This window comes from Paenibacillus sp. FSL H7-0716 (assembly GCF_038002705.1).
In the GTDB taxonomy this organism is placed as follows: domain Bacteria; phylum Bacillota; class Bacilli; order Paenibacillales; family Paenibacillaceae; genus Paenibacillus_AQ; species Paenibacillus_AQ odorifer.
The window spans coordinates 115,344-160,049 of sequence record NZ_JBBODA010000014.1; the positions used below are offsets into that span (position 1 = coordinate 115,344).

Consider the following 44,706-nt stretch of genomic DNA (forward strand, 5'->3'; position numbering starts at 1 on the left):
TGCATGAATTGCAACAGGTGATGTTAAAGCAAGATGCTTCGATTATTGGATTACGTAACGAGGATCCACTGGACCTCGCCAGAAAAAGCGAGATTCATGCATCCAGTACGATGAATGGTATCCTGCTAGACCGTCCAGCCGAAGCTTATGAGCTTTCTCATGATGTAGGGATTTTGTTTCCGGTTGAAGGAAGTATCCGTGGGTTAAGGCTGCTTGTATCAGCGAGTATTCAGACGCAGCTGACCGTGGAGATCTGGACGACTGGACGTGCGGAAAATTACGTGCCGGCGGAGTGCAAACAGGTTGATGTTATAACAGTACAGGCAGGAGAGCAGCAATGGATTGAAGTTCCGATACAAGAGGAGAAATGTAGTCCAATCGGCGAATGTAATATCTTCGCTATTATTCGAGCTAATGAACACCTTCAATTGCATATTTCAGAAACCCCAATCACTGGTGTCATTACATTTGAGCGAGGTGCTAAATCCGTTGTTGATTCATCGCTGGAGGATCATCAGCCAGATCAGCCGGTGATAGAGTGGAGCATGAAACAACTTGTACGCAGGCATTTCTGCTTTGCAGTAGAAACATCGGCATATGCTGCATCTAAAGTCATTGATGGATATGTTCGACCTTTCGCGGGACCGCATAGCTGGGTTTCTGAGCCGATGACCGCGGGTAGATCGGAGTGGGTAGAGGCGCGTCTCCCGGATGCTGCTCCAGTCTCCGAAATTCATTTCACCTTTAATGATGATGTCAATGAAGATCTCATCAACTTACATCACCATGAAACGCCATTTCTAGTGATTCCTGAACTGGTAAAGAACTATGATGTAGAGCTGCTCATTGATGGCGCGTGGCAAGTCATGCTCCGTGTCAAAGACAACCATCGCCGGAAGAATGTTCATCGATTAGAGAAGCCTGTCCTTACAGATGCTGTCCGGATCGTTATTCATGAAACTAACGGTGGAGTACATGCCGAACTTGTGGAAATGCGGATTTATCAAGAAGCAACGGCTTTGCCGACTTTATAGGGACGGTATCCGTTTCTGCGGGAAATACAAAATATATAGGATAACGTAAAACTTATACTTTCTTGTATTCTAAAATAGAGTTCATTTATAATTGAGCGCCCTCGAAGGGAAGCCGTCAGGCTTCCCTTTTCTTGTTTTTTAGATTACACTATTCAAACGATATTTTTATATAAAGGAGACAGCTAATGACAACGAAGACTAATGGCCGTCCCCCTGAGGCTGTATACATTCATATCCCTTTTTGTACCAATAAGTGCTTTTATTGTGATTTTAATTCCTATGTACTCAAGGATCAGCCAGTTATGGATTATCTCGAAGCTTTGGATCGGGAGATGGAGCAGACCGTCAAGAACACCCCTCCGGGTGTTATCAAAACGATCTTCGTCGGCGGAGGCACACCCACTGTTTTAAAACCTGATGAAATGGCTTATTTCTTAAAGTCTGTTCGTACGCATTTCCCAAACTGGGATAAAGATATTGAGTTCTCTATGGAAGCTAACCCTGGAACAACGGATCTGGACAAGCTGACGGTTATGAAAGAAGGTGGCGTGAACCGGGTGAGCTTTGGCGTTCAAGCATTTCAAAACGAGCTGCTCACAGGCATCGGCCGGATTCATAATGTAGATGATGTATACCGGAGCTTAGAGAATGCACGTGCAGTTGGACTTAATAATCTTTCGGTTGACCTGATGTTTGGGTTGCCTAATCAAACTGTGGAGATGTTGGGCGAAAGTATCCGCAAGGCGTTGGAGCTGGATCTACCCCACTATTCTATTTACAGCTTGAAGGTGGAGGAGAATACTCTTTTTCACACGCTGTTTAATAAGAACAAGCTTCCTCTTCCTAATGAAGAAGATGAATTACAAATGTACCTCCTGTTGATGTCCTCTATGAAGGAAGCTGGTTACAATCAATACGAGATCAGTAACTTCGCAAAACCAGGAATGGAGAGCCGCCATAATATCACCTACTGGCGTAATGAAGATTATTATGGTCTAGGAGCAGGAGCGCATGGATATGTGGGGCGTCAGCGGCATATTAATGTTAAGGGCGTAAATCCATATGTAGAAGCAACACGTAAAGGGCTGCCACGACTGGATGCATACCCAATCTCAGAAGCAGAAGCGATGGAAGACTTTATGATGGTCGGCTTGCGTATGCATGAGGGCGTCTCTAATGAAGCTTTTCAGGCGCAATTCGGGCGTTCAATAGAGGAAGTATTCGAGAAATCCTTGCATAAAATGCTGCATGCAGGGCTGTTGGAACAAGAAGCAGGAGTTTACCGACTCAGCAAGCAAGGAATCTTGTTTGGGAACGATGTTTTTGCTGAATTTGTAGGCGCCCTGACAGAAGTTTAATTTTAAAATACCCCTTGAATTGTAATTCACTCTGTTGTATATTTATTCATATTATCAACAGAGGGGTGAACCAAAGTGCTTGCCAAGACGGAAATGATTCGCCATTCGTCTCCAGCGGGAGACGCACAGGTGATTTGTAGAAATGCTGTGGTAGAAGACGTTGAGCCATTGTATCTAATGATAGAAGAGTATGCCCAGCGCGGCATCATGTTGCCCCGTTCCCGGCAGGCGCTGACACGCCAGATCGATCAATTCGTAGTTGCTGAAATCGAAGGCAGATTCGTAGGCTGTGGTTCACTTTTTAAACTCGGGAATGATCTCGTAGAGATTCGTTCGATTGGGTTGAATGATGAAGGTAAGGGTAAAGGCGTAGGCTCCATGATATTGGCGAAGCTGGTCGAGGAAGCTAGGAACCAGAAAATCCCAAAGGTTATGGCACTAACCTATGCTGTTGATTTTTTTCTTAGAAATGGATTTGAAGTCGTCCAGAAAGAGATTTTTCCTGAAAAAGTATGGACAGATTGCGTGAATTGTAAAAAGCAGCATGCCTGCGATGAAATAGCAGTGCTTAAGATACTGAACTGACTTGACAATGTCAATGTCAGTTTGGTATTTTTGTATTAGTGGTTAGCACTCATCTGAGTCGAGTGCTAACGAATCGGAGCCACAGCCGATAGGAGGGAATAACATGTTAACTGATCGCCAGAGAATGATACTAAATGCAATTGTGGATGATTATATTTCATCGGCAGAGCCAGTAGGATCTCGCAGCATTTCTAAACGGGGAGATGTAGGATACAGTCCGGCTACGATTCGAAATGAAATGGCTGACCTGGAGGATTTAGGTTATCTCGAGCAGCCTCATACATCGGCGGGAAGAATTCCTTCCCATAAAGGATACCGATATTATGTGGATCATTTGGTACCGTGGAATTCCGCCGAAACGGCAGAAATGGGCACGATCCGCGCTTTTTTTGCCGAGAAGCTAAATGCAATGGAGCAGGTAATCCAACATGCGGCGATGATTCTTTCCAATATGACGAATTATACTTCCATCCTGCTGGGACCGGAGGTTTTTCATACTTCATTGCGTCATTTTCAGTTGTTACCACTAGATGATTCAACCGCTGTGGCCATTATCGTCACAAGTACGGGGCAAGTTGAGAATCGTACGGTGAACATTCCGCCGGAGATTTCTGTTTCCGAGATGGAGAAAGTGGTTAACCTACTGAATAGTAAACTGGTCAATGTACCACTCTATAAGCTGAAGACTCGGCTCTATTCCGAGCTTGGCGAAGAAATGCAGCGTCACATCTCACATTATGAAGAATTAATGCAGGTGCTGGACACCGCGCTGGAAAGCGATCAAGAGCAGCGCATCTATCTCAGCGGAGCAACGAATATGCTGACACAGCCTGAGTTCAAAGATGTAGACAAGGTGAAGAGTATTCTTGATCTGCTGGAAGAGACACCGACACTGCTCAAAATGCTGGCCCCTACAGTGGGTGGCACAGGTATTCAAGTACGAATAGGAACAGAAAACAATCACGAAGCGTTCGCTAACTGTAGTCTGATCACCGCCACTTATTCACTTGATGGGCAGGCACTAGGCAGCATTGGAATCCTTGGGCCGACCCGTATGGAATATGCAAGAGTGATGGGGATCTTGGGCATTTTATCCCGAGATTTGACAGCGATGCTGGCGCACTGGTATAAGTGAACAGAGTCAACATGATTTCGTGAATGATTTTAAGGAGGTGAAGACAACTTGAAAAAGGAACAAGTTCAAGATTCTAATGAATTCAAAGAGGAATTGATCAATGAGGAGCCTGTGGCTGAAGTAGTCTCAGATGCCGACTCATTTACAGCTGAAAACGTTAGTGAAGGTGCTTCAGATACAGGTGCTGAGGTGAAACGCCTACAGGATCTTGCTGATGAATATCAAGGTCGTGCACTGCGTGCACAAGCTGATTTTGATAACTTCCGTCGTCGTACCCAGAAGGAAAAAGAAGAGTTGGCTCAATATGCTACCTCCAAGCTCCTGACGGAATTGCTTTCCGTGCTGGACAATTTCGAGCGTGCGTTAGTCACTACTCCAGCTAATCCTGAATCCGAAGCTTTCGCGAAGGGCGTTAATATGATTTTCCGTCAGCTGGATGGGGTATTGAAGGCTGAGGGGCTTACAGCTATGGAAACAGTAGGACAGCCTTTTAATCCTGAATACCATCAGGCTATTATGCAGGTTGAGAGCGAGGAGTACGAAGAGGGTATCGTTACAGAAGAGGTTCAAAAAGGATATCTTCTGAAAGATAGAGTTCTTCGTCCGGCCATGGTCAAAGTCAGCATGTAGTCTGTCTATATAGGACGGGCAGTTTCTGCTCGCCATAAAGCAGCAGTGCTTTTGCCTACTATTTATCCGATTGCAGGCTGTTGCCCGGATAGTTTATTATCAATCGAATTTTTTTGATATTTTTATAAATTTATTGAGCTTAGGCTCCATATAACTTTAGAGGAGGCAAATTATTGTGAGTAAAGTTATCGGTATTGACTTAGGAACCACGAACTCTTGCGTTGCCGTTATGGAAGGCGGCGAAGCCGTAGTAATTCCAAACCCAGAAGGCGCGCGTACAACCCCTTCGGTTGTAGGCTTTAAGAAAGACGGCGAGCGTATCGTCGGTGAAACGGCTAAACGCCAAGCGATTACTAACCCTGATCGTACGATCAGCTCTGTTAAACGTCACATGGGTACTAACCACAAAGAAAGCATTGATGGTAAAGACTACTCCCCACAAGAAATTTCGGCAATGATTCTGCAAAAACTGAAATCCGATGCAGAGGCTTATCTTGGCCAAACTGTTACTCAAGCAGTTATCACTGTTCCTGCTTATTTTAATGACAGCCAACGTCAAGCTACCAAAGATGCAGGTAAAATTGCAGGTTTGGAAGTTCTGCGTATTGTGAACGAGCCAACAGCAGCAGCTTTGGCATATGGTCTGGAGAAATCCGAAGATCAAACCATTCTAGTCTATGACCTTGGTGGCGGTACTTTTGACGTATCCATCCTTGAACTTGGTGATGGCTTCTTCGAAGTAAAAGCTACGAGCGGCGACAACAAGCTGGGTGGCGACGACTTTGACCAAGTGGTTATGGATTACCTGGTATCCGAATTCAAAAAAGAGCAAGGCATTGATCTGAGCAAAGATAAATCTGCTGTACAACGTTTGAAAGATGCAGCTGAAAAAGCGAAAAAAGAATTGTCAGGCGTACTGACAACAACTGTATCGCTTCCGTTCATCACTGTGGTTGACGGCGTACCTCAGCACTTAGAGATCAACTTGACTCGTGCGAAATTTGATGAACTGACTGCTGGTCTGGTAGAACGTACTTTGGGACCAACTCGTCAAGCATTGTCTGATGCTGGCATGACCCCTGCAGACCTTACTAGAATCGTTCTGGTTGGTGGTTCTACGCGTATCCCAGCTGTACAAGATGCTATCAAAAAGCTTACTGGCAAAGAACCACACAAAGGTGTGAATCCGGATGAAGTAGTAGCTCTTGGTGCTGCTGTTCAAGCGGGTGTATTGACTGGTGATGTTAAAGACGTTGTATTGCTTGACGTAACTCCGCTTTCCCTGGGTATCGAAACTGCAGGTGGCGTGTTCACGAAGATGATCGAGCGTAATACTACGATTCCTACAAGCAAATCCCAAGTATTCTCAACCTTTGCTGACAACCAACCTAGCGTAGAGATTCACGTGCTGCAAGGTGAGCGTCAAATGGCAAATGGCAACAAGACACTGGGACGCTTCATGCTGAACGAGATTCCACCAGCACCACGTGGCGTGCCACAAATCGAAGTTTCTTTCGATATTGATGCCAACGGTATCGTAAATGTATCTGCAACAGATAAAGGCACGAACAAGAGCCAAAAAATCACTATCACTTCTTCCAGCGGCCTGAGCGACGCAGAAGTAGAACAAATGATGAAGGATGCCGAGCTTCACGCTGAGGAAGACCGTAAGCGTAAAGAACTGGTAGAAGCGAAGAACGGTGCTGACCAACTCGTGTATTCTACTGAAAAAGTAATTAAAGACCTTGGCGATAAAGCTGATGCTTCTGATGTTGAAAAAGCAAATGAAGCTAAAGATAAAGTTAAAGCAGCACTTGAAACTGACAATCTTGAAGAAATCAATGCAGCTACAGAAGCATTGACTGAGATTGTACAACAGTTGTCCATGAAGCTGTACGAACAAGCTGCTCAAGCTGAGCAAGGTGCTGAAGGTGGCGCTGGAGCCGCTGAAGGCGCTCCTAAAAAAGATAATGTAGTTGACGCTGACTATGAGGTTGTTGACGAAGATAAGAATCAAGGGTAACCTTATACGATAAGTGTAATAGGAAACTGATAAATTCTTATATAGTTAAGAAGGGAAGGTCAAAACCGGGTCATCCCGTGTTTTGACTTTCCTTTTGTAATATCAGATTGCACACTCTTTGCGAATGCGCCTTCTGATATTGTAAGAATAAACATCGCTGAATCTGGATGGTCAGATCCTGAGGTTTTATCGTATAATGGTTTGTTTGACAGGTAATAAGGAATTTGAGTATGTATGCACGGAGGTGAAAGCAGTGGCAGATAAACGCGATTATTATGAAGTGCTTGGCCTAAGTAGAGATGCTTCAGACGATGAGGTGAAAAAAGCGTACCGGAAATTGGCGCGCCAATATCACCCAGACGTGAATAAAGCAGATGACGCTGAAGCTAAGTTTAAGGAAGTAAAAGAAGCTTATGATGTTCTTAGTGATGGACAACAGCGAGCTAGATATGACCAATATGGCCATATTGACCCTAACCAAGGTATGGGCGGCTTCGGAGGCGGCGGTGGTGGCGACTTCGGAGGACTTGGCGATATCTTTGATATGTTCTTTGGAGGCGGCGGACGCCGTGATCCTAACGCACCGCAGCGCGGTGGGGATTTGCAGTATACCATGACCATTGAATTCAAGGAAGCGGTATTCGGCAAAGAAACCGATATTACTATTCCACGTACAGAAACTTGCGATACCTGCTACGGCTCCGGGGCTAAACCGGGCACTAAACCAGAGACTTGTTCCGTATGTCATGGTAGTGGACAACAGGAATTCGTACAGAATACACCGCTTGGACAGATGCGTAATCGTCGTCCTTGTTCACATTGCAGTGGTACAGGTAAGATTATTAAGGAAAAATGTACGACTTGCGCCGGACAGGGTAAGGTTAAAAAGCAACGCAAGATCCATGTGCGCATCCCTGCCGGTGTTGATGACGGTGCACAGCTGCGCATGACTGGCGAAGGGGAAGGCGGCTTACGCGGCGGTCCTGCTGGAGACTTGTATATTGTTATCCGTGTTAAATCGCATGATTTCTTCGTGCGTGAGAACGATGATATTATGTGCGAGGTTCCACTTACGTTTGCACAGGCAGCACTTGGTGATGAGATTGAAATTCCAACCTTAACCGAAAAAGTGAAGCTGAAGATTCCTGCCGGAACGCAAACAGGCACTTTCTTCCGCCTCAAAGGTAAAGGTGTTCCACGTCTGCGTGGATCTGGCCAAGGTGATCAGCATGTACGAGTAATTGTTGTGACACCTAGCAAGCTCAATGAAGAGCAAAAAGAATTGCTACGCCAGTTCGCTTCTCTGAACGGAGAAAACACACATGAGCACGAGCAGTCCTTCTTTGATCGTGTGAAACGTGCGTTTCGCGGGGACTGATATCCTAACTCATTCATTCAGTAAATGAATAGAAAAAGACAGCAGAGCAGCGATCCTCCCGTTATTGGGGGATCGCTGCTCTGCGTTTTTGTTTAGCATGAGATTATGGCAGGGCCATTTAACTTACCTCATGCGATTATTTGGTTGAGCTGTGATGCTGGAACCTGCGGAATTCTGCGTGTAGGGCTAACTCGGCCAATCCCGTAACCCCGGCAAACCTGGTAAACCCGTTAAATTCGGTGACCCCGACAAGCCCGACAAGCCCGGCAACCGCGAACCGCGAACCGCGAACCGCGAACCGCGAACCGCGAACCGCGAACCGCGAACCTTGGAACACCCGACTGGTCTCCAGCTTTTTTAAACACACTATATGCTTTGAATTATCTATGTGGGCTTACGGACCCAGTTGACGCTATTTGCACATTTTTCTCCTTTTGAGCGAAGTTTCGGACTCCAGTGCATCTATTGCCTAGAAAAATGCTCATATTTGGTGTTTTTCGTGCTAATAGCGACTATGAGGTCCGATGGCATGGCAAATATCGCATAATTCAGTGTTTAAGTGCTACGGTGTCCGATAGCGCTGAGAATAATCATCTGAGTGGATAGGACCCGGAAGACGCTGGAGGCATACGGACCCAGTTGATGCTATTTGCAAATTTATCGCCTTTTGAGCGAAGTTTCGGACTCCAGTGCAGCTATTGCCTAGAAAAGTGCTCATATTTGGTGTTTTTCGTGCTAATAGCGACTATGAGGTCCGATGGCATGGCAAATGTCGTATAATTCAACGTTTAAGTGCAACTGAGTCCGATAGCGCTGAGAATAATCATCTGAGTGGATAGGACCCAGAAGACGCTGGAGGCATACGGACTCAGCTGACGCTATTTGCACATTTTTCGCCTTTTGTGCGAAGTTTCGGACTCCAGTGCAGCTATTGCCCAGAAAAGCGCTCATGATTGGTGTTTTACGTGCTAATAGTGACTATGGGGTCCGTTAGCATGGCAAATGTCGCATAAATCAGCGTTTAAGTGCAACGGCGTCCGATAGTTGTCTCGTATGCGCCGCAGATGTGACCTTAAGACGAGAAAGCCCCCGCAGTCAAATGGCTGCGGGGGCTTTCTTTGAGAGTTCAACTAGATACTGTTTAAGAACGTAGGTCCTCAAACACGCGGCTCAGAATCGTTGCTGCTTGTGCACGAGTCAGAGTGCCTTGTGGATTGAAGTTGTCTGCACCAACGCCCTTGAGATAACCTTTGCTTACAGCATAGGCTACGGCGTTACGTGCTTCTGCAGCGATGTTGTCGGCATCCTTAAAGCTCAAAGGAGTCTTAGCTACTGTAAGATCAGCGCCTAGCGCCTCAGCAATGATAAGGGCTGCTTCTTCGCGAGTCAGCACATCGCGTGAACCACTTTGTTTGATACGTGCATTCCAAGTGTCACCTTTTCCGAGTAGACGGTCGAAGAGTGTTAGCAGTTCCGCTTGATTTAAGGTGTCAGCAGGCTTGAAGCTGCCATCGGTTCCTTTGCCGGCAATGATGCCATGAGCAGCAAGAACTTCGATATCGCCTTTAGCCCAGTGTATGCCGATATCCTTGAAGCTTACATTACGGGATGCCACGCTATAAGAGCCGTCACCAGTAACTGTAAACTGTAGAATACCTTCTTTAGAGAAAGATCCAGGTTGCAGATAGGACCATTTATGATCCTTTGTTTCTGCATAGGCGGCAGTTTTTCGAGCATCACGTAGACTGCTGTCTTTCAGATTAAGCTGAAGGGTAATCGGCTTTCCGGTTGTCCAACCATTTTTGATGGTAAGAATGGAAGAACCAATATTGATCGCAGCTGAGCTTCCAGATAACACTGCTGCATTACTAGCATCAGCCAGACTTATCGTAAGCAACAAACCACTGCTGCTAATGAAATCCGGAAGGGTTGCTGCTGGAATAAGAACATTGAACCCATTACCGTTAAGGCTGAGTGCATTCTCCGATTTCTTCAACTGTTCAGCTTGCGCCGGGGTAAGCGTAATAACAACTTGGCTATACTTATTGAAATTCACATCGCTAAGATCAAGTACAGAAGTCTTATCTTTTGCATTCTGGATCGAATTTGTTAATGCAGCATCTAAGATGTTAAACACCGCTGAAGGTTTACCATCAGCTGGATCGGCTGTCTCTACTAGCTTCCCGGATTTCAAAGAAGATCCAGGAGTGGGGGTGCTGGTTGCTGTAGGTACATACGACTCAGAAGATGGAGACGATGTAGGCGATGGTGTTTCTGTTGGATCTGGCGATGGTGTCGGTGTTGGTGTTTCTGTTGGATCTGGCGATGGTGTCGGTGTTGGTGTTTCTGTTGGATCTGGCGTTGCTGATGGTGTTGGTGTCGGCGTTGGTGTCGGTTTTTCAGGTGTGCTTACAGTTACACTTACTGTTCTCAAACCAGACGGGATAGTTGATGTTGTGGCATCATTCCAAATCTGGACATCATATAGCTCAAAGGAATAATCTCCTGCTGTTGCTGGTTCAAAGGTTATTTGGGCTAGTGAGCCAGAGCCGTGATAAGCACCTCCTGACAGATTGACACTATATTGTGTCAGTTTGTGGCCGTCTCCAAGGTCATACGTTTGTGAATATTCTGTAAGTGGAACACTAGAGAAATGCTCCTCTTGATACGTAACCAGCTGTACGCTTGGCTGGATTACCGGTGTTTCAAGGGAATCATCGTATATGACACCGAATGAAGCCCCATAGACGCCATAAACCTCGTCTGTCACGGAATAATCTAAATCAACGGTCACAGATTGTCCTACTTCAATGGTGGATGCAGAAAGAGCCGGAGTTACTGTGAAAGTACCGTCCCCTGTGCTATAAAGCAGCCGCTGAACGTAATCATCGTCGTCTGCACCATTGCCAACTTTATCGACCACATGGACTTTGTACTCATTTAGCCCCTCGTTAACTGGAACATCAATGGTAAAGGCACCGTTATTTGCAATTACACCGCCAAATTTATAAGCATTCCCATCATAATGTTTGCCTTCGGCATATACGGTAAACCAGTTTCCAATAGGGTTTGTATTAGAAATATAATAGGCCATTAGGTCATCATCAATGAAACCACTAATTTGTGCCACGCCAGGATCGGTTGGCGCTTCGCGTTCATACTCCTCAATGGTGATGCCGGAAACTAGCGGCTTCTCGGTATCAATTGTGAACTCGGCCTTTTGTTTCTCGAGCAGCTGCCCATTGGGAAGCACAGGAATGATGTAGTAGTGACCATCTGCTAAAGTAGACTTGGCGGAGGTCTCCAGGTCTATTAATGTTCCATCCCAATTTGGAACTTCGTATACACCACGATAGATCTTCTCATCGATCGCATAAACTTCACCTAAAACTGTTGCAGGAGCATCTTTTGAAGAGGCTACGAAACTTATGCCTTCCAGCTCTTCATTAACAGAAAAGGTAAAGGTGGTGTCGTCTGAGCGACCATCCCTATTAGGTGAAATTTGTGGACTTTCAAAAGAGAGCTGATTAATAGGTGCTACATTAAATTGGTCACCTACAACAACGTTAAATGGCAGACGAAGGGTTTCTGTACCAGAGGTAAGTAACAGGATGCCTTCATATGCGCCCTCTTTTGCTGTTTTAGATACATTGAGTGTAAATTGTGCATATTGATCTACACCTGAGGTAACGTTGTGTGGTGCAAAATCAATACTAATATCACTAGGCACTTCTGTCAGCCATTTGTTGGAAAGGGTGTATGTTTCTCCATTCCCTTTAAAGTCCTCTACATAGACAGCTTTCGTTACGGTAACACCCTTTGGCTGTAAGCCGAGGGATAAGGAACCTGTGTAATAAGGGATCTCAACAGTACCGGGAAGTCCACTATTAAGGATCTCACCGACTTTAGCAATGGATTTAGCGTTTATTGACTTCTCCAGATTAATTAAACCTGCACCTTGTTGGTACAAGGAGTAAGAATTCCCATCACGGTTAAAGATAGGATCAGCATTGTTCATCAGCAGGGCTTTAATTTCATTTGGCTTTAGATCAGAGTTTTTACTCAGTAACAAGGCCACAGCTCCTACAACGTGTGGAGTTGCCATACTAGTGCCATTTTTTAAGCCGAAAGCATGGTCATAGTTCCCATCCCAGCTAGGGATCGTCGAGTTGATATTGACTCCGGGCGCTACAACATCAGGTTTTATTAGATAATCGGGCATCCCCGGACCCATAGAACTGAAGTTTGCTAACTGATTTACTTCAAGCGCTATATAGTAACTGATTATATCTTTAGCAGCAGCGATCTGAGTTTTTATTTTTTTGCCATCGGCTTGACTGATTCCGTAGGTAGGAATGTAATCCCCAGGCGCACCAAGGGTGGGGCTGATTTCACCAGGCTCATTATTGGCAATCAGCAAAAGCTTCGCACCAGCAGCTTTGGCATTAAGAGATTTGTCTGAGAAGCTCAGCGAGCCACGATCAACAAGCACTACCTTATCTTTGACATCCAGATTTTTGTAATCGGAAGGACTCCCAAGACCAGCGAAAACGATCTTACTGCCAGCAATATTATCGATTAAATCTGGGGAGTAACTGGCTAATGTCCCGGGAATCTTTTTAACATCGCCATTATCAAAGAAAGGGGTATTTATCGGAGTAGTAGAAGCTCCAACACTAAGCGCGAGTTGGGCACCAGCGGGTTCGCCCAGTGTTCCTGCATCCGGTCCAGCGTTACCGGCGGCAACAATAACGTTCACGCCCGATTTTACGGTATTGTCTATCGCGATTGAACTCGCGGAATAGCTTTGGTTGACACTAGAGCCTAGAGAAAGGTTAATAACATCTGCTCCGTCATCGACCGCTTTCTCAATACCTGCAATTACATCTGCTGTGGAACCAGATCCATAGGGACCAAGTACGCGATACGCATACAATTCTACCTCAGGTGCCACATCTAAAATTGTCCCGGCAACGTGTGTACCATGCGAGGTTTCGTAAGGAGTGCCTGCTCTTGGAGGGAAGTTAGCATCAGGGGCTGTTTCAGCCGGATCATCATCCTGATCATATACATCATAGCCGCCCTTATAATTATCTTTTAACAAAGGGTGATTCTTATCAATACCAGTATCGACAACAGCTACCTGTACATCCTTGCCTGTGTACCCTAAATCATGTAGTTTGTCCGCGCCTATTAGCTTACCGCTGTCTGAATAGGAACGTGTAGCAGGTAATGTCGCCACTTCAACACTGTCTGCTAGTGCATGTACTTCTTCATTTGGATAGATAGCCGCAACGCCTGGAAGCTCTAACAGCTTGTTTACTTGATTGGCTGGCAGCGTAATGGAATACCCGTTAAAAATCTCACTGTATTCAAAACCGATATCGGCATCGATTTTCTGTGTTGAGGAAATAAAGCTTTTATGCTCTGAGATAATTTTACTGCGTTGTGAGGAGACTGAGGATCGTAAAGAATAAGTTTTTGCCTCATTTACATACACACTGACTGGTTTATTAGTCAATTCCACAATTACTGAAACTGGTGCTGAACCTTTGAGTACTCCAGCATAGTTATGAGGGGTTACACTTTGTGACTGTACATCCGTAACCAGGGTTGAAGATTCAAGGGATGAGTTCGCAAATGCAGCTGATGGAAAAAGAACAGACACAGCCAGTCCGAAGCTTGCCGCTCCAATACCAAATCTTTGAATAGAGTGTTTAAAGGTACGTTTCAAATAAGTTCATCCTCCCAAATGAATTTTTTTGTATTGCAATGTGTCTGTGGTTCTCCTCCTCAAAATAAAATGTAAAAAATTATGAAAATTAAATTTATTCTACAGCTATAACTTCAAATCGAATATACAACTTTAGTACCATATTGCAGCGAAGCGTTGAGGAAAATGTCGAATTCCCAGTAGATAAGTGGAATATAAGAAAATCAGAGCATAAAACAAGTGAAATTAAGACAATATAAATGAATGCAACAGATATCTGAATTTCAAGCGAGAGCGGGGATAAGATGTCGGAAAGATATATTTTGGCATATTTTAAAAGTCCAGAGGAAGCCGAAGGTGTCGCGCGCAAGCTTCGAGCACTTCGGGCCATTGAAGTTTCCATTGATCGCTTCAGTAGATATGGAGGTACCAGCTTTAGCTCAGGGGTAAATCCGGTGACAGGTAATGTGGCCAGAATGGACTCCATGACTGCTGAGCATGCACACACAGGCATACTTGCAGCTGCGGACACCAGCTCTAGCGGGATGAGTCATGGTGGTAACGGTGGTCCAACGGGGAGAGATATTTTGCTTACGGTTATTGTGCATACGGAGTCCTACGATCAGGCTCTGCGCTTAATTGAAGAAGCAGGCGGGATGGTCTGATCAGGCACTTCATTAAGTAAGAAGAAAGGAGACGAACAATGGATAGAGAGAACTCACAAATCTTCTCCAAGACGGAGAAATTGAAAATGTTATATGAAGCTAAAGCGGAGGATGTAGAATTCTCGGCGGCGGAAGCCGATCTTGATGATATTGAAGCTCAGGATCGCGCACAAGAAGCGGACAAACGTCAGCTGAATGAGATTATGAAGAAAGAATAGCAGCTAAAAAAGCTAAGACGGATACCTCACTTTGTGGGGTATTTTTGCGTTTGGGCATGTATAATTAGGGCGAAGAGCTTAAGTGTGGGGGGAGAAGATGGATAACGTTATTTTGTGGACAGGATTAGCCTTATTGATCGCACTATTAACCTATTTGAACCAGAAGCAGTTGTACTCTCCAAAAGTAAAGCGGGCCTATCGTGAGTTGCGGGAGCTGACAGAGAAGGTTCGTATGGAGCGCTCTGAGGCGAGCGATTTGTATCGATGGGAAGCAGAATTAACCGAACTAGAGAATCATCCGAACGAACTGAATAAATTGGATGCCGAAATTAGGTTTCATCACGCATTTTTGTTATATCTTGAACGTCACTACCCTTCAGACCCAAGGATTATTGGTTTGAAGCAAGCTGACGCATATCAGAAGGATATGGTTTTGGGGATTAAAATAAAAGATTATAAATCCATTAAGTAAGATAATTTTGAATGTGTGTACAATGGGAAAAGGAAAATATCCGTACAGGTCGCAGACAATTGCTTCATGAGGCGAAGGTAAGCGTGGCTTGCTGCGCCGCAGTCTGGCTGGAGTGCATTTGATTCGGATGAACAGCCATACTTTGCTAAATGGATTGAGAATGAAAAAAATTGAAAATGAAATTGAGAGTTTGAACCCTAGCTGATATTTGCAGCTGGGGTTTTTGTTATGAGATCAGAAAAATGAACTAAGTTAGGCAAGTTTTTAGCTTATAAGTAAGGCTACTGCTAAGAAGAATTTGGGGGTCTCATAGTCGGGGTAGCTGTAGATACTTTTCTGTTGGAATCGGGTAACAATTTCGGCATGCATGAGGTGGAAAATGATTAATTAGGGAAAACCTCCCTCGTTTTTTCTCTAAATGCTCGAAAAAATGAGTTTTTAGGGAAAACATCCCTGAAAATCCCCCAAAAAGATAGAAAAAGGCCTGATTTCATGAGTTTTTGGGGAGAATTTCCCTAAAAGATAGATCAACCTTCGAATCTTGCACATCATTAGGGATGTTTTCCCTAATCGTCATCACTTTCAAGTATATTAAGGTCTGCAGATGTTATAAATATTTTAAGTGAAATAGCTAATTTCACACTACAGATTAAGGATGTATAATTGTTCGAATATACTAACTACGACCAATCAACTATTGAATTTTTTCAGGGGGAATTAGAATGGGGCTGGTACACTCTCAAGGAGTTACTGATGAGCTTGTTGTTAGGTCTTTAGAAAGAAATTTAGCTATTATCCGGTTTGACCTTGATCGCCGAGTTGCTTATGTGAATGAGGTTTTTGCAAATTCCATGGGATATAAAAAAGATGAAATGTACGGAATGCATCATAAAGAGCTCTGTTTTCCACATTTCGCAGATAGCCCAGGTTACGAACGTTTTTGGCAGGATCTTTTCACAGGGAAGAGTTTTCAGGATAAGATCGAACGAATGGATTCGAAAGGAAATGCGGTTTGGCTTGAAGCTACCTACATGCCAGTGTTTGATGAAAGCAATGAACAAGTCATCGGAGTATCTAAAATAGCAACTAATATTACCCAAAGACAAAGTAACATGAGTAATGTTGTGCAACGGATGCAAGAGATGGCAGATAGCTTGAATCAAAGAGCAGATTTAGGTATTGAGCGCAGTCAAGAATTATTACGAAGCATCAACAAAATCGCCGAAGTATCGATAGAAAATACACAAACTCTAACTAATCTTGAAAAGCAAGCTGTAGCGATTCATAGCATCGTGCAAACGATTCGCGATATTGCTTCGCAAACGCAATTATTAGCCCTAAATGCTGCTATTGAGGCAGCGCATGCTGGGGAGTATGGGCGAGGTTTTGACGTAGTGGCAAAAGAAGTAAGAAAATTATCTTCCATGGTACAAGATTCGATCATAAAGGTACGGGATAGTGTAGATGCGATCACGCTGGAAATTGGAAAGATCTCTATAGGTACAAATCAAGTGCAAGAAAGTATAGAAGATAGTCAGCAGCAGGTTCTGGTGGCGTTGGAGGATTTTTCGAAAATTGCTTCTTCTGCACAAAATCTCGACACACAAGCGCGCGAGGTTATGGATATCCTTTAATTGTTAATATGTATGTTGATAGATTGAATATCAGCAAAAAAGGGTCGGTCTCCTACTTGCGAGAGATAGACCCTTTTAATTGTTGGTACTATCCGATTTTGTTAACAATCAAGGTAGGAATCATATATCTATGATTTGTGATGACTCCGTCTACAGTAACACTAACCTTAGTAACTCCGGTTTCCCCAATCGCCCCATCAGAGCCAGTCCCACCTTTAGCCCCTGTCACCCCAGTCGCTCCAGTTGCCCCAGTTGCCCCATCATATCCAAGTAATTCTGCTGTAACTAATCGATGCGGGGCTACTAATTTCTCTGCACTGTCTTTACCCCAAAATGAGATTTGGATTGGTTGATTTGGCATCACATCTAGCAGATCGCCTACATATTGAATTCTTTCTACATTCATGTAGTAGCCTTCGATCAGAACTGTGGAAGCAATCTGACCGCTACCATTAGCAATTTTGACAGTGACCTGTTGTGTAAGTCTTGTGTTGTTTTCTGAGTTAACATTGTTTTCTATCGGACCAGTAGTTAAAAGAGTCGTTGTCCTTCCTCCATTTGCTTCATTCAGATTATTAAGCCTGTTTGATTTTCTCTATGTCTTTAAGAGTAGCGATAGTTTATGCTCAGAAAAACGAACCTTTTCCAAGGATTGGTTGTCATATAGATATCTCAGTCAAGAAAGGAGGGCGTAAAATTTGGAGAGTAACCGGGAGTTATTTGAAACCTACAATAAAGATGTATACCGGACTTGCTACTATATGGTGCATGACGCGGCGGATGCAGAGGATTTGACTCAGGATGTCTTTATTACCGTATTTCGCAGTAATCGTGAGCACGTGGAGCATATCAAGGCTTGGATTATGAAAATAACGGTCAACCATTGCCTCAATCATTTGAAACGAAAACGGACATTACAACAGAAGATTACGGACAACCTTCATTTCTTTAATAAAACGGCAGAAACAGCTGTGGAGCAGCAGATTGAGCAGCGTGAGACGGAGGTCGAGTGGGCGCAATATATGAGCCAGGTCCCTATCAAACTTAGGATGGTGCTCACACTTAGGTATATGCATGATTTCAGTCTGGCTGAAATTTCGGATCTGCTGACCATTCCACTTGGAACGACCAAATCTAGGCTGCATAAAGGGCTAACGGTAATGAGGAGAATCCTGCAGGAGGCTGGGGTTCAACTTGAACTAAAGGAGGGCGAAGCTTTTGAAAAAGTTAGAAAATATGCTGGAGCATCGTTTAAATGAAGATAGAGGCGTGCCTTATCCAGATTTTGAACGCATGTGGGGACGTTTAGAGCAAGAAAACAGTACAATGACTCCCCTACAACTTCGTATGGCCAATGGTAGTGAGAGCAGAGGGAGAAACTGGAGTAAAATAGCTGTGGTGGCTTCATTTTCAGTACTTATTGCAGCGGCACCCGTATATGCGGCAGTGCATTATGATTGGGATAATTTGCTCCATGGGAGAGGAGGCGTTCAAGCAGCGCTGGCCCAAAATCTCGGACAACAACTGAACCAGTCGGTGACGCAGGATGGAGTAACTCTGAAGCTACATACAGCGATTGTGGATGAGAATCGGACGGTTATCTTATTCACTTTGGATGTAGGAAAACGCTTGGAAAATGAAAATTGGAATGTTAAAGGAATGACTTTAAAGGGCGCAGATGGGGCGAATAGTCCTAGTGAGTTCAGTTATGTATTATGGGATGAGAAAACTCAACATTACAACGGATATTTCGAGAGTGATTGGACACCGAAAAAGGACACTGTGAATGTGCAACTAGTTGCAGATAATCTGCAAGCCTTTAGCACACAGGAGTTAGATTTACCGCTGGATATCCAATCGCAGGAGACACAAAAGTTTCCTATTGGACAGGAAGGGATGCGCAGCATAGAGGTGAAACCTTTTACCCAAGGGCAAGAAAAAATATTATTCTCTTCAGCGATCATTTTTGATCAGCCAGAAGCAAAAGAATGGGCCTTTCCAAATATTGTTGCATACAAAAACGGAACGCTCATAAATTCGCTGACTGGAGGTACTTTTGGTACACCGGGAGACAACGGGGAATATACGTCCCAGCAATATTTTAAGGCGGCTGATATTTCCAGCGGAGAAGTGAATTACAAGCTGCAGTACATGAAACAAGAGAAAAAGGTTGAGGGGCCCCTAGCTTTTGATCTTCAATTAAGCAAAAAGCAGATGGAGAGCGGAACCATAAATACTTCATTGAATCTGCCGCTAGAAGAGGGCGAATCTAATTACACGCTGGAGAAAATGGTAGTGACGCCTACTCAAATTCGAATCGCTATTAGAAGTAAAGAGAAAGGCAACAATTTTCCGTATCAAAAGTCTACTCTTGAAGTAGCAGGCAAGACACTGGAGGGCAATTTCTGGAGATCTCCAGAAGGCGAGCCTGAATTAACAGTGCTTCGTTTTGAGCGGCCAGTTGATCTTGAAGTCACAGAAGAGACGCCAATTACTTTTGTTGCTAAATACAAGGTGACTCAGCACGGCAGCTATAAAATTAACAAGGACGAAAAAACACCGCTTCTGTTGACGAATATATCTGAAAAGAAACAGACGCTTATCCAGCAGCTTAGCGGATACCCGGTAAAATGGACGTACTATATGCAGGGTGCCGATCTTTATGTAGAAACTGAAAGTGAAGATGCTCGCTTCGGTGGAATTAACCAGACCCATATCGGACTGGGGAAAGAGCGTATTTTAGGTAAACCTCTGACCGTTAATTTCACTGGGGATGGAAACAATAAGGCCATTGATGTTTACAAGGGTTTCAAAGGTACAGAAGCTTCTATTTATATATTCTTCTATACAACTGACGATCCGGATAAAGAAACAAGAGTGCAGCTGCGGCCATAGAAAATCTTTTTTAGGGAGGAACCTTGTGTTCTTCCCTTTTTTTCGTTTACAGTGAGTAGATGCTGAGTGGACTCAGCGAGGATTAGCGTAAAGGAGAGAACAGGATGGAAATCACTCTCTGTGCTTGGGTTAATGAGGATCCTTTATATATCGCCTACCATGATGAAGAGTGGGGCAAACCTCTGTATGATGACCGGAAGCTGTTTGAATTACTTATGCTCGAAGGCATGCAGGCAGGGTTAAGCTGGTACACCGTCTTAAAAAAGCGGGCACATTACAGAGAGGTATTTGATGGATTTGATCCGGAAAAGATTGTGCATTATGATGAGCCGAAAATTGCTGAGCTGATGAACGATCCCGGGATTATTAGAAATCGCTTAAAGATTGATTCTATCATTCGTAATGCAAGCGTATATTTGCAAATTAGTGCGGAAACAGGCAGCTTTGCAAATTATCTCTGGAGTTTTGTGGGGGGTGCACCTGCGATTAACCATTGGAAGACACGTGCGGATGTCCCTGCTTCGACGGCTCAGTCTGACGCAATGAGTAAAGCATTAAAAAAGCGAGGTATGAAGTTTGTCGGCTCTACCATATGTTATGCTTTTATGCAGGCATCGGGGATGGTAGATGATCATTCGCTCGATTGCTTTTGCAGGAGCAGCACGGGCATGGCAGAGCGTTGATCTGTAGTTTGGCGTTACCCCAAGAAGAAATGTTATACTATGAAGCGAATGCTCACAAAACTAAACCTATGCTTTCGAAGCCAGTTTTGCACGAAGTCAATCAATGAAGCTAACGCTCACAAAACTTTAGGAGGATCACATAAAGATGTTATGGCATGAAGTGACGATACATACAACAGAAGATGCACAAGAAATGATTTCGAATTTTTTATATGAAGCAGGAGCGGGTGGGGTTTCTATTGAAGAATCCGGAACACTCAGTAAAGAACGGAATACGCGTTACGGTGAATTATACGACCAACCCTTGAATGATATCCCCGAAGGGGAAGCGGTAATCAAAGGTTATTATGCCGATTCCACGGATATGGATGCTGTTATAGAAGAACTGACTCCACGGGTAGCAGAATTGCGTGAGTACGGCATTGATCCGGGCAAATCTCTGATTTCTTGGAAAACCGTAGATGAAGACGAATGGGCGCATGCTTGGAAGCAATATTTTAAACCGCTCAGGGTATCGGAGCGTCTCACGATTAAACCAACTTGGGAGGAATATACGCCTGAGAGCCCAGATGAAGCAATCATTGAGCTGGACCCTGGTATGGCATTTGGTACAGGGACTCACCCTACAACAGCTTTGTGCCTGCGTGCGCTTGAAAAGAATATTAACGGCGGCGAAGAAGTAATCGATGTTGGTACGGGTTCAGGAATATTGGCTGTAGGTGCGATGCTGCTCGGTGCGAAATCCGTGCTGGCGCTAGATTTAGACCCTGTAGCTGTTGAAAGTGCGCGTGAGAATGTAGCACTGAATAAACTTGAGAAGTTCATTACGGTAAAAGAAAGCGACCTGCTCTCCTTGCTAGGCGGTGAAGGCGTAGCTGACACGGCTGCTGGAGAAATGTGGCCATCCGCTAGACCGGGTCACACTCTTGAGGGAACACCTGCTGAGCAAGGAACAGAGGATAGTCTCGGCGTTACACTCCCAGTTAAGATTGTAGTTGCGAATATTTTGGCAGAAATCATCGTATTGTTTACGGATGACGTGTATCGTGCACTTCAGCCAGGAGGCTTGTATATTACCTCTGGTATTTACAAGGATAAAGAAGGACTTGTGGCTAACGCACTACAAGAGTCCGGCTTTGAGATTATGGAAGTATCCCGTGAAGAAGATTGGGTGGCATTTACAGCCGGAAAGAGGTAAAAATGGATATATTGCAAAGTATAATACGTGTAGATTTGGATCAGCTTCCTTTTCTGCTCATTACGATTTTAATTGCTTTTACAGTACATGAATTCAGTCATGCTTATTTCGCAAATAAGTTCGGTGACCCTACCGCTAGATTATTAGGACGCATGACGCTTAACCCTGCTGTACACTTCGATTTTTTTGGTATTTTACTGCTGCTGGTTGCTGGTTTCGGGTGGGCGCGTCCAGTTCCTGTAAACCGTGATAACTTTAGCCGCCCCCGTCTGATGGGAGTCATTGTGTCTGCTGCGGGCCCAATCAGTAACCTGTTATTAGGGATTATTGGTGCTTTAATATATGGGGTGCTTGCGGCAACCGGTGTATTAGAGTCGATCTCCAATGACCGTGTTTTAGAGGCAGTGTATTTGTTCTTTGGCACCTTTATTCAATGGAACTTCTTTTTATTCTTGTTCAATCTGATTCCATTGCCTCCGCTCGATGGTTACCGGATTGTGGAGGATATTGCTCCTCGCTCCATACGGGGCAGATTACAGCAATTTGAGCAATGGGCTGTATTTATCTTTTTATTAATTCTGTTTATTCCAGGGTTACGAACCTATACCATCGATCCTCTTGGCCATTGGGCTAGTGAAATGTCGAGAACATTTGTGCAGCTATTCCTAAGAATGTTTGGCAGCTAAGGTAGGGACTGAAGTCTGGTCAACCCTGCTTAAACATTGTATTATGTAATTTGTTGAAAAATAGGATAGTTAAATTTCGCCTGATCCATAGTTATATTTCTCTAAGAAACGGGTGACGTCTTTATTAAGGCGTCTTTACCGTTTCTTCTTACTGAATTCATGAACAGGATGATGAAGAGATGCAGCGATATTTTGTTACACCGGAGCAGTTTGGTGCAGATAACGTTAGAATTGACGGGGAAGATGCAAGGCATATTGCCAAAGTCATGCGCGGTAAGGCTGGGGACAAGCTTATTGTCAGCGATGGCGTCTCCCGTGAAGCGTTAGTGGAGATTGCTCAGATCGAAATAGGGGAAGTGACAGTGAACATCCTGGAAACCCTAGAGATGACGCATGAACCGCGGATAAAAATCACAGTGGCTCAGAGCTTACCCAAGGCCGATAAGATGGAAACTGTCATTCAAAAGTGTACAGAAATTGGAGCCGTTGGTTTTATTCCTTTTCTGTCAGAGCGCACGATTGTACAATACGATGAACGCAAGGAAAGTAAGCGGCTGGACCGCTGGCGTAAAATTTGTAAAGAAGCTGCCGAGCAGGCACACCGGAACATCGTTCCGGCTGTAGGCTCACCGTTATCCTGGAAGCAGCTGCTACAGACTTTTAGTGAGTATGATGCTGTTTATTTCTGTTATGAAAAAGAAGAAGGCTTGCAGCTTCGCAGCAGTGTTGCCCCTTGGTTATCCTCGCTTTCACCGCAGGCTGGTGGGAAGGTACTGATTGTAGTAGGTCCTGAAGGGGGCTTTACACCAGAGGAATGCCAAAAGGCAGAAGAAGCTGGTGCGGTTTCCGTAGGACTAGGACGGCGTATTCTGCGCTGTGAGACAGCGGGCATGGTTGCCGCTGCTTGTATTTTATATGAATCGGGAGAAATGGGAGGAGCTTAAGAGATGCCATCCGTAGCATTTTATACTTTAGGTTGTAAAGTGAATTTTTATGACACCGAAGCCATCTGGCAGCTATTCAAAAATGAAGGTTACGAGCAGGTCGATTTCGAGGGACCCGCCGATGTATATCTGATTAATACTTGTACTGTAACTAATACAGGTGACAAAAAAAGCCGTCAAATGATTCGTCGTGCCGTTCGCCGCAATCCGGAAGCTATCGTGGCGGTTACTGGCTGCTATGCGCAGACCTCTCCTGGTGAGATTCTTGATATTCCTGGTGTCGATCTTGTTATTGGTAACCAGGACCGCGATCAGATCATGACGCATGTGAAAAACATTGAAGCCTCACGTCAGCCGGTCAACGCTGTTCGTAATATTATGAAGACACGTGAATTCGAAGAGATGGATGTACCTGGCTTTGCGGATCGGACGCGTGCTTTTATGAAGATTCAGGATGGCTGCAACAACTTCTGCACATTCTGCATCATTCCATGGTCGCGTGGACTTTCCCGCAGCCGTGATCCCAAAAGTATCGTAACCCAGGCACATCAATTAGTAGAAGCAGGGTATAAGGAATTTGTTCTCACGGGTATTCATACCGGCGGTTACGGTGATGATCTTGATAATTACCGTCTAGCCGATTTGCTGTGGGATCTGGATAAGGTGGATGGACTGGAGCGGGTACGTATCAGTTCTATCGAAGCTAGCCAGATCGATGAGAAGCTGCTGGAGGTGCTGAACCGTTCCTCTAAAATGTGCCGTCATCTGCATATCCCGCTGCAAGCCGGACATAATGATGTGCTGAAAGCGATGCGCCGTAAATATACGACAGAAGAATATTACGCCAAAATGCAGCTGATCCGTCAGGCGATGCCGGATGTCGGGATTACTACGGATGTTATCGTTGGATTCCCGGGGGAGACCGATGAAATGTTCCGTGCCGGCTACAACTTCATGAAAGCTATTAATTACTCCGAGATGCACGTATTCCCTTACTCCAAGCGGACGGGCACTCCAGCAGCGCGGATGGAGAATCAGATCGACGAAGAAATCAAAAATGTACGCGTGCAGGAATTGATTGATCTTTCGGAAGAAATGCAAATAGCTTATGCTCGCAAATTTGTAGGCCAGACGCTTAGTGTGATTCCGGAAAGAGCCGCCAAAGGTGCTCCGGGCCGCAATATCCAGCATGGATTTAGCGACAACTATTTGCAGGTGTTCTTCGATGGAGAAGATTCACTCCAAGGAGAACTTTGTCAGGTGAAGATAACGGAAGCTGGCGTGAACGAATGCCGTGGTGAGTTGATCGGGATTAGTCAGACTGGGCTTCAGCAGGCTGTCCGTTAAGCAATTGATATCCGTTAAGCAATAGATATTAGTAAAAAGACAACAGAGCAGCCATTTTCCCGTTAGCGGGGAAGGGCTGCTCTGTTTTTTTAGTTGCTGCTGTCTAGATCACCAATTCATAACAATCTCCTGATGCTATCAGACCCAGATGGCGTTATTTGCAATTTTTTTGCTTTTTATGCTTTGTTTCGGACTCCAGCGCAGCTATTCCTCAGAAAGTGGTTCATAAAAGGTGTTTTTCATGACAATAGCAACTATGGGGTCCGTTAGTGTTCCAAAAGTGGGATAATGCTGCGAATAAGGTCAACTGTGTCCGATAGTGACTTCATATGCGTAGAAGTGGATCAAAAAAACATCCGTAGGATCATGATTGAAACAATTCCCGCCAGTACAGTGCCTAGCAAGCTCCGGGTTTTTATCGCAACCAAAAAAGTAGGCAATGCTGCAAAAAGCTCAATGTTATTAGCTAAAGACGAAAATTTCCCATCATTCAAAAATATCTCCTGACCTATTAATGCCGCCATAACAGAGATAGGAACATAATTTAACCAGCGCATTCCCCATTCTGGCAATTCAAACCGGCTAAGGATCATGAGGGGAACCACCCTGGGAATAAAGGTCACAAAAGCTGCTCCTAGAATGATCAGAAATACATCCCATCTCACTTCCATTTTTCAAACACCATCCCTATCGTTGACGCAATGACTGTAGCGATAATCACTCCAACACTGCTGGAGAATAGGAAGGAGCTTCCTACTGCTATGATCACGGCAAGGATTGCGACAACCAAATCTAGTTTGATTTTATTACGGTCAATCATGGAAATTACAAGAATGCCAATAAACATCGCAGGTAAGGCAAACTGTAAACCGAATTGATCAGGGTCTGAGATCCACTGGGCTAAAAAAGCACCCGCTACATTCGCAAGAAACCAATTTAAATAAGCTGTGAGATTTAGACCGTGCATCCATTTTTCACTGATTTGCTGCTTATTCAAAGCTTGATTGATGGCAACTCCAAAGGTCTCATCAGTCAATAAAGAACCAACCAGCATATTTCTCAGCGGGGAAAGATGGCGGAAATAAGGTGAAAGAGCTGCACTAAGCAAAATATGGCGAAGATTCACGATAAATATCGTAATAATAATGGCCGCAGGCGAGCTGCTAACAGCTATCATTCCAGCAGCTATAAACTGAGCGGAGCCCGCGTAAAGAATCAAGCTGATTAAGGCAATCTCAGCAATGCTGAGCCCGGCTGTCTTTTGAACAACGCCTGCTGCAAGTCCGATGCTTAAGTAGCCTAGTAGTGTGGGAATACAATCTTTTACCCCTTTAAGGAAGCTATCTTCCTGTTTAGGAGACGGGATTGCTTCTAGTTGGACGTTCTCTGCACTCATCGTAGCCCCCTTGTTTCAAGAAAGAATTTAGTAGTTAGCATATTACTTCCTAATATTTTGATCAACCTTTACCGTATTATCTAGTCTGAAAGTCCCGAATTTCGCTTTATAGAGCCAGGGGGTAAACACTTAGGGTACAATTGTCGATATAAGTAAAAGAGTGTGGGGATAAACCACCGAACGACATTATAGCCTAAGGGAGAGAACAAATGACTGTGTACAGGAAAATGACGAAAATGCTCCTCATCATGATATTGTTAGCTACTGCGGTTTTTCCGGTAAGTGTCTTTGCAGCGACCGGCGATATCAACTCGATTGAATTCGAAAGCTCCGCTAAAGTAGAGCTTACGGTTGGACAAACGCCAAAGCAACTTAAGGTATATGCGAATGTGGAAGGGTCCTCATCTAAAAGAGATGTGACAGGTGCAGTTGTATGGAATTCTTCTAACACAAACGCTGTAAAGGTAGTAAATGGCCTATTGACTCCGATTGACAGTGGCAAAGCTATTATTACAGCGACTTATAATCATGCACTTGCTACCATTGAAGTTGAGGTAGCCCATCCTGTTAAAGAACTGAAGCTCGAATATAGTTCTGAAGGGAACTACAAATTGGGTGATGATGAGGATAAACTGCTGGTCAAAGCCAATGCGATTGGTGGAGAAACAGCGACTTCTGCTAAGGATGTAACGGCTGATACTACTTGGAGCAGCTCCAACACAAGCGTGTTGACCATTGCAGAAGGTAAGATCACTTTGGCTGGTGAAGGTACAGCAACGATCACTGCCAAATACAAGACCTTAACAGCAACCTTTAAGGCTGTAGTGAAATTACCTTATTCTGAAATTGAGCTTAAACATGACGACAAAATCGTTAAAGAACTAGAGATGCTAGTTGGAGATGCACCTTTGAAATTGGTTGCAGAGACTAAAGAAACTACAAAATCCAGCGCAAATGATATTTCAGAGAAAGCGGAATGGTCCTCTTCTAGTGCTAGTGTAGCTACAGTAGACAAAGGCGAGATCAAAGTGTTGTCTGCTGGTAAAGCTGTAATTACAGTATCCTATCTGGGGATTACACAAACAGTAGACGTATATGTACGTGCTCCTTATGAAGCGCTACTACTTACTCCTACAGGAGATCAATTCCTGTTTATGGGCGAAACCCTGAACGTTAAGGCTGAGGTTCGCGATGCTGCGAATTCTACTCCGAACATTTCAGGCAGCGCAGTATGGACTTCGGATAACCAATTGGCGGCAACCGTTACGCCTGGTAGCGATACTGCGGCAGTGACTGCTAAAGCTGTGGGAACTTCGGTCATTAAAGCAGAGTACAGAGGAATTAATAAAAGCTTTAAACTGACAGTGTATCCTACGATCACAGAACTGGCAGCCGACAAGACGGAATTGGAGCTTTACACAGATGACACCGTAAGCCTTCCAAAAGTAAATGGTACAAAGCTTGACGGAACAAAGCTAGATCTTAGCAGTGATATTGAGTGGACCTCTGCGGATGATGAGATTGCCACCATTAAAGACGGCAAGATTGTAGCTGAATCGGCAGGTATTGTGAAGGTTATCGGTAAAATAAAATCAGAAAACCCAACGACTTCAAAAACTGCTGTAAGAGAAAAAAGTGTTGAAGTAAAGGTTACAGTGAAAGATAAAGTCCTTGTCTTGCTTGGACCAGAAGAAAACCTGGTGATTGTTACTGGTGAAGAGAAGGCTGTTCCTGAAGTAAAAGCTGTGATGGAAAACGGCAGTGAACTTGATGCTACTGCAACTATGGAATGGGAGCTTACCGGTACGAATGCGATTATCAAGACTACAACTTCCGGTAAAGTAATCAAAGGACTGGTGAAGGGTTCTGCTACTTTAAAGGGAACTTACGCCAATAAAACCATCAGCATTCCAGTTACCATTGAACAAAAGGTTACTAAGCTTGTTGTAGAACCTACTGCTATCGAAATGAACATTAAAGGCTCTAAAGCGATAAAGGTAACGGCTTATTATTCTAATGGTAAGACAGGAAATGTCTCCAGCAGTATGAATTGGGAGTCCTCGAACGAGGCGGTTGCTACGGTTAAAGCAACAACCGTTAAAGCAGTAACAGAAGGTACTGCTACGTTGACAGGATCTTACCAAGGGATTGCTGCTAGTGTCAAAATTACTGTAGTTCCTAAATTAACAAAGCTGACCGTTAATGAGAGCAGACTGAAAATGGCTCCGGGAGCCGTTCAGAATGTAGTCGTGACTGCACAGTATGATACTGGTAAGACTGCTGTTGTTACTGGAAGTGCGGTATGGACCAGCTCCAAGCCTTCTGTAGCGAGAGTATCTGCAAGTGGTCAGATTGTAGCTGTGAGTAAAGGAACGACATCTATTAAAGGAAAGCTAGGCGGCAAAACAGTTACAGTATCAGTGACAGTGAAGTAATAGAGAATAGGATCTGAATTATCAACTATGAATCTGCAAAGCCAACATTATGTTGCTTTGCAGATTTTTTTATTTGGATTCTATAGTAATTCCGACTATTCCGATGTATAATCACATAAAACATAATAGATGCGTTGGGGGAGATGAAAAACATGGCAAAACAAAAGGTGTTGTCGATCAAGACGATTGTAGCGATTGGTATTGGTTCTGCTTTATTCGTTATATTGGGGAGATTCGGCTCGATTCCTTCGGGTATTCCAAACACTAACATCGAGACTACATACGCATTACTGGCATTGTTCTCCCTATTGTACGGCCCGTTTGCCGGATTATTTATAGGCCTGATCGGGCATACCCTGAAGGATACGATATCTTATGGATCGCCATGGTTCAGTTGGGTCATATCATCTGGAATTGTAGGGCTCGTTATTGGCTTGTTAGTAGCTAGAATCGCTATTCATGACGGGGAATTCGGACGGAAGGAAATAATACGCTTTAATCTGGCTCAGATTGCAGCGAATGCTGTAGCTTGGTTCCTTGTAGCCCCAGTGTTGGATATTCTGATCTATGCAGAACCCGTGAATAAAGTATTTACGCAAGGACTGACCGCAGGTGCATTAAATATAGCTTCGGTGGCAGTGATCGGATCTTTACTAGCCATTGCGTATGCTAAGACAAGAACAAAACAGGGCAGCTTGACTAGAGAAGCTTGAGTGGAATACAAATCCAAGCTAAAAAGCCGGTGGAAATCACCGGCTTTTTTCTCTTCACATTAACCCAGAGGAAGGTCTCAGATGAAAAAAGTAATGATTGAATTTAAGGATTTCAGCTTTCAATATCGGGCGCAGCAGGAACCCACACTACAGGGGATTAACTTAACGATTGTTGAAGGGGAGAAGGTGCTTATCGTGGGACCCTCAGGTTCTGGGAAAAGTACACTGGCTCATTGCATTAATGGTCTCATCCCTTTTGCTTACAGAGGGGAAATATCAGGTTCATTGCGGATTTTAGGCCAGGAGCAGAAGGATCTGAGTATCGCAGAGCTGTCCAATCAGGTAGGTACCGTATTGCAGGACCCGGATGGACAATTTGTAGGATTAACGGTTGGTGAGGATATCGCCTTCAGTCTAGAGAACCATGTGGTTCAGCAGACAGAAATGATGAGCAAAGTGGCGGTTGCCGCAAGAGCGGTGGATATCCACGAATTTCTGGCCTCTTCTCCTCAGGAGTTATCGGGTGGACAAAAGCAAAAAACGACCCTGGCAGGTGTTCTGGTAGGTGATGTGGACATCCTGCTCTTTGATGAACCACTGGCAAGCTTAGATCCTTATACCGGTACAAAAGCGATTGAGCTTATTGATCGAGTGCATAAAGAGACAGGTAAAACCGTTATTATGATCGAGCATCGTCTTGAAGAGGTGCTGCATCGGGCGGTGGATCGTATTATTGTGATCCATGAAGGACGTATTGCGGCGGATATGCCGGCTGCAGAACTGTTGAGCACAACGTTGCTTTCAGAAGTGGGCATTCGGGAACCTCTTTATTTAACGGCTTTGAAGTATGCCGGATGTTCGATTACAGCAAATATGAATCCGCAGCATGTGAACGATATAGAGTTGGAGGCGTGTTCTAATAAACTAAAGATCTGGTATGAGTGCAATCAGTCACGCCAGGATAAGCTGGAGAGCCCACCCATCCTTGAACTGCAAGATATTTCTTTTGGATACGAAAAAAATCAGCAGGTGCTGAATAAGCTCAATCTCTGTATTCATAAAGGAGAGATGGTCTGTATAGCGGGGCGAAATGGGGCTGGGAAATCCACAGTTTCCAAGCTTATTTGTGGCTTCTATAAACCTACTTCCGGATCAATACGGATGCATGGGCGTGATATTGCTCAGGACACGATTAAGGAGCGGGCTGAGCGGATTGGTTTTGTTATGCAAAATCCCAATCATATGATTTCTAAGACACTTTTATATGATGAGGTTGCCCTAGGATTAAGACTCCGAGGTTGCCCTGAGGAGCTCGTTCGTGAACGCGTCCATCAAGTCTTGAAGGTGTGCGGACTTTATGTTTTTCGCAGCTGGCCGATCTCGGCGCTCAGTTACGGCCAGAAGAAACGGGTCACGATTGCCGCCATTCTGGTACTGGAGCCGGAAGTGATCATTTTGGATGAACCGACTGCTGCTCAGGATTACAGGCATTATAACGAAATGATGGAGTTTCTCTTGACGCTACGTGGGCAGGGGATGACGGTCATTATGATTACGCATGATATGCACTTGATGCTGGAATATGCCGATAGAGCTATAGTGTTAGCTGATGGCGTGAAGCTTGCGGATGATAGCCCTGAGCGAATATTAACGAATACTGATGTGGTGAAAAAAGCAAACTTGAAGGAAACCTCGCTTTTTGCCCTAGCTATAAAAGCTGGATTGAAACAACCGCAGGCGTTCGTTAGAAGGTTCATTGCGTATGATAGGAGGAGCCGAGGCGGATGAAGGCCAAAATGTTAACTTTTACGAAGCAGGATTCACCTATTCACCGTCTTACCGGCGCTACTAAATTGATTTTATTTGTAGTGTGGTCTGTGACGGGGATGATTACATATGATACAAGATGTCTAATGGTGATGCTGTTATTTAGTTTGCTTGCCTTTAGAATTTCCAAAGTTCAATTTCAGGATTATGCTTTTGTATTATATTTTATCTTGATTTTCTTTTTGCTTAATCATATAGCTATCTTTATCTTTTCACCTTTGGAGGGCGTACGTGTTTACGGGACACGTCATGATATTATGCATATTGCAGGCCGGTATACGGTAACTTGGGAGCAGCTATTTTATCAATTCAATATTGCCCTGAAATATGCGGTGGTCATTCCTATGGCATTATTATTTCTTCTAACGACCAATCCCAGTGAATTTGCAGCATCCTTAAATAGAGTTGGAGTGAACTATAAAATTGCATATTCTGTATCGCTGGCACTGCGGTACATTCCGGATATTCAACGAGATTATGAGAATATATCGTTTTCTGCTCAAGCAAGGGGAATAGATATTTCTAGAAAAGAAAAGCTGCCTAAGCGGCTAAAAAATATCATTTCGATTCTGATGCCCCTAATTCTGACTAGTATCGAGCGAATTGAAAATATCAGTACCGCTATGGAGCTGCGCGGTTTTGGCACTGAGACCAAACGAACTTGGTATAGCAGTCGCCCGTTCACGAGAGACGATTATTTTGCATTGGCTTTGTTTGCGCTGATTGGAATTTTCTCGACGGTGATCACTTTTTACGACGGTTCGCGGTTTTATAATATTTTCGATTGAAGTATAATAATACAGTTGTGGAAAGCTGGGATTATAATAAACGGCACCTTTTTGTTAAGACTGAAGACGTTTCTCCAGTTTTGACCATATAGGCAGGTAGCATAATGGCAGTGCTAGAAGTGAGCAGACTACGTTGAAAATGGTCTGGGCGTGGGCGATTTGTGAAGCAGGGCCTCCACCAATCCATGCAGCACTTGCTTGTAGCAGCCCGATCATGGGCAAGAATAGTAGTGCACCGCCTACATTAAGCGCAACATGGGACCAAGCGACGAAGACGCCGGATGACGTGCCGCCGATGGAAGCGATGACTGCTGTAACACAGGTGCCCACGTTGGCACCTAGCACAATGGCTATACCTAGCTCAGGCGGCATGGCACCCGAGGCGGCAATGCTCATAGCCATAGCTATGACAGCAGCGCTGCTATGGAGCAGGGCTGTTAGGCACGCTCCAGCGGCGAGCCCCCATATAGCACTAGTAGCGGCGTGGTTTAGGAACCAGAGGAATAAGCCACTTTCCTGAAGTATTCCGCCGATAGACTGCATGACAGCGATGCCCCATAGGACGAGGGCGAAGCCTGATACAGCCAGACTGATAAATTGCAGCGGCGGGGATATTTTGTGGCAGAGCTCTGCCACTCGCGATGTAGGCGGCAGTTCGCCTGCAATAACTGCCGCTGCCCACAGACTGAGCGAGGCTGCCAGCAGGGGCGTGGCCATGGTATTGATCTGAAGTCCGATCAATTCTGTAGTTAATGTGGTGCCGATGTTGCTGCCCAGGATAATGCCAAGTGTGCGGGCATAAGTGAGCAGGCCGGCATTGACCATGCCGATTGTCAACACCGTTACAGCAGTACTGCTCTGGAGTAAGGCGGACAACAGGCTGCTGGCAATCATTCCTTTAATAGGTGTTGAGGTAGCTCTATTTAGGCTTGTAGTTAATAGAGGGCCCGCTAGCTTGGACAACGCCGTTTCCATCAGCTTCATGCCGGCTAGAAAGATAACAAGACCATATATGATAGGGAACAGCAAATCACTGAACATAGGGCATACTCCTTTGGACGAGGGTTGTACACCAATATATGAATGTATTGCATGGGACATGTATAAAAACATTTTTAGAAAAACAGGGAGTTGAAGTCATTGCCATCGGTTATTTTAGAACGCAATCGCAAAAAAAGACTGGAACAGGGCCATCCATGGGTCTATGCAGGTGAAGTAGCATCAGTAGAAGGGAATCCGGAAGCAGGGGGACTAGTAGATGTCCTTAATCATCAGGGCCGATTTTTGGCCGTAGGATATTACAATCCAGCGTCACAGATTCGGGTAAGAATTGTATCGCAGGGACCCCTTGCGATCATGGATACAGCTTTTTTTGCAGAACGGTTCGCGAATTGTCTGCAACACAGAAATCGGTTCCTTCCGGGTGCGGATGCTTATCGCTTGGTTTATGGTGAAGCGGACTTTTTGCCGGGGCTCATTGTAGATCGATTCGGTGATATTTTAGTTGTACAGCTGCTTACCCTCGGAATGGACAAGCGGCGTGCAGAAATCGTCGAAGCATTGGTGCAGGTTATGGCACCGCGCGGAATCTATGAGCGCAGTGATGTTAGTGTGCGCGAGCTTGAAGGTATGGAGCAGACAACGGGTGTGCTGTACGGGGAATGTCCAAGGCATGTGACCGTGAGTGAGAATGGCCTGAAGCTGGTCGTTGATATTGAAGAAGGCCAGAAGACAGGTTACTTCTTTGACCAACGTGAGAATAGAGCTTCCATTGCTCCGCTCATGAAAGGCTGGGGAGGACGAAGCGGCATTACGCTACAGGAAATTGAAACTGAGGATGGTTCACTACAGACCTTACCAGTTAATAAGAGCGGCAAACATGTAACGTTCCCTTATTGGGACGGTGCGACAGTGCTGGAATGCTTCTCGCATACGGGCAGCTTCACGCTGCATGCCTGCAAGTATGGCGCGAAAAAAGTAACCTGCCTTGACGTTTCAGCTCACGCCATTGAGAGTGCCAAAGTGAATGTGGAGCTGAACGGCTTTAGCGATCGTGTTGAATTCGTAGTGGATGATGCTTTTGCATATTTACGGAATCAGGTTAAAGGACTAGAGGAACGTTCTGAACGGGCAACAGTTGCAAGTGGAACAGAGGCAGCAGCAGCTGCTACAAATCCTAAATCCGGAGGCAAAACAGCCAAAACCGACACATCCAAGCCGATGACGGCAGGTGGAGGAAGAACTTGGGATGTAGTCATCCTGGACCCTCCGGCGTTTGCCAAAACCAAAAGTGCAGTAGCTGGCGCTTGCCGTGGTTACAAGGATATCAATCTGCACGGGATGAAGCTGGTGAACGAAGGCGGCTATTTGGTTACCGCAAGCTGTTCTTACCATATGCAGCCAGATCTGTTCCTCGAAACGATTGCCGATGCAGCTAAAGATGCTGGCAAGGTGTTGAGACTTGTGGAATGGCGGGCCGCAGGCAAAGACCACCCACAAATACTTGGCGTTAACGAAGGACACTATCTGAAGTTTGCGATTTTTGAAGTGCGGAGTAAAAAATAAGCCTGAAGGTCAAAAAGGTTTACAGTGCCAAGTAACAAGTAGGATAAAAGGGCTGGTCGTAGGGTGGCCGTGAGTCGACTGTAAGGCAAAGGAGTTGCCAACGGAATCGGATGACTCTATTTAGCGTAAACAGCCTATTATTGAATTCTTACGGACCCCAAAGGCGCTATTGCCCCAAAAACACCCGTTATGCAACACATTTTCAAAGAATAGCGTCAGTGGGGTCCGAAAAGTTTCCAAAACAGCACTGAATCCACGAATAACGGCTCCTGGGTCCGTAAGTACTTAATGAAACAAGCCTAGCCGAAAATGTGGAATTTAAACGCTGAACAGCTAACATTGACCCTATGCTCCGACATTGGCAGCTCCAATCTAACGTTGCACATCTGGCATTAACAACAAAACTAAACACCCTAAAAAGCAAGCCGCCAAAATCCGGAGGTTTGCTTTTTTATATTTGTACTCGTGGCTGTTTATCCCTTGTAAAACATTAGAAAATACTAGCAAACACATGTTCCGATTAGTGTGGTTATGATATACTGAGGGGACGAGGAATCACTGAACTTTTTTAATTGGAGTGTAATCAATGGGTGGATATTTCACCTTGTATTCTATATATTTTCTCCGCTACGGAAGGAGTCTATCATTTATGCCGGTAACCTTTTTATTAGGCCGCTCGGGCAGTGGCAAGACAACAAAAATATGGGAATCTATCTCTTCTTCCTTAGAGAAGGAACCGCTTGGTGCACCGATTATTATTCTTGTGCCAGAGCAAGGTTCTTTTGGAGCAGAACGGGGGCTTCTGACCGTAGGGAATGTGAAGGGAAGCCTTCGGGCGCAGACACTGAGTTTTTCGCGGCTGGCCTATCGTGTGAAGCAGGAAACTGGTGGCAGTGCAAACCTGCCAATCAGTGAAGAAGGTAAGAAAATGTTGATTTACAAAATCATCAGTCGTCGCAAAGAGGAACTGAAATTGTTCGGTGCCTCAGCAGACAGACCGGGTTTTGTGGAACGTCTGAACCAACTGCACACGGAGATGAAGCGTTGCTGTTTGGGTTCCACTGATTTAGAAGAGCAGTTGTCCGCTATGCGAGGAGCTATTGCAAGAAGTCCTATTCTTGAGGGGAAGCTGGATGATTTGCAGCTGGTATTTAGCGATTTAGAGAAGGAAATGTCCCGTCTCTATATCGATGAAGAAGATCGTTTAGCAGAACTGGCTGAGCATATTCCAGATTCCTCCTACATTCGCGGGTCAGAGATTTGGGTAGATGGGTTCCATGGATTTACTCCGCAGGAATTCGTAGTGCTTCGAGAATTGATGCAGCAAGCTTCGAAGCTGACGGTTTCACTTACAATTGATCGTCCTTACCCATATGGAGATGAGTTGAATGAGCTTGAATTGTTTCACCCAACTGCGGTTACTTACATTAAACTGCGTGGAATTGCTGAAGAGCTGGGCATTGATGTATGGGACGAGCTGTTGGAGCCAACGGTTCTGCCGCGTTTTGAAGAAAGTCCAGTACTTGCTCACCTTGAACGGGGATATGATCGCCGGAAGGCCTGGACAGGTGCGGATGAACTGGCAAGAGAGGCTATATCTATAGGCGCTGCAGTTTCGCACAGAGCAGAGGTTGAGGGAGCCCTGCGCGAAATGACTAGACTGGTGCGGGATGAAGGTGCAAAATATGGCGAAATGGCCGTATTGATGCGTAATATTGGCGATTACGAGCAGCTGGTTCAGCCGTTGTTCCAAGATTATGGAGTGCCATTTTTTCTGGACCAGAAGGTGAACGAGCTGCATCATCCGCTAGTGGAGTTTATACGTTCCGCGTTGGATGTAGTGCGTCGTCGCTGGCGTTACGAGGATGTATTCCGTTGTGTAAAGACGGAGCTTCTGCTTCCGCTAGACGGTAGTATTACGCGTGAGGATATGGATGCTTTAGAAAACTATGTGCTGGCTTGTGGGATTCAGGGGTACCGCTGGACAGATGGGCGCTCCTGGAAAGGTATTCCTAGCTTGTCGCTGGAAGGCGGCAGACAGATGGATGATGAACTGCTTGCTACTATGGAACGATGCCGTGCTAGTATAACAGGTCCATTATTTGCTTTTGAGAAACGAATCCAGAAAAGCCGAAGCGGCCTTGAACTATGTACGGCAATGTACAAGCTGCTTGAAGAGACGGATGTTGCACGGAAGCTGGAGAAACTCAGTGTTAAGTCTATGGAGAAGGGCCAACCCGAGAAGGCTAGGGAACATAGCCAGTTGTGGGGTGCGGTACTTGATCTGCTAGATCAGATAGTAGAAATGATGGGCAATGAAAGACTTGAGTTTGAAGTGTTCACTGGCGTTCTAGAGACAGGACTTGCTGAACTTAAAATGGGACTAGTTCCGCCCGCACTGGATCAAGTATTGGTCGGCAATATGGATCGGACTCGCCCAACGGGGGTCAAATACGCTTTTTTGCTTGGATTTAATGAAGGTGTTGTGCCTGCGCAGTTTAAGGAAGATGGAATTCTCTCGGAAGGTGAACGCTCCGTACTAGAGAATGCTGGAATGGAGCTTGCTCCCGGCGCTTCTCGTAAACTGCTGGACGAGCGGTTTCTGATCTATAATGCACTAACGACAGGAAGCCGAAAGCTCTGGATTAGCTACGCTACAGCGGATGATGAGGGCAAAGCGCTCCTTCCCTCTGAGGTTATCCGGCATTTGCATAGAATGTTCCCAAGGGTTCAAGAGCTTAGCTTGTCAGCACTTCCCCCTGCGGGACTACCGGCAGAAGTCGGAGATCCTATTCATCTCGGTTTCATTGGTCAACCAGAACAGAGTCTTCGCGCATTGATTATGCAGCTGCGGCAGTGGCGCCAGGGGACAGAAATTCCGGAGCTATGGTGGGATGTGTATAACTGGTTTACTAAGAACGAAGATCGTAAATTTCAATTGGAACGTTTGCTAAGCTCACTGTTCTATCGTAATGAGGGAACGAAGCTCAAGCGTGGCACAAGCCTCAGATTGTATGGTGGCTCAACACTGCGGGGCAGTGTATCCCGGATGGAGAAATTTGTTGCGTGCTCATTTTCCCATTTTGCGTCCTACGGACTAAGACTGAAAGAGCGCCAGTTATATAAGCTGCAAGCACCTGATATTGGACAGCTGTTCCATGCTGCGTTAAGTGATATGGCGATAAGACTGAAACAAGAGGGACGGGGTTGGGGCAGCTTGTCTCCGGATGAATGTCGGCGTGAGGCCAGTGAGACAGTAGAACGGCTATCTCCGATGTTGCAGGGTGAAATTCTAATGAGCTCCAAACGTTACGGGTACATCTCCCGTAAGCTTAAGAATATTGTTGGACGTGCTTCTGTGATTCTGGGCGAGCACGCCCGCCGGGGCAGCTTTGAGCCAGTAGGGCTGGAGCTGGATTTTGGACCGGATAAGGAGTTGCCGCCTTTAAGAATTACGCTGCCGAATGGCTGTGTGATGGAGGTCGTTGGCCGGATTGACCGTGTAGACATGGCTCGTGGAGAGAACGGCATTCTTCTGCGGGTAATTGATTATAAATCGAGTCAAAAGGATCTCAAGCTGCATGAGGTGTATTATGGATTGTCGCTGCAAATGCTGACTTATTTGGATGTGCTGCTGACATATTCGGAGCAATGGCTGGGGCAGCAGGCACTTCCAGCAGGTACACTTTATTTCCATGTGCATGATCCGTTGTTAACCTCATCCAACGGGATGAACAAGGAACAGGCTGAGCAAGAGCTGTTAAAACGCTTCAAGATGAAAGGACTGCTTACAGCAGATCGTGAGGTTGTTTCCCTGATGGATACCACTTTAGACAAAGGGTATTCTTCTATTGTGCCTGTAGCAGTAAAAGCTGACGGCAGCTTTTATAGCAGTGCTTCAGTAGCTACACCAGAGCAGTGGGGCCATTTATTATCCTCCGTTAGAGGGACGATCTCTGATATCGGGACACGGATTACAGAGGGGGATGTGGCGATTGAGCCGTACCGAATTGGGCAGGAGACCGCCTGCACGTTCTGTTCGTTTAGACCTGTCTGCCAGTTCGATGAAGCTGTGGAAGGTAACAGCTATAACAATCTGGGTAAGCCAGGGAAGGACGTTATATGGGATCTGCTGTCCCGCAAAGGAGGAACTACACCTTGAGTATGAAGGCTGAAATAGAAGCGAAACCGGAAGGAAGTATATGGAGTGATGACCAGTGGCGCGCCATTGCGGAGAGCGGTGATGACATCCTCGTTGCTGCGGCAGCAGGTTCCGGTAAGACGGCGGTGCTGGTAGAACGGATTATTCGAAAGATCAGTAAGGAAGAGAACGGCTTCAGTGTAGACAGGCTACTCGTAGCCACGTTTACCAAAGCTGCGGCTGCCGAAATGAGGCAGCGGATCAGGGAAGCCCTTGATCGGGAGCTGGAGGAGAATGGCGAGAACGACCATTTGCGCCGTCAGCTATCCCTGCTGGGCAAAGCTTCGATTACAACGTTACACTCCTTCTGTCTGGAAGTGATCCGGCGTTATTATCAAATGATTCCGATTGATCCGGGTTTCCGCATATTAAATGAGCATGAAGCGGAGATGATGCGGCAGGAGCTGCTCGAAGAGTTGCTGGAGGAAAAGTACGGTGAGGTAGGTGCGGATGGTGAGGATAGCATATTTGTGCAGCTAGCTGATTGGTTCAGTGGTGAACGCAGTGATGATGCAGTGCATGCGCTCATACAGCGATTGCATGATTACGCCCGCAGCCATCCTTGGCCCGCGCAATGGCTCCGTGATACTGCAGCTGATTTCTCATTGCCGGACACCGATAGTCTAGGTGGAACGCCATGGGTGCTGAGCATTCTTGAAGAAGCGAAGCTGACCCTTGCAGGCGCAGCCAGTCAGCTGATTCAAGGCCGGGAGATTGCACAGCAGCCGGGCGGTCCGGCACCCTATGTTGAGAATTTAACCGCAGATCTTGAGATGGTAAATGCACTGCAGGATGCCGTAAACGAACGACCTTGGGCAGAATTATATGATATTTTCATGGAAGTATATTTTGGAAAATTAAAGGCTTGTAAGAAGGATTCGACAGATCCTGGACTGCAGGAGATGGTGAAGGAACTGCGCGACAGTGTGAAGAAGAGTATTTTAGATCTTCAGAAAGCATTGTTTGGGCGTCCGCCCGAGGTTTTTTTGAAAGAGCTGAACGAAGCGGCTCCACTGATGGCAGAGCTTGCAGAGACAGTGATAGCATTCGGTGAACGTTATAGAATTGAAAAAGCAGGAAGAGGTCTAGTCGACTTCAGTGATTTGGAGCACTATTGTCTGCAAATTCTACGCCATCCGGACTCTACGCCCGGTCATTCCCTGCCTTCTGATGCAGCTATGGAATACCGTGCTCAATTCGATGAGGTTCTGCTGGACGAATATCAGGATACGAATAGTGTGCAAGAGGAGATTGTGCGGCTAATATCCCGTGAAACACCCGGTAACCGGTTTATGGTCGGAGATATGAAGCAAAGTATCTATCGATTCCGTCTGGCGGAGCCGGGGCTATTCCTGGATAAATACCGCAGCTTTGGCTCACACCCAATCGATCCATCTGAAATTACTAATGAATCGTCTAGCGGTTCGGTCATCGATCTGGCCCGTAATTTTCGCAGTCGCATGGAGGTTGTGAATGCCGTTAATATGATCTTCCGGCAGATTATGAATGAGACGGTAGCGGAGATTAATTATGACGAACGCGCTGAGCTTGTTTACGGAGCGAATTTCCCAGGTGCAGCAGAGAAGGGTCCCGACACCTTTTTTGCACCGGAGTTATTATTGATAGATCGTGGTTCAACAGCAGGGAAGTCAGAAGAGACTTCTGAAGACGGTGAGGCGCCACTTCAGGAGAGTGAAGCCATTGAGAGCGAGGCGGCGCAGCTGGAAGCACGGGCAATTGCCCGGCGTATTTCACAAATGACGGGGATGACCGGTGGATCGCCGCTGCTTATCTACGATAAAGGACTCAAGATTATGCGCCCGGTTATTTACGGTGATATCGTGATCCTGCTTCGCTCGGCAAGAATCTGGACCCCTTTAATCATCGAAGAGCTTCGGATGGAAGGTATCCCTGCTTATGGTGATCTGAATAAAGGTTATTTTGAAGCTACAGAAGTGGAAATTGCACTTTCCCTCTTAAAAATAGTTGATAATCCTCTGCAGGACATTCCGCTGGCTGGCGTACTTCGTTCACCTGTGGTCGGATTAACGGAAGAAGAATTGGCTACGGTGCGTATGTGTAGTCAGGGTCCTTTTTTTCAAGCAGTACAGATGGCCGTGGATATGCATGATGCAAAAGAGGCTGAAGAAGAGTATGACCTCTTCTCGGCTCATGTGATTGAATCCGCAAGCACCGTCGAAAATAATGTCTTACCTGATAAAGATCTGCCGCAGATCAGTCCAGAACTGAAGCGCAAGCTTAAACATTTCCTGGAACAGCTGGAAAGCTGGAGAAATGCGGCTAGACAAGGTAGTCTCAGTGAGCTGATCTGGCGTATCTATGGGGAGAGCGGCTATCTGGAATGGGTTGGAGGACTGCCTGGAGGCTCGCAGCGCCAGAACAATCTTAAAGCTTTGTATGACCGGGCTGTGCAATTTGAGAATGACACCGCAGCGCGTGGATTGTTCCGTTTTCTGGTGTTTATTTCACGGCTTCGTGAGAATGGCGGAGATCTGGGTGTAGCTGGCGGTGGCGGTGAAGAAGGCAATGGCGTCAGAATCATGACCATTCATAAATCCAAAGGTCTGGAGTTCCCTGTTGTTTTTGTAGCCGGGATGGCAAAACAGTTCAATCGACAAGATTTGCATTCGCCATTTCTTATGCACAAAGAGCTTGGCTTTGGGCCGCGTTTTGTGGAACGGGAAACGCGAGTTAGCTACCCAACACTTCCTTATCTGGCTATTAACCGGCGTACACGGCTTGAGTTATTAGCTGAGGAAATGCGTGTATTATATGTAGCGTTAACTCGTCCGAGAGATAAAATGATTCTAGTAGGCACTGTAAGAGATTTGCCGCGTAAAATCGCTAGCTGGAGCAGCGTGCAGAACCGGGATGAGCTGCTGCTTGCAGATCATCTGCTGGCCCGAGGGCGCAGCTATTTGGACTGGGTTGGACCGGCATTGATCCGGCACCCTGCGGCGGCGATTCTTCGTAAGCTGGGCGGTTCAGAAGGTAGCGTCTCCACGGTGCTGCACAACGATGTCTCCAATTGGAGCATCAGTGTGCAAAATGCTTCCGAACTTAATTCTGGGGCGTTCCTGCCAACGGATCAGACTGAGGATAAGGTAGAGGAACGGCAAGCCGTACTCGAAGCACTGCATAAGGGTGAAGCTGTAAATATATATGGAACAGAGACTAGCGATGAAATTGCTAGAAGACTGGAATGGAATTACCCGTATGCGGCAGCCTCAGGTATTCCGGCTAAAACTTCTGTTACGGAGTTAAAAACGTTGTTGTCGTTGCAGGAGCAGCCCTCTTTTGATCTGCTGGAAGAAGGCAATTCTCCAACCTCAATAGAAACCGATAAACGTCCAAGTGTTGCAGGTGCGGACAGTCTTCATTTGCGGCGCCCGAAATTTATGGAAAAACGCAGTCTAACCCCAGCGGAACGCGGGACAGCATACCATACAGTCATGCAGCATATTCCGCTGGAGGGTTCAGTTGATCCTATGGTTGTGGAAGAAACCTTAGCCCGACTCCAGAGAGTGGCTATTCTAACTGCTGAGCAGGTGGAGGCTGTAGCTCCCGATCAGATAGAAGCTTTTTATACTAATGAACTTGGACGTAGATTAATAGCTTCTTCTTGGAAGCTTAGAGAAATGCCGTTCAGTTATATGGTTCCCGCAGGTGAGGCTTATCGAGGGCTCGATTATATGAATAAAGCCGTCTCGGAGCTTTCCCCTGAGAACAATAAGGAAGGCTTTAGTGAGGCTGTACTGATTCAAGGGGTCATTGACTGCCTGTTCCGAGAAGAGGACCGGATTATTCTGCTAGACTATAAGACGGACTCCGTGTTAGAACATCAGGGCGGCTTAGAAGCACTTAAAGAAAAATATCGTTTTCAGCTAGAGTTATACAGCAAGGCATTACATGATATTTTGGGAGAACCGATCAGCGAGATTTGGCTGTACTTTTTTGACGGCGATCATGCTGTGAAATTATAAATTATTCATTGCCGCATAGGAGCGGGGAAAGAGGACGAAGATGCGGATATTGCATACGGGGGATTGGCACTTGGGCCGTACGCTGGAGGGAAGAAGCCGCCAGAAGGAGCAAGAGCAGTTCATAGATGAATTGGTGGAGATCGCCGATTTTCATAAGGTGGATTTGATTATGATGGCGGGAGATGTGTACGATTCCGTTAATCCACCAGCGGCTTCGGAGCAATTATTCTATGAGGCTGCTGCCAGGCTGACTTCAGGGGGCAGGCCCCTTGTGGTGATTGCCGGCAATCATGACCAACCGGAGCGCGTATCTTCTGTCTCCCCGCTTGTATTAAGGCAGGGGATTACCTTGGTAGGACTTCCAACCTCAGAGCCAGTGACAGTTCATGCTGCGCGCACAGGTGAGATTGCCAAAATCGCAGCCCTTCCCTATCCCTCTGAGGCACGTCTCGGTGAGTTGCTTGCTGGGGACAGCGGGGAAGAGGAGCTTCGACTAGCTTACAGCGCACGGGTAGGCAAACTTATGCAACTGTTGGGACGGGAATTTACGCCACAAACCGTGAATTTGGCGATGAGCCATATTTATGTGCTTGGAGGTGTAGAGAGTGATTCGGAACGCCCAATTCAGGTGGGCGGGGCTTACACTGTAGATCCTTCTGCTTTATCCTGTGGAGCGCAATATACTGCACTAGGCCATCTTCATCGCGCTCAGCGTGTTAAAGGGGAAGGGATGATCCGTTATAGCGGATCTCCGCTGGCATATAGCTTTTCGGAAGCAGGACAAGCCAAGTCGGTGACGCTGATTGATGTTGCGCCGGGCGGTGAGCCGACCTTCGAAGAAATCTATCTTCGCTGTGGGCGTCCACTTGTAAGATGGAGCTCAACGGGGGGATTGCAAGAGGTATATAACTGGTTGGATGAAGGTAGAGATGCTTCCGCTTTTATAGATTTGGAGATTCGGCTCAGTGAAGCTATGTCGATGAATGATATTCAGCGCCTGCGTAAATCACGTGAGGGAATCATTCATATTCGTCCGATTTATCCGCAAATGGAGCTGGAGCTCGAACAGATTTCCCGTTCACGTATGCCTGTACAAGAATTGTTCCGTAAATTCTATCAGCGCCAGACGGGCGGGGCGGAGCCGGAGGATCGTTTGATTGAGCTGTTCTTACAGCTAACCGAAGAAGAACGGCAGCAGCCGGAGGAAGGAGAGGAGAACTAAGGTGAAGCCTATTTTATTAAAAGTTGCAGGATTGCAGAGTTATAGAGAAATGCAGGAAATAGATTTTGAAAGTCTGTGTGAGACTGGGCTGTTTGGGATTTTTGGACCTACGGGCAGCGGCAAGTCCAGTTTGCTGGATGCTATTACTTTGGCGATGTACGGCAAAGTGGAGCGCGCCGTTAATGGAACACAGGGGATTATGAATCACTCTGAGGATTCACTCAGCGTGGCGTTTACCTTTGAGCTCACTTCTTCCGCTGGGGCACATCGTTATCGTGTTGAACGTAAGTTCAAGCGGACAGGTGAGCAAACAGTCAGCAACACCATTAGCCGTTTCATTGAAGTCACACCTGACGGGGATAACGTTATGGCGGATAAACTCGCAGATGTTACACGTTGTGTGGAAGAGCATATTGGGCTCAAAATGGATGACTTCACGCGAGCAGTTGTATTGCCGCAGGGGAAATTCGCCGAATTTTTATCGCTTCGGGGCGTAGACCGCCGACAAATGCTGCAGCGCCTGTTCCATTTGGAACAGTATGGCGATCAGCTTGCGTTGAAGCTTAGCCGGCGGGTGAAGGAGAATGAGGCCGCGCTCCGCGCGCTCGAAGCGGAGCAGCAGGGGCTTGGCAGCGCAGGCAAAGAGGATGTAGAGGCAGCGGCGGAGCGCCTCGAACAAGCAGCCCAACATGCTGCGGAATGCCGCCGCAAGTTGGAGGCGGCGCTGCAGGTCGCGGAGCGTTTCACGCGCATTCGCGAGCTGCAAGAAGAACGGACCCGCCGCGAATTGCAGCGGCAGGGACTGCTCTCCAAGGAGGAGGAGATTCTCCTCCTTGAACGGAAGCTCGGCCAAGCTGACGAGGCCGAGGCTAGGCTTCCCGCGCTGAAAGCATGGCGAAGCGCGGAAGATGCCTTCAAGAGCCGATTGACCCGCGCGGAGGGTCAAGAGGTGCTGGC

The 44,706-nt window shown here is 45.9% G+C and carries 32 protein-coding genes (1 of these 32 cut by a window edge); 27 read left to right on the forward strand and 5 right to left on the reverse strand.

The genetic code is table 11. The features are described 5' to 3' along the window. The 7 genes from MHH60_RS18545 to dnaJ all read left to right on the forward strand — a co-directional run. Positions 1–1,034 carry the end of an FAD-dependent oxidoreductase gene (locus tag MHH60_RS18545; protein WP_076137370.1) on the forward strand. 1,243 nt of this gene lie to the left of the window's left edge, so 1,034 of the gene's 2,277 nt are visible here — the last part of the coding sequence; its start codon lies off the left edge, out of view; its stop codon occupies positions 1,032–1,034. A gap of 185 nt (positions 1,035–1,219) precedes the next feature. Next, positions 1,220–2,392 carry a radical SAM family heme chaperone HemW gene (hemW, locus tag MHH60_RS18550; RefSeq protein WP_076105910.1) on the forward strand — a complete coding sequence of 391 codons (1,173 nt, stop codon included), beginning with the start codon at positions 1,220–1,222 and terminating at the stop codon, positions 2,390–2,392. Between the two features lie 93 nt (positions 2,393–2,485). Then, positions 2,486–2,977, forward strand: coding sequence for an N-acetyltransferase (locus MHH60_RS18555; protein WP_051490987.1), 492 nt, complete (start codon positions 2,486–2,488; stop codon positions 2,975–2,977). Between the two features lie 103 nt (positions 2,978–3,080). Continuing rightward, a complete protein-coding gene (hrcA, locus tag MHH60_RS18560) occupies positions 3,081–4,112 on the forward strand; it encodes a heat-inducible transcriptional repressor HrcA (protein ID WP_076137368.1) in 1,032 nt (343 codons plus the stop codon). A 48-nt stretch (positions 4,113–4,160) separates the two neighbouring features. Continuing rightward, positions 4,161–4,742 (forward strand): nucleotide exchange factor GrpE, encoded by a 582-nt coding sequence (gene grpE, locus MHH60_RS18565; RefSeq protein ID WP_036677491.1) that lies wholly within the window; start codon positions 4,161–4,163, stop codon positions 4,740–4,742. 175 nt (positions 4,743–4,917) lie between these two features. Then, positions 4,918–6,765: a molecular chaperone DnaK gene (gene dnaK / locus MHH60_RS18570; protein ID WP_036677488.1), complete on the forward strand. Its 1,848-nt coding sequence runs from the start codon at positions 4,918–4,920 to the stop codon at positions 6,763–6,765. Positions 6,766–7,018: 253 nt separating this feature from the next. Further along, positions 7,019–8,143 carry a molecular chaperone DnaJ gene (gene dnaJ, locus MHH60_RS18575; RefSeq protein ID WP_036677487.1) on the forward strand — a complete coding sequence of 375 codons (1,125 nt, stop codon included), beginning with the start codon at positions 7,019–7,021 and terminating at the stop codon, positions 8,141–8,143. A gap of 1,141 nt (positions 8,144–9,284) precedes the next feature. Here the strand turns inward: dnaJ and MHH60_RS18580 are convergent. Continuing rightward, positions 9,285–13,877 (reverse strand): S8 family serine peptidase, encoded by a 4,593-nt coding sequence (locus tag MHH60_RS18580; protein WP_081389053.1) that lies wholly within the window; start codon positions 13,875–13,877, stop codon positions 9,285–9,287. Positions 13,878–14,161: 284 nt separating this feature from the next. On the opposite strand from MHH60_RS18580, the gene MHH60_RS18585 reads away from it, so the two are divergent. The 4 genes from MHH60_RS18585 to MHH60_RS18600 all read left to right on the forward strand — a co-directional run bounded on the left by MHH60_RS18585 (position 14,162) and on the right by MHH60_RS18600 (position 16,845). Beyond that, entirely contained in the window at positions 14,162–14,521 is a 360-nt protein-coding gene (locus MHH60_RS18585; RefSeq protein WP_036683926.1) for a hypothetical protein, read from the forward strand. A 38-nt stretch (positions 14,522–14,559) separates the two neighbouring features. Then, positions 14,560–14,739: a YfhD family protein gene (locus MHH60_RS18590; protein WP_036683923.1), complete on the forward strand. Its 180-nt coding sequence runs from the start codon at positions 14,560–14,562 to the stop codon at positions 14,737–14,739. A gap of 97 nt (positions 14,740–14,836) precedes the next feature. Next, positions 14,837–15,211, forward strand: coding sequence for a hypothetical protein (locus tag MHH60_RS18595; RefSeq protein WP_076136607.1), 375 nt, complete (start codon positions 14,837–14,839; stop codon positions 15,209–15,211). A 722-nt stretch (positions 15,212–15,933) separates the two neighbouring features. Next, the gene (locus tag MHH60_RS18600; RefSeq protein WP_076136605.1) at positions 15,934–16,845 is read left to right on the forward strand and encodes a methyl-accepting chemotaxis protein; all 912 of its coding nucleotides are present in this window, start codon (positions 15,934–15,936) and stop codon (positions 16,843–16,845) included. Positions 16,846–16,933: 88 nt separating this feature from the next. Here the strand turns inward: MHH60_RS18600 and MHH60_RS18605 are convergent, their stop codons facing one another. Continuing rightward, a complete protein-coding gene (locus MHH60_RS18605) occupies positions 16,934–17,251 on the reverse strand; it encodes a hypothetical protein (RefSeq protein WP_218640681.1) in 318 nt (105 codons plus the stop codon). Positions 17,252–17,543: 292 nt separating this feature from the next. On the opposite strand from MHH60_RS18605, the gene MHH60_RS18610 reads away from it, so the two are divergent. From MHH60_RS18610 to mtaB, 7 genes are all read left to right on the forward strand, one after another. Next, positions 17,544–18,104, forward strand: a complete 561-nt coding sequence (locus MHH60_RS18610) for an RNA polymerase sigma factor (protein WP_076136601.1) — start codon at positions 17,544–17,546, stop codon at positions 18,102–18,104. Beyond that, positions 18,064–19,740 carry a DUF4179 domain-containing protein gene (locus MHH60_RS18615; protein ID WP_111505285.1) on the forward strand — a complete coding sequence of 559 codons (1,677 nt, stop codon included), beginning with the start codon at positions 18,064–18,066 and terminating at the stop codon, positions 19,738–19,740. Before MHH60_RS18610 ends, MHH60_RS18615 begins: the two co-directional genes overlap by 41 nt. Before the next feature lie 104 nt (positions 19,741–19,844). Then, entirely contained in the window at positions 19,845–20,423 is a 579-nt protein-coding gene (locus MHH60_RS18620) for a DNA-3-methyladenine glycosylase I (protein WP_076136599.1), read from the forward strand. 145 nt (positions 20,424–20,568) lie between these two features. After that, a complete protein-coding gene (gene prmA / locus MHH60_RS18625; protein ID WP_076136597.1) occupies positions 20,569–21,621 on the forward strand; it encodes a 50S ribosomal protein L11 methyltransferase in 1,053 nt (350 codons plus the stop codon). A 2-nt stretch (positions 21,622–21,623) separates the two neighbouring features. Next, on the forward strand, positions 21,624–22,307 hold the full coding sequence (locus MHH60_RS18630) for a site-2 protease family protein (protein WP_076128966.1): 684 nt from the start codon (positions 21,624–21,626) through the stop codon (positions 22,305–22,307). Positions 22,308–22,486: 179 nt separating this feature from the next. Continuing rightward, positions 22,487–23,251: an RsmE family RNA methyltransferase gene (locus MHH60_RS18635; protein WP_076136594.1), complete on the forward strand. Its 765-nt coding sequence runs from the start codon at positions 22,487–22,489 to the stop codon at positions 23,249–23,251. Between the two features lie 3 nt (positions 23,252–23,254). Continuing rightward, positions 23,255–24,598 (forward strand): tRNA (N(6)-L-threonylcarbamoyladenosine(37)-C(2))-methylthiotransferase MtaB, encoded by a 1,344-nt coding sequence (gene mtaB, locus MHH60_RS18640; RefSeq protein ID WP_076136592.1) that lies wholly within the window; start codon positions 23,255–23,257, stop codon positions 24,596–24,598. 344 nt (positions 24,599–24,942) lie between these two features. Here mtaB and MHH60_RS18645 read toward each other — a convergent pair whose 3' ends face one another. Further along, the gene (locus tag MHH60_RS18645) at positions 24,943–25,269 is read right to left on the reverse strand and encodes an AzlD domain-containing protein (RefSeq protein ID WP_036683900.1); all 327 of its coding nucleotides are present in this window, start codon (positions 25,267–25,269) and stop codon (positions 24,943–24,945) included. Beyond that, positions 25,260–25,994: an AzlC family ABC transporter permease gene (locus MHH60_RS18650; protein ID WP_036683898.1), complete on the reverse strand. Its 735-nt coding sequence runs from the start codon at positions 25,992–25,994 to the stop codon at positions 25,260–25,262. Before MHH60_RS18650 ends, MHH60_RS18645 begins: the two co-directional genes overlap by 10 nt. Before the next feature lie 209 nt (positions 25,995–26,203). Between MHH60_RS18650 and MHH60_RS18655 the strand changes: the two genes are divergently transcribed. The 4 genes from MHH60_RS18655 (at position 26,204) to MHH60_RS18670 (ending at position 31,757) form a co-directional block, all read left to right on the forward strand. Then, the gene (locus tag MHH60_RS18655) at positions 26,204–28,429 is read left to right on the forward strand and encodes an Ig-like domain-containing protein (RefSeq protein ID WP_076128972.1); all 2,226 of its coding nucleotides are present in this window, start codon (positions 26,204–26,206) and stop codon (positions 28,427–28,429) included. Positions 28,430–28,581: 152 nt separating this feature from the next. Further along, positions 28,582–29,142, forward strand: coding sequence for an ECF-type riboflavin transporter substrate-binding protein (locus MHH60_RS18660; protein ID WP_036683889.1), 561 nt, complete (start codon positions 28,582–28,584; stop codon positions 29,140–29,142). Positions 29,143–29,223: 81 nt separating this feature from the next. Beyond that, positions 29,224–30,930, forward strand: coding sequence for an ABC transporter ATP-binding protein (locus MHH60_RS18665; protein WP_076136590.1), 1,707 nt, complete (start codon positions 29,224–29,226; stop codon positions 30,928–30,930). Continuing rightward, complete coding sequence (locus MHH60_RS18670; protein ID WP_076136588.1) at positions 30,927–31,757, forward strand: energy-coupling factor transporter transmembrane component T family protein; 831 nt, start codon at positions 30,927–30,929, stop codon at positions 31,755–31,757. The genes MHH60_RS18665 and MHH60_RS18670 overlap by 4 nt, the downstream gene beginning before the upstream one ends. Positions 31,758–31,811: 54 nt before the next feature. Here MHH60_RS18670 and MHH60_RS18675 read toward each other — a convergent pair whose 3' ends face one another. Then, positions 31,812–32,798, reverse strand: a complete 987-nt coding sequence (locus tag MHH60_RS18675) for a Na/Pi cotransporter family protein (protein WP_076136586.1) — start codon at positions 32,796–32,798, stop codon at positions 31,812–31,814. A 99-nt stretch (positions 32,799–32,897) separates the two neighbouring features. On the opposite strand from MHH60_RS18675, the gene MHH60_RS18680 reads away from it, so the two are divergent. The 5 genes from MHH60_RS18680 to MHH60_RS18700 form a co-directional block, all read left to right on the forward strand. Next, positions 32,898–34,322 (forward strand): class I SAM-dependent rRNA methyltransferase, encoded by a 1,425-nt coding sequence (locus MHH60_RS18680; protein ID WP_076136584.1) that lies wholly within the window; start codon positions 32,898–32,900, stop codon positions 34,320–34,322. A gap of 649 nt (positions 34,323–34,971) precedes the next feature. Then, positions 34,972–38,484 (forward strand): helicase-exonuclease AddAB subunit AddB, encoded by a 3,513-nt coding sequence (gene addB, locus MHH60_RS18685; RefSeq protein ID WP_076136583.1) that lies wholly within the window; start codon positions 34,972–34,974, stop codon positions 38,482–38,484. Positions 38,485–38,486: 2 nt separating this feature from the next. Next, positions 38,487–42,527: a helicase-exonuclease AddAB subunit AddA gene (gene addA, locus MHH60_RS18690; protein WP_076136614.1), complete on the forward strand. Its 4,041-nt coding sequence runs from the start codon at positions 38,487–38,489 to the stop codon at positions 42,525–42,527. A 40-nt stretch (positions 42,528–42,567) separates the two neighbouring features. Continuing rightward, positions 42,568–43,749: an exonuclease SbcCD subunit D gene (locus MHH60_RS18695; protein ID WP_076136581.1), complete on the forward strand. Its 1,182-nt coding sequence runs from the start codon at positions 42,568–42,570 to the stop codon at positions 43,747–43,749. Position 43,750: 1 nt separating this feature from the next. Further along, positions 43,751–44,706 (forward strand): AAA family ATPase (locus MHH60_RS18700; RefSeq protein ID WP_341161152.1); only part of this gene is annotated, 956 nt, incomplete at its 3' end.

What these genes read in the sequence shown, in the direction of transcription:
- hemW (WP_076105910.1), top strand. Translation starts at nt 1,220, where the DNA reads ATGACAACGAAGACTAATGGCCGTCCCCCTGAGGCTGTATACATTCAT.
- MHH60_RS18555 (WP_051490987.1), top strand. Translation starts at nt 2,486, where the DNA reads ATGATTCGCCATTCGTCTCCAGCGGGAGACGCACAGGTGATTTGTAGA.
- hrcA (WP_076137368.1), top strand. Translation starts at nt 3,081, where the DNA reads ATGTTAACTGATCGCCAGAGAATGATACTAAATGCAATTGTGGATGAT.
- MHH60_RS18585 (WP_036683926.1), top strand. Translation starts at nt 14,162, where the DNA reads ATGTCGGAAAGATATATTTTGGCATATTTTAAAAGTCCAGAGGAAGCC.
- MHH60_RS18590 (WP_036683923.1), top strand. Translation starts at nt 14,560, where the DNA reads ATGGATAGAGAGAACTCACAAATCTTCTCCAAGACGGAGAAATTGAAA.
- MHH60_RS18595 (WP_076136607.1), top strand. Translation starts at nt 14,837, where the DNA reads ATGGATAACGTTATTTTGTGGACAGGATTAGCCTTATTGATCGCACTA.
- MHH60_RS18600 (WP_076136605.1), top strand. Translation starts at nt 15,934, where the DNA reads ATGGGGCTGGTACACTCTCAAGGAGTTACTGATGAGCTTGTTGTTAGG.
- MHH60_RS18605 (WP_218640681.1), bottom strand. Translation starts at nt 17,251, where the DNA reads ATGAATGTAGAAAGAATTCAATATGTAGGCGATCTGCTAGATGTGATG.
- MHH60_RS18620 (WP_076136599.1), top strand. Translation starts at nt 19,845, where the DNA reads ATGGAAATCACTCTCTGTGCTTGGGTTAATGAGGATCCTTTATATATC.
- prmA (WP_076136597.1), top strand. Translation starts at nt 20,569, where the DNA reads ATGTTATGGCATGAAGTGACGATACATACAACAGAAGATGCACAAGAA.
- MHH60_RS18630 (WP_076128966.1), top strand. Translation starts at nt 21,624, where the DNA reads ATGGATATATTGCAAAGTATAATACGTGTAGATTTGGATCAGCTTCCT.
- MHH60_RS18635 (WP_076136594.1), top strand. Translation starts at nt 22,487, where the DNA reads ATGCAGCGATATTTTGTTACACCGGAGCAGTTTGGTGCAGATAACGTT.
- mtaB (WP_076136592.1), top strand. Translation starts at nt 23,255, where the DNA reads ATGCCATCCGTAGCATTTTATACTTTAGGTTGTAAAGTGAATTTTTAT.
- MHH60_RS18645 (WP_036683900.1), bottom strand. Translation starts at nt 25,269, where the DNA reads ATGGAAGTGAGATGGGATGTATTTCTGATCATTCTAGGAGCAGCTTTT.
- MHH60_RS18650 (WP_036683898.1), bottom strand. Translation starts at nt 25,994, where the DNA reads ATGAGTGCAGAGAACGTCCAACTAGAAGCAATCCCGTCTCCTAAACAG.
- MHH60_RS18655 (WP_076128972.1), top strand. Translation starts at nt 26,204, where the DNA reads ATGACTGTGTACAGGAAAATGACGAAAATGCTCCTCATCATGATATTG.
- MHH60_RS18660 (WP_036683889.1), top strand. Translation starts at nt 28,582, where the DNA reads ATGGCAAAACAAAAGGTGTTGTCGATCAAGACGATTGTAGCGATTGGT.
- MHH60_RS18665 (WP_076136590.1), top strand. Translation starts at nt 29,224, where the DNA reads ATGAAAAAAGTAATGATTGAATTTAAGGATTTCAGCTTTCAATATCGG.
- MHH60_RS18670 (WP_076136588.1), top strand. Translation starts at nt 30,927, where the DNA reads ATGAAGGCCAAAATGTTAACTTTTACGAAGCAGGATTCACCTATTCAC.
- MHH60_RS18675 (WP_076136586.1), bottom strand. Translation starts at nt 32,798, where the DNA reads ATGTTCAGTGATTTGCTGTTCCCTATCATATATGGTCTTGTTATCTTT.
- addB (WP_076136583.1), top strand. Translation starts at nt 34,972, where the DNA reads ATGCCGGTAACCTTTTTATTAGGCCGCTCGGGCAGTGGCAAGACAACA.
- addA (WP_076136614.1), top strand. Translation starts at nt 38,487, where the DNA reads ATGAAGGCTGAAATAGAAGCGAAACCGGAAGGAAGTATATGGAGTGAT.
- MHH60_RS18695 (WP_076136581.1), top strand. Translation starts at nt 42,568, where the DNA reads ATGCGGATATTGCATACGGGGGATTGGCACTTGGGCCGTACGCTGGAG.